General features: G+C 60.3%; 53 protein-coding genes. 20 read left to right on the forward strand and 33 right to left on the reverse strand.

Annotated elements, in window-relative coordinates; all coding sequences use genetic code 11:
- Positions 1-416: 416 nt before the first annotated feature.
- The 9 genes from NOM06_RS16140 to NOM06_RS16180 all read right to left on the reverse strand — a co-directional run bounded on the left by NOM06_RS16140 (position 417) and on the right by NOM06_RS16180 (position 8,368).
- The gene (locus tag NOM06_RS16140) at positions 417-2,054 is read right to left on the reverse strand and encodes a PAS domain-containing methyl-accepting chemotaxis protein (protein ID WP_255912343.1); all 1,638 of its coding nucleotides are present in this window, start codon (positions 2,052-2,054) and stop codon (positions 417-419) included.
- A 276-nt stretch (positions 2,055-2,330) separates the two neighbouring features.
- Positions 2,331-3,191 carry a TIGR03899 family protein gene (locus tag NOM06_RS16145; RefSeq protein WP_151287401.1) on the reverse strand — a complete coding sequence of 287 codons (861 nt, stop codon included), beginning with the start codon at positions 3,189-3,191 and terminating at the stop codon, positions 2,331-2,333.
- A gap of 104 nt (positions 3,192-3,295) precedes the next feature.
- A complete protein-coding gene (locus tag NOM06_RS16150; RefSeq protein ID WP_159164292.1) occupies positions 3,296-3,769 on the reverse strand; it encodes a DUF3299 domain-containing protein in 474 nt (157 codons plus the stop codon).
- Between the two features lie 31 nt (positions 3,770-3,800).
- The gene (locus tag NOM06_RS16155; protein ID WP_043821722.1) at positions 3,801-5,048 is read right to left on the reverse strand and encodes an ABC transporter permease; all 1,248 of its coding nucleotides are present in this window, start codon (positions 5,046-5,048) and stop codon (positions 3,801-3,803) included.
- Positions 5,042-5,731 carry an ABC transporter ATP-binding protein gene (locus NOM06_RS16160; RefSeq protein WP_255912344.1) on the reverse strand — a complete coding sequence of 230 codons (690 nt, stop codon included), beginning with the start codon at positions 5,729-5,731 and terminating at the stop codon, positions 5,042-5,044. The genes NOM06_RS16155 and NOM06_RS16160 overlap by 7 nt, the downstream gene beginning before the upstream one ends.
- 4 nt (positions 5,732-5,735) lie before the next feature.
- Complete coding sequence (locus NOM06_RS16165; protein WP_108612589.1) at positions 5,736-6,338, reverse strand: DUF2796 domain-containing protein; 603 nt, start codon at positions 6,336-6,338, stop codon at positions 5,736-5,738.
- A gap of 31 nt (positions 6,339-6,369) precedes the next feature.
- On the reverse strand, positions 6,370-6,669 hold the full coding sequence (locus NOM06_RS16170; protein ID WP_201978535.1) for a DUF2607 family protein: 300 nt from the start codon (positions 6,667-6,669) through the stop codon (positions 6,370-6,372).
- A 45-nt stretch (positions 6,670-6,714) separates the two neighbouring features.
- A complete protein-coding gene (locus NOM06_RS16175; RefSeq protein WP_005343253.1) occupies positions 6,715-7,257 on the reverse strand; it encodes a YtfJ family protein in 543 nt (180 codons plus the stop codon).
- Between the two features lie 220 nt (positions 7,258-7,477).
- Positions 7,478-8,368: a hypothetical protein gene (locus NOM06_RS16180; protein ID WP_255912346.1), complete on the reverse strand. Its 891-nt coding sequence runs from the start codon at positions 8,366-8,368 to the stop codon at positions 7,478-7,480.
- Positions 8,369-8,507: 139 nt separating this feature from the next.
- On the opposite strand from NOM06_RS16180, the gene NOM06_RS16185 reads away from it, so the two are divergent.
- A complete protein-coding gene (locus NOM06_RS16185) occupies positions 8,508-8,855 on the forward strand; it encodes a hypothetical protein (protein WP_255912347.1) in 348 nt (115 codons plus the stop codon).
- Between the two features lie 26 nt (positions 8,856-8,881).
- On the opposite strand, the gene ppa is transcribed toward NOM06_RS16185, so the two are convergent.
- From ppa to NOM06_RS16200, 3 genes are all read right to left on the reverse strand, one after another.
- Entirely contained in the window at positions 8,882-9,412 is a 531-nt protein-coding gene (gene ppa, locus NOM06_RS16190; RefSeq protein WP_005335667.1) for an inorganic diphosphatase, read from the reverse strand.
- A 217-nt stretch (positions 9,413-9,629) separates the two neighbouring features.
- Positions 9,630-11,210 (reverse strand): DUF3369 domain-containing protein, encoded by a 1,581-nt coding sequence (locus tag NOM06_RS16195; RefSeq protein ID WP_255912348.1) that lies wholly within the window; start codon positions 11,208-11,210, stop codon positions 9,630-9,632.
- A gap of 109 nt (positions 11,211-11,319) precedes the next feature.
- Positions 11,320-12,201, reverse strand: coding sequence for a LysR family transcriptional regulator (locus NOM06_RS16200; RefSeq protein WP_005354677.1), 882 nt, complete (start codon positions 12,199-12,201; stop codon positions 11,320-11,322).
- A gap of 158 nt (positions 12,202-12,359) precedes the next feature.
- Here NOM06_RS16200 and NOM06_RS16205 point away from each other — a divergent pair, with 158 nt between their 5' ends.
- Together NOM06_RS16205 and NOM06_RS16210 are read left to right on the forward strand one after the other, a co-directional pair.
- Positions 12,360-12,746: a multidrug efflux SMR transporter gene (locus NOM06_RS16205; protein WP_005335660.1), complete on the forward strand. Its 387-nt coding sequence runs from the start codon at positions 12,360-12,362 to the stop codon at positions 12,744-12,746.
- Positions 12,743-13,063 (forward strand): SMR family transporter, encoded by a 321-nt coding sequence (locus tag NOM06_RS16210; protein WP_005335659.1) that lies wholly within the window; start codon positions 12,743-12,745, stop codon positions 13,061-13,063. The genes NOM06_RS16205 and NOM06_RS16210 overlap by 4 nt, the downstream gene beginning before the upstream one ends.
- A 73-nt stretch (positions 13,064-13,136) precedes the next feature.
- Here the strand turns inward: NOM06_RS16210 and NOM06_RS16215 are convergent, their stop codons facing one another.
- The 3 genes from NOM06_RS16215 to hrpB all read right to left on the reverse strand — a co-directional run bounded on the left by NOM06_RS16215 (position 13,137) and on the right by hrpB (position 18,442).
- The gene (locus NOM06_RS16215; RefSeq protein ID WP_255912349.1) at positions 13,137-13,544 is read right to left on the reverse strand and encodes a VOC family protein; all 408 of its coding nucleotides are present in this window, start codon (positions 13,542-13,544) and stop codon (positions 13,137-13,139) included.
- A gap of 58 nt (positions 13,545-13,602) precedes the next feature.
- Positions 13,603-15,921 (reverse strand): penicillin-binding protein 1B, encoded by a 2,319-nt coding sequence (gene mrcB, locus NOM06_RS16220; protein ID WP_005335656.1) that lies wholly within the window; start codon positions 15,919-15,921, stop codon positions 13,603-13,605.
- Positions 15,922-15,994: 73 nt separating this feature from the next.
- The gene (gene hrpB, locus NOM06_RS16225; protein WP_255912350.1) at positions 15,995-18,442 is read right to left on the reverse strand and encodes an ATP-dependent helicase HrpB; all 2,448 of its coding nucleotides are present in this window, start codon (positions 18,440-18,442) and stop codon (positions 15,995-15,997) included.
- A gap of 178 nt (positions 18,443-18,620) precedes the next feature.
- On the opposite strand from hrpB, the gene thpR reads away from it, so the two are divergent.
- From thpR to NOM06_RS16275, 10 genes are all read left to right on the forward strand, one after another.
- On the forward strand, positions 18,621-19,163 hold the full coding sequence (thpR, locus tag NOM06_RS16230) for an RNA 2',3'-cyclic phosphodiesterase (RefSeq protein WP_058059669.1): 543 nt from the start codon (positions 18,621-18,623) through the stop codon (positions 19,161-19,163).
- Positions 19,160-19,903, forward strand: a complete 744-nt coding sequence (gene sfsA / locus NOM06_RS16235; protein WP_158112805.1) for a DNA/RNA nuclease SfsA — start codon at positions 19,160-19,162, stop codon at positions 19,901-19,903. Before thpR ends, sfsA begins: the two co-directional genes overlap by 4 nt.
- Positions 19,904-20,022: 119 nt before the next feature.
- On the forward strand, positions 20,023-20,472 hold the full coding sequence (gene dksA, locus NOM06_RS16240) for an RNA polymerase-binding protein DksA (RefSeq protein ID WP_005335644.1): 450 nt from the start codon (positions 20,023-20,025) through the stop codon (positions 20,470-20,472).
- Between the two features lie 111 nt (positions 20,473-20,583).
- A complete protein-coding gene (gluQRS, locus tag NOM06_RS16245) occupies positions 20,584-21,492 on the forward strand; it encodes a tRNA glutamyl-Q(34) synthetase GluQRS (RefSeq protein ID WP_255912351.1) in 909 nt (302 codons plus the stop codon).
- A gap of 344 nt (positions 21,493-21,836) precedes the next feature.
- Positions 21,837-23,294, forward strand: coding sequence for a polynucleotide adenylyltransferase PcnB (pcnB, locus tag NOM06_RS16250; protein WP_255912352.1), 1,458 nt, complete (start codon positions 21,837-21,839; stop codon positions 23,292-23,294).
- An 11-nt stretch (positions 23,295-23,305) separates the two neighbouring features.
- The gene (gene folK, locus NOM06_RS16255; protein WP_043849918.1) at positions 23,306-23,815 is read left to right on the forward strand and encodes a 2-amino-4-hydroxy-6-hydroxymethyldihydropteridine diphosphokinase; all 510 of its coding nucleotides are present in this window, start codon (positions 23,306-23,308) and stop codon (positions 23,813-23,815) included.
- Positions 23,812-24,606 (forward strand): 3-methyl-2-oxobutanoate hydroxymethyltransferase, encoded by a 795-nt coding sequence (panB, locus tag NOM06_RS16260; RefSeq protein WP_041210224.1) that lies wholly within the window; start codon positions 23,812-23,814, stop codon positions 24,604-24,606. Before folK ends, panB begins: the two co-directional genes overlap by 4 nt.
- A 104-nt stretch (positions 24,607-24,710) precedes the next feature.
- Positions 24,711-25,568, forward strand: a complete 858-nt coding sequence (panC, locus tag NOM06_RS16265) for a pantoate--beta-alanine ligase (protein ID WP_124241698.1) — start codon at positions 24,711-24,713, stop codon at positions 25,566-25,568.
- 24 nt (positions 25,569-25,592) lie between these two features.
- Positions 25,593-25,943, forward strand: a complete 351-nt coding sequence (locus NOM06_RS16270) for a putative quinol monooxygenase (protein ID WP_041210222.1) — start codon at positions 25,593-25,595, stop codon at positions 25,941-25,943.
- Between the two features lie 144 nt (positions 25,944-26,087).
- A complete protein-coding gene (locus NOM06_RS16275; RefSeq protein ID WP_255912353.1) occupies positions 26,088-27,452 on the forward strand; it encodes a cation:dicarboxylate symporter family transporter in 1,365 nt (454 codons plus the stop codon).
- Between the two features lie 82 nt (positions 27,453-27,534).
- On the opposite strand, the gene NOM06_RS16280 is transcribed toward NOM06_RS16275, so the two are convergent.
- The 8 genes from NOM06_RS16280 to hpt all read right to left on the reverse strand — a co-directional run bounded on the left by NOM06_RS16280 (position 27,535) and on the right by hpt (position 33,305).
- The gene (locus NOM06_RS16280; protein WP_021229550.1) at positions 27,535-28,062 is read right to left on the reverse strand and encodes a rhodanese-like domain-containing protein; all 528 of its coding nucleotides are present in this window, start codon (positions 28,060-28,062) and stop codon (positions 27,535-27,537) included.
- 4 nt (positions 28,063-28,066) lie between these two features.
- Complete coding sequence (locus NOM06_RS16285) at positions 28,067-28,486, reverse strand: MauE/DoxX family redox-associated membrane protein (protein WP_255912354.1); 420 nt, start codon at positions 28,484-28,486, stop codon at positions 28,067-28,069.
- Between the two features lie 14 nt (positions 28,487-28,500).
- Positions 28,501-28,809 (reverse strand): DUF3343 domain-containing protein, encoded by a 309-nt coding sequence (locus NOM06_RS16290; protein ID WP_255912355.1) that lies wholly within the window; start codon positions 28,807-28,809, stop codon positions 28,501-28,503.
- Complete coding sequence (locus NOM06_RS16295; RefSeq protein WP_255912357.1) at positions 28,806-29,588, reverse strand: acyl-CoA dehydratase activase; 783 nt, start codon at positions 29,586-29,588, stop codon at positions 28,806-28,808. Before NOM06_RS16295 ends, NOM06_RS16290 begins: the two co-directional genes overlap by 4 nt.
- Positions 29,589-29,597: 9 nt before the next feature.
- Complete coding sequence (locus NOM06_RS16300; RefSeq protein WP_255912359.1) at positions 29,598-30,749, reverse strand: double-cubane-cluster-containing anaerobic reductase; 1,152 nt, start codon at positions 30,747-30,749, stop codon at positions 29,598-29,600.
- Between the two features lie 226 nt (positions 30,750-30,975).
- Positions 30,976-31,749, reverse strand: coding sequence for an ABC transporter permease (locus tag NOM06_RS16305; RefSeq protein ID WP_255912361.1), 774 nt, complete (start codon positions 31,747-31,749; stop codon positions 30,976-30,978).
- Positions 31,746-32,663: an ABC transporter ATP-binding protein gene (locus tag NOM06_RS16310; protein ID WP_042052377.1), complete on the reverse strand. Its 918-nt coding sequence runs from the start codon at positions 32,661-32,663 to the stop codon at positions 31,746-31,748. Before NOM06_RS16310 ends, NOM06_RS16305 begins: the two co-directional genes overlap by 4 nt.
- 111 nt (positions 32,664-32,774) lie before the next feature.
- Positions 32,775-33,305 carry a hypoxanthine phosphoribosyltransferase gene (hpt, locus tag NOM06_RS16315; RefSeq protein ID WP_005335618.1) on the reverse strand — a complete coding sequence of 177 codons (531 nt, stop codon included), beginning with the start codon at positions 33,303-33,305 and terminating at the stop codon, positions 32,775-32,777.
- Positions 33,306-33,506: 201 nt separating this feature from the next.
- On the opposite strand from hpt, the gene NOM06_RS16320 reads away from it, so the two are divergent.
- The gene (locus NOM06_RS16320; protein ID WP_042079938.1) at positions 33,507-34,121 is read left to right on the forward strand and encodes a TetR/AcrR family transcriptional regulator; all 615 of its coding nucleotides are present in this window, start codon (positions 33,507-33,509) and stop codon (positions 34,119-34,121) included.
- A gap of 72 nt (positions 34,122-34,193) precedes the next feature.
- Here the strand turns inward: NOM06_RS16320 and NOM06_RS16325 are convergent, their stop codons facing one another.
- Positions 34,194-34,805: a flavin prenyltransferase UbiX gene (locus tag NOM06_RS16325; protein WP_124928573.1), complete on the reverse strand. Its 612-nt coding sequence runs from the start codon at positions 34,803-34,805 to the stop codon at positions 34,194-34,196.
- Positions 34,802-36,172 (reverse strand): UDP-N-acetylmuramate:L-alanyl-gamma-D-glutamyl-meso-diaminopimelate ligase, encoded by a 1,371-nt coding sequence (gene mpl, locus NOM06_RS16330; protein WP_255912363.1) that lies wholly within the window; start codon positions 36,170-36,172, stop codon positions 34,802-34,804. Before mpl ends, NOM06_RS16325 begins: the two co-directional genes overlap by 4 nt.
- Before the next feature lie 258 nt (positions 36,173-36,430).
- Between mpl and NOM06_RS16335 the strand changes: the two genes are divergently transcribed.
- Positions 36,431-37,144, forward strand: a complete 714-nt coding sequence (locus NOM06_RS16335; RefSeq protein ID WP_255912365.1) for a phosphatase PAP2 family protein — start codon at positions 36,431-36,433, stop codon at positions 37,142-37,144.
- 70 nt (positions 37,145-37,214) lie between these two features.
- Here NOM06_RS16335 and galE read toward each other — a convergent pair whose 3' ends face one another.
- The 7 genes from galE to barA all read right to left on the reverse strand — a co-directional run bounded on the left by galE (position 37,215) and on the right by barA (position 46,216).
- The gene (galE, locus tag NOM06_RS16340; RefSeq protein WP_255912367.1) at positions 37,215-38,228 is read right to left on the reverse strand and encodes a UDP-glucose 4-epimerase GalE; all 1,014 of its coding nucleotides are present in this window, start codon (positions 38,226-38,228) and stop codon (positions 37,215-37,217) included.
- A 118-nt stretch (positions 38,229-38,346) separates the two neighbouring features.
- Entirely contained in the window at positions 38,347-39,333 is a 987-nt protein-coding gene (locus NOM06_RS16345; RefSeq protein ID WP_255912369.1) for a hybrid-cluster NAD(P)-dependent oxidoreductase, read from the reverse strand.
- A gap of 111 nt (positions 39,334-39,444) precedes the next feature.
- Positions 39,445-41,094 carry a hydroxylamine reductase gene (gene hcp, locus NOM06_RS16350; protein WP_255912381.1) on the reverse strand — a complete coding sequence of 550 codons (1,650 nt, stop codon included), beginning with the start codon at positions 41,092-41,094 and terminating at the stop codon, positions 39,445-39,447.
- A 290-nt stretch (positions 41,095-41,384) separates the two neighbouring features.
- Positions 41,385-41,852, reverse strand: a complete 468-nt coding sequence (locus tag NOM06_RS16355; protein WP_005362843.1) for a Dps family protein — start codon at positions 41,850-41,852, stop codon at positions 41,385-41,387.
- A 155-nt stretch (positions 41,853-42,007) separates the two neighbouring features.
- Positions 42,008-42,895: an N-acetylmuramoyl-L-alanine amidase gene (locus NOM06_RS16360; protein WP_255912372.1), complete on the reverse strand. Its 888-nt coding sequence runs from the start codon at positions 42,893-42,895 to the stop codon at positions 42,008-42,010.
- 34 nt (positions 42,896-42,929) lie between these two features.
- Positions 42,930-43,409 (reverse strand): DUF1456 family protein, encoded by a 480-nt coding sequence (locus NOM06_RS16365; protein ID WP_005343323.1) that lies wholly within the window; start codon positions 43,407-43,409, stop codon positions 42,930-42,932.
- A gap of 89 nt (positions 43,410-43,498) precedes the next feature.
- A complete protein-coding gene (gene barA, locus NOM06_RS16370) occupies positions 43,499-46,216 on the reverse strand; it encodes a two-component sensor histidine kinase BarA (RefSeq protein ID WP_255912374.1) in 2,718 nt (905 codons plus the stop codon).
- Between the two features lie 153 nt (positions 46,217-46,369).
- Here barA and rlmD point away from each other — a divergent pair, with 153 nt between their 5' ends.
- From rlmD to eno, 5 genes are all read left to right on the forward strand, one after another.
- Positions 46,370-47,692 (forward strand): 23S rRNA (uracil(1939)-C(5))-methyltransferase RlmD, encoded by a 1,323-nt coding sequence (gene rlmD, locus NOM06_RS16375; protein WP_255912377.1) that lies wholly within the window; start codon positions 46,370-46,372, stop codon positions 47,690-47,692.
- A gap of 231 nt (positions 47,693-47,923) precedes the next feature.
- Positions 47,924-50,137 carry a GTP diphosphokinase gene (gene relA, locus NOM06_RS16380; protein ID WP_005335588.1) on the forward strand — a complete coding sequence of 738 codons (2,214 nt, stop codon included), beginning with the start codon at positions 47,924-47,926 and terminating at the stop codon, positions 50,135-50,137.
- A 73-nt stretch (positions 50,138-50,210) separates the two neighbouring features.
- Complete coding sequence (gene mazG / locus NOM06_RS16385; protein WP_005343326.1) at positions 50,211-51,008, forward strand: nucleoside triphosphate pyrophosphohydrolase; 798 nt, start codon at positions 50,211-50,213, stop codon at positions 51,006-51,008.
- Positions 51,009-51,149: 141 nt separating this feature from the next.
- Positions 51,150-52,787, forward strand: a complete 1,638-nt coding sequence (gene pyrG, locus NOM06_RS16390) for a glutamine hydrolyzing CTP synthase (protein ID WP_005343329.1) — start codon at positions 51,150-51,152, stop codon at positions 52,785-52,787.
- Positions 52,788-52,876: 89 nt separating this feature from the next.
- Positions 52,877-54,178, forward strand: a complete 1,302-nt coding sequence (eno, locus tag NOM06_RS16395) for a phosphopyruvate hydratase (RefSeq protein ID WP_005335583.1) — start codon at positions 52,877-52,879, stop codon at positions 54,176-54,178.
- 122 nt (positions 54,179-54,300) lie between these two features.
- Here the strand turns inward: eno and NOM06_RS16400 are convergent, their stop codons facing one another.
- A complete protein-coding gene (locus NOM06_RS16400; RefSeq protein WP_255912379.1) occupies positions 54,301-54,690 on the reverse strand; it encodes a GNAT family N-acetyltransferase in 390 nt (129 codons plus the stop codon).
- Between the last annotated feature and the right edge of the window lie 84 nt (positions 54,691-54,774).

Here is a 54,774-nt window from a genome sequence, read left to right on the forward strand (position 1 = left end):
TGTCATTGAACACCTCAGGTCATGGTGGCGACTGTACCACCTAAAATGGTGTCCGGGATGATTAGACCACTACAAAACCACGCTACCGCCCCTGAATTTCAGCCTCCAGTTTGCTGCTTTTTACCTGCGATATGGCACTGGTTTGGCTCATGGCTGACTCCGACGAGGGGTTGCCAAGCGGCTATGTTACCGAACGGGGCTGGGGTGAAAAGCGCAAGCGGGCCGTTTCCTGAGCAAGATCAACAAATTAATCATTAATGGGTTTAAATGTGGTCGCCCAACCGCTTGGGCCCATTAGCGCAGAGGGAAATCGGACAGTGAAAGCGGGAGTCTCTCCCTCTTGTTGGCGGGCATTAAAAAACCCTATGAGCCCAAAGGCCCATAGGTTTTTTCTGCGGCGATTGTTTGGATTGTGGTTATCTCGCTTGGCGAGCCGGAACGGCGCGGGTGGTGGCCACTTCGTAGCGGCTTTGGCTTGTCGGAGCCCCCTTCTGGAACTGGCGTACCAGCCGGTCGAGATCGCTCAACTGGTTGACCAGCTGGGTGATGCCGTGCACGGCGTGCTGGCTGCCGACGCTGGAGTCATCGGCCAGGGTCTTGATGCTGAGCACGTTGCGGTTGATCTCGGCGGTGACGTGGAACTGCTCCTGCACCGCCTGGGCAATCTGGCCGCTGCCGGAGGCCACCTGCTGCAGCATATCGTTGATCTGCTGGAGTATGGTGCCGGTTGCCGAGGCTTTTTGCTGGCAGCTCTCGGAGAGTTGGCAGCCCTTCTCCATCGCTTGCTCAGCCTCGCCAGAGCTGTTTTGCAGCTCGGTGATCATCTTCTGGATCTCACTGGTCGAGGATTGGGTCTTGATGGCGAGGGTGCGGATCTCGTCGGCCACTACCGAGAAGCCGCGACCCGCTTCGCCAGCCCGGGCCGCTTCGATGGCGGCGTTGAGGGCCAGCAGGTTGGTCTGGTTGGCGATGTTGTTGATCACATCGAGGATGCCGTCGATATCGCGGCAGTGGCCGACCAGCGCACTGATCACGCTCTTGGAGGTGATAAGTTCGCTGTTCATGCCCGCCACGGCAGCCACGGTTTCGGCCACGCTACTGTTGCCGCTCTTGAACAGCACGGCCGTTTCATCCAGCAGGCTGGAGGAGTCAGTCGAGCTTTGTGACACCTCGCGAATGGATTCCGACATTTCGGTCACGGCGGTCGCTACCTGATTGGTTTCGGCCTGCTGTTGTTGCAGGTTGTCGGTGATGGATTCGGCGTTGCGCAGATCCCCCTCGGCGGCTTGCAGGATCTTGCTGCAGGTCTGTTGGGTGCGGGCCAGCACGGCGTTGAATTCGGCCTGATTCATCACCATCGAGAGTTCGATGGCGGCGATGTTGTCCACCTTGTTGGTGTAGAGCAGCTGCATCAGCGGGTTGTCAAAGCGGCTGCGGGCCATCTTGTTGAGCTTGCCGAGGCGGCGGGAGAGGGCATTCAGGGTGATGGCCGCTATCGCCAGCGGCAGGGCGACCAGCGCCAGTTGCCAGTTCATGTCGTGGTTGTAGCCCAGTGCAAACATGGCGAGCAGGCTCAGCAGCAGGCAGAGGTTGATGGTCAGGGTATGGGAGAAGGTGGGCAGCTTGAGCGCCAGCGGCAGCTTGTTGTTGCGAAGGTCGGCATAGACCTTCTCGGCCCGCTGTTTGATCTCCTCGCTCGGGGCGGTGCGCACCGACTGATACTCCACCACCCGGCCGCTGGCATCCTTGATGGGGGTGACAAAGGCGCTGACCCAGTAGTGGTCGCCACTCTTGCAACGGTTTTTCACTGGTCCCATCCAGCTCTTGCCTTCGCGGATATGGTTCCACAGATCGGCAAAGGCCTGTTTCGGCATGTCAGGATGACGCACCAGATTGTGATGTTCCCCCACCAGTTCGTCGAGCGAGAAGCCTGCTATCTCGCAGAACTCATCGTTGGCGTAGGTGATGCGGCTCTCCAGATCCGTGGTGGAGATCAGGCTCTGGTGGTCTGGATAGAGACGTTCTCTTTGGGTAACCGGTTGATTGATTCTCATGGCCTTGCTCCCGAGCTGTGATGGTTAAATTTTGATCTGCATCAAGACATGTGCAAGGGGCGGGCCAGCTGGCAAAAGCTAATGACTGATGTGTTATTAGGGCCGTTTTGGCAGGAAAAGAACGTTGCTGTTTGCAATATGCAATGGAGCAGACGGGGTGTGTCTTTGCGGCATCTGCAATTTGCAACCTATTCTGGTCAAGCCCATGAGCTGGGAGCCAGCAGCTTGATGCGAAGGAGCCACGAACCGACGGGGCATCAGCTGCCCCGCCAGAGATCAGGGGAGAGGGTCGGGAGCGGGTGAGGAGGGGGCGCTGACGAGCTGCATCACTTCAATCTGGATACCCTGCACCAGCACGGTTTTCAGATCTTGCAGGTACTCCTCCAGCGGCGACTCTTGCAGCAGCTGGGCGAGCTCGTTGCCCACCGGGGTGAGCCGGTAGTAGAGCAGGGTGATGTTGTTCTGCTTGCACTGCAGCCGCCAGCGCTGGTTGCCGAACTCCAGCTCGACCCCATCGGCGGGCAGCGGGCCTGACTCCAGCTCCGCGCGATGCAGCAGCCCCAGCTCAAACAGTTGCAGCAGGGCGTTGTAGGGCAGTCGGTATTTGCCAAGGCCAAGGCGCGTTGCCTTGGCGCGACTCAGCAGGCTGGCCCCCTTGTGCAGCCCCAGCAGCAGCCGTTGCTCGTCGCTGCCGGTGTAGTGGCAAGTCAGTGAACAGATGCGCTGGAACAGCTGGGCCTCGCGCTGGGTCATCTCTTTGAGGGTGGCGAGCGCCCGAATGGAGAAGCGGCCCGGCGTGGCGACTTCCAGCGCGAAGATCCGCCCCCACAGCTGCTGCATCGGCACCATGCTGATATCTTCCGCCAGTTGCAGAAAGCGGGTCAGCCAGTCGCTGTCCATCTCGCCGCCAGCCGCGGTCTCTTCACAGTGGCGGGAGGCCATCACCATGATGGCTTCCAGATTGCGCTGGCGGGCGGCCTGATCCGCCAGATGGCGAAAGGTGGCGCGCTGTTCGAAGGTGCTGTCGCTGTTGCGGGTGAGCATGCCGTCGATGCCGCGACTGCGGGCCAGACGCAGGGTCTGCTCCTGGCTGCTCAGGATCGAACTCTCTTTTTTCGGGGGGGGGAGGTCTGCCATGCTGACTCCATTCGCACAGGTTCTGGAGCTGAATGTTACTCCAACCGGGATGCCAAGATAACAAAGCGGCCTCCGTGGAGGCCGCTTTTTTTGCAACGGGAGTATTACTCCTCGTAGACGCTCACCTCGACCGCTTCCATCGAATAGGAGGCGGTGGCCATCTCGTGGCTGGAGCTGATCGTGCGCATCTTGCCCTTCACCCAGATGGCATCCCACAGGTCATCCACCGGCGCACCCTTGGGGTAGCTCACATAGATCACCTGATTGGTGGGGGGCGGCGGCACATGGATGCAGGCGCCGAAGTAGGGCACCAGCAGGAAGGCGGTGATCTTCTTGGCATCCCCTTCCAGCGGCACCACGAAGCCCGGAATGCGCACATCCTGGTTGTCCAGCTTCTTGTTTACCCCACCCACCGGTTGCGGAACCGACATGGGATCTTCGTGATTGACCTGGGGCGGTGGCAGCAGTTTCTCCCCTTCCGGGATCAGTACATCCCAGTCGATGGTCTTGTAATCGGCGGCCAGGGCGGGCAGCACCAGCAGGCTGGCGAGCAGCGCCACAATTTTCCACTTCATCATCTGTCCTTCTGTTTCTATTTTGGGCGTCTCGCTAGACGCGAATGCTCATGCCATCGCTCAGGCTGTAGCGGTAAGCGCGGGCAGCAGGGAGCAGGCCGATCACCATGCCTGCCAGCCAGACTACCCCCAGCAACTGCCACTCGTAGGTGCTCGGAAGCCCCAGGCTCAGTTGCAGGCCATAGTGGCTGAGCAGCCAGGGCGAGGCAAGCCCCTGCCCCAGATAGAGCACTGCGACCCCGAGAGCGATGCCGACCGTGGTCAGCGCCATGGCCTCCAGCGCCAGCAGCAGGAACAGGTGGGCAGGGCCCGCGCCGAGGGATCGCAAGATGGCGAGCTCCCGGCGCCGCTCGTTAAGCCCCGCCAGCAATGTGGTCAGCATGCCGATCAGGCCCGCTACCACCACGAAACCGGCGATGACCGAGAGAGCGGTTTCCGCCACGCTCATCAGGCTCCACAGCTCCTGCAGGGCGGCCCCCGGCAGGATCGCCATCAGCGGCTCTTTGGGATAGGTGTTGACGCTGCGTTGCAGCTGGAACGCCAGAATGCGGTTGCTCAGCCCCACCATAAAGGCGGTGATGGTTTTCGGGGTGAGATCCTGCGCCAGCGCCTGCTCCGGCGTCACGTTCTTGCTGTGGCGGCCGGTATCCCAGCCCAGATGGATCGCCTCAATCCCCGCCAGCGGCACATGGATGGTGCGATCGATGGGCGTACCGGTCGGCGCCAGAATACCCACCACCTTGAACGGCAGATTGTCGTGCTGGCTGAACGAGGTGTTGCCAGCACCGTGGGCGATGACGATGGATTGGTCGAGGTGATAGCCGAGCTTCTCGGCCACCTGGGCGCCAAGCACCGCTTCAAACGGCGTGTCGAACGGCCGACCTTCCCGCAGTTGCAGCGACTGTTGCTGACCGTACTTCAGGTGAGTGAAGTAGTCGCCATTGGTGCCGAGCACCCGAAATCCCTTGTGGGAGTCACCAAGGGAAAGCGGGATGGTCCAGGCGACGCCCGGTTTCTGCTTGATGGCCTGATAGGAGTCCCACCCCACGTTGTTGGTGGGGTTGCCGATGCGAAACACCGAGTAGAGCAGCAGGTTAACCTGGCCGGAGCGGGCGCCGACGATGAGATCGGTTCCCGAGACGGTGTTGGAGAAGCTTTCACGGGCCTGGGTGCGCACCCGCTCCACCCCGAGCAGCAGGGTGACGCTGATGGCGACGGCCAGCAGGGTGAGACCGGCGGTAAGGCGGCGGGCCCAGAGACTTTGCAGGGCTAGCTTTAGCATGATGCCCTCCGGTTGAGCTGTTGCAGGTTTTCGACCCGCGGGAACAGGGGTTCGAGATAAGGGTCGTGGCTGACGAAGATCAGAGTCGAGCCCCGCTTGTCGCACTCCTCGAACAACAGCTTGATAAAGGCCGCCCGGTTGTCGGTGTCGAGGGCCGAGGTGGGCTCGTCAGCGATCACCAGTGGCGGCGAGCCGATCAGCGCCCGTGCGGCAGCAACCCGCTGCTGCTGGCCGATGCTGAGGGCATGGACGGGACGATGCAGCGCGTCATCCGGCAGTTGCAGCTCCGCCAGCAGACGACGCGCCTCCTGCTCCGGACTCCCTTGCAGGCGGGCCCGTTTGGCGGGAGAGAAGGTGAGGGCAGCGGTCACGTTGTCCTGCACCGAGAGAAAGGGCAGCAGATTGAACTGCTGGAAGATATAACCCAGATTGGCCGCCCGGAAGTGGTCACGGGCACGGCCAGAGAGCCGGGCCAACGGTTGGCCCAGCACCTCCAGGGTGCCGTGGTTGGCGGTCTGGATCCCGGCCAGCAACCCGAGCAGGGTCGATTTGCCGGAGCCTGACGGCCCCTTGATAAAGACCCGCTCACCCTCGCGGATGGTGAGGGCGGGCAGATCGAGTACAGCGTCGCCACCTGGCCAGGCAAAGGCCAGATCGCGGATCTCAACCACGGCTTTTTTCATGGCGTTACCAGCTCAGCTTGTTGGCGGATGGGGTCAGCTCGCCAGCGGTCTGGCCGGTAGGCAGGATCCCCTGCACGCTCAGCTTCTCAAGGCTCGGATAGACGCTGAACAGGGTCGCCTCAAGGCCGGTCAGTTTGGCCGGTGTGGCGCAGGTGTAGGTGTACATGGCGCCCATATCGGCGTGACCTGCTTCGTCATGATCATGGTGGTGTTCATGTTCGTCGCTGGCAGCCTTGTCATGGTCATGGTCATGGTCATGGTCATGGTCATGGTCGTGATCATGCTCTTCTTTGGCAGCTTGCAGCTCCTGCTGGGTCAGTTTGCAGCCAGCGGCCGGGTCGAAGCGGAACAGGGCATCAGGCTGCTGGAGGCGGGCGACCGCCTTGGCATACTGCGCCTTCTCTTCATCGCTCTTGGCTGCGTGCTCGAAGCCCACCAGATCGGCAGCTGGGGCCTGCAGTTCGATCATCAACTGGTCGCCATCGACCACCAGATTGAGGTGGCCGTGGCCATGCTCGTGGGCGCCGTGGCTGTGGCTCTCGTGTTCGTCGTGATTGGCGTGTGCGCCAAAGGCCGCAGCGGCCAGCAACAGAGTAACTGCTTTCATCTTTAATCCTTTTTCAAAACAAATAGCGAAATTAAACAAAGGGATAGAGAAAAGCAGAGGCGGGCGGCGCACGGATGGCATAGCTGTGCAGCGTGGCGGTATCCGCCGAGCGTTGCATGGTTGCAACTGCGGGCAGAACAGAGGTCGAACCGGGGAAACAATAGGGTGTGGCGGTGATGACCTGCTTGCCATCCAGATGGAGGGCGCAAATCAGGCAGTGATGGTCATCGTGGCCGGGCAGGGCAGATTCAAACTGGTGCCGGGCAAGGGCAGGCTGCAGCCATAACCAGCCTAGCAGCAAGATCCAGATTTTCAGTTTGATACGACCCATAGACCCTTATGGAAAGGGCGCCATCAGCGCCCTTATCTCTCTGACTTAGAGATGGGACTTGATGAGCCCCATCACGGTAGCAATGTTGTTGGCATCGAGCTGGCCATCTTTGGCAAACAGCACCTTGCCCTCTTTATCCAGCAGGATGATCGCCGAGCTTTCCGGCGTCAGATCCCAGGCGTTGCGCGCCATGCCCTTGGCATCCAGCACCATGGCGGACCATGGGAACTCTTTCTTGCTGTCCTCGGCACTGCTCTTCACGAAGCCGGAGGTGCCCCAGATGGCGTCATTGCTGTTGATGACGGTAACGGTCTGGTACTTGTCTTGCGGCAGTTTGGCGGCCTTGATCGCCTCGATCATCGGGGCGTTCAGCTCCTTGGCACTGGAGCGACCGGCAATATGCTGGATCAGAAACACCTTGCCGGTGAGCGAGGTGCTCTGCCACGGCTGGTAGCCGATATCCTTGCCGTTCAGTACCAGCTCGCCCTTGTCGCTGACATTGACCAGAGGCACCGGGTTGCCATCCTTGAAGTTGTGAGCAAAGACCAGAGATGGCAGCAGCGCCAAAGTAAGTACGAGATGTTTCATCCTGATGACACTCCATTTGTTATGTTATAACGAGTTTCGGATTGAGGGAATGGGCGAGCTTCATCCTAAACTGATCGGATCTGTTTAAAAAGTGTTAAATAAGATCGCAATTCAGAAGCGTCGGCGCCCCGCCAGTCAGGAGGTTGGCTGGCAAGGGCGGCTAGGATGGCATGACATCGATAAAAATCAATGAATTGGCTGCTGGTCTGAGCTGTCTGCGTCAGTAGAGCGACTCGCTGATGAGGGGGATCTTGGCCATGGTCATCTGCTGGGCCAGCAGGGATGAGCCGGTCAGCAGCACATGACGCTGATTGTTGATCACCACCACATCACCGGGTACGCCACTGTCTGCCGTAATGGCCAGCCAGGCAGGGGAGACGCTGCCGATACTGATATCCGGATAGATGATGCTGAGCACATATTGCGGGGCCAGCTCTGCCAGCAGGCTGGCCATCAGCAGCGCCTTCTCGTCGCTGTCGGCCTTGTTATCCTGCAGTGCCTGTAGCGGCGGCGCGAAGTGATCCAGCTGCTCCGGCTGGGTGGGGATGGCGTTCAGCCACTCCTGCAGCAGGCTGACGCTGGTGGCGAGATCCTTGGCCGCAAATTGCTGCGCCAGCGGCTTGAGGTGCCCTTTGAAGTGGTAGAAGATCTGGGAGTAATCGGGTCGCACGCAAGGCAGTTTGCGATTGGCCGGATGGACGCAGGGGATCACCCTCATCTGGTAGAAGGCATCCTCCTGATACTGCTGGTAGGCTTGCCAGAACAGCAGCGACTCCATGCTGTCGTCCCGCAGGGTGAAGGCCTGCTCCAGATTGCGAAATTTGGTAGCGGTCTCTGGGCTGCTCTGATTGATCAGGTTGATGCTGTTGTAGAGCCGCGGGCTGATGTAGGCGTAAAGGGTCTCCAGCGGATTGGTGAGAGAGGCCTTCAGCAGGCTCATCTCGTGGCGACTGGCGGCCATCACCTGATCGTCGGTGGTCAGCTGGAAGTGCTTGCGCTGGCCATCGGTGGATTGCCACTGCCAGCTCATGTTGATCTCGCTGGCGTTGCTTGTAGCACCAAGGGTGGTGCAGAGAGTGAGGCTGAGCAACAGCGCGGGGGTCAGCTTCATGGTGGTGCTTCCTGCCGTGGACGATAATTAACAACTAGGTGAGCCGGCACCACTTTGGTGATGTTTCGTTTTGTGATCTGGATAACAGATTGATGTGACTTTTAATTTAATTGTGAAATTAAGTCACTCTGGAGGGGTTATGAAGCCTTGGATCATAGTGCTGTTTGGGCTGCTCAGCCTGCCAGCCATGGCGGGTCAGGTGATCGTCAACAAGGGGATGTCCGTTGCGGATACCTTTGCCCTGCGCGATCAGCTGGCGCGCGAACACGAATGGCAGGAGTGGCTGCGCTTCCAGCAGGCCATCAAGTGGCTGGAGGTATTGCCGGTCAACTGCGAACTGATGAGCCAGCCGGGCGGCGGCTATCGCTGTGGCGGTGATTACTATCGTCCCTACCAGAAAGATGGTCGTGAAATATACATTCAGGGCAATCCTGCTGGAGATGCAGCCGGTCAGCTGCCGCAAATACCGACAAAAAAGGCGCCATAAGGCGCCTTTCTCATTCTGGGTGACGCTTACTTGGCAGCGTAACGCTCGGCAGAGGTCTTGATCTCGGCTTCGGCAGCGGCCTTGTCGCCCCAACCTTCCACCTTGACCCATTTGCCCGCTTCCAGCTCTTTGTAGCGCTCGAAGAAGTGCTGGATCTGGGCTTTCAGCAGTTCCGGCAGATCGTTCACATCCTGGATGTGGTCGTACTGCTTGGTCAGCTTGGAGTGCGGTACAGCAACGATCTTGGCATCTTCGCCAGATTCGTCGGTCATCTTCAGCACGCCAACCGGACGGCAGCGAATGACGGAACCGGCCAGCAGCGGGTAGGGGGTCGGAACCAGTACGTCGACGGGGTCACCATCCAGAGAGAGAGTCGCGTTCACGTAGCCGTAGTTGCACGGATAGAACATCGGGGTAGACATGAAGCGATCGACGAAAATAGCACCGCTGTCCTTGTCGACTTCGTATTTGATCGGGTCGGCATTCTGCGGGATTTCGATGATGACATAGATATCGTCGGGCAGGCTCTTGCCGGCCGGTACCAGGTTCAGGCTCATGATAATTCCTTCGTTGTTAGTATCAGGTTTGCAGGCCGATATTATAGCGATGTGATGTTAAATGACCATATTTCAGCGGCTATCGCTAACAAAGAAGGGGGGATGTTTCCGCTTTGCGGCGTTTTGATGTGTGCGGGATGCAACAAAACTGCTGTTTTGATGCCCTGCCGCTGACCTTGGTCATCGGCAGGGCATGTGGAGCTGCGAGCAAAGGGGGTCAGAGCGAGTAGGGGAGTCTCGACTCATTGACCAGTCGCGACAGGGCTGTCACTACATGAGGGTCAAACTGGGTGCCGGAGCGGGACTGGATATACTCCATGGTCTGCGTCAGCGTCCAGGGCTTCTTGTAGGGGCGCTTGCTGAGCAGGGCATCGAACACATCGACCACCGCCACAATCCGCGCTGACAGCGGGATCTGCTGGCCAGCCAGCTGCTGCGGGTAGCCCTTGCCATCGAAGTGCTCATGGTGGCCCCGAGCGATTTCGGCCCCCAGCGAGAGGTAGCTGGTTCCCTCCACCATTTCGCCAGCCTTGTGCAGGATATTGGCGCCGATACCGGCGTGCTGCTCCATGATGGCCCGCTCTTCCGGGTCGAAACGACCGGGCTTGTGCAGGATATGATCCGGGGTGCCCACCTTGCCCACATCGTGCAGGATGGAGGCCATGCCGATCATCTCGACAAACTCCGGGGTTAGCTGCTCGGGATAGGCCGCCATCTGCTTCAATTCGGCCACGATGGCATCCGAGAGCTTCTGCACCCGCAAGACATGCTCGCCGGTATCGGAGTCGCGAAACTCTGCCAGCGCCGCCAGTGCCACCACGGTGGCCTCCTGGGCGCGCAGTAACTGGTTGTAGAGATAGAGGTTGTCGTAGGCCGCCGAGATGCGCTGACAGAAGACATCCAGCAGGTCGCACTCGAGGGGATCGAGGGGCTGGGTTGGGGTAAAACTCAACACGAACTCGCGACCATTCTGGGCGGCGATATAGAGGGAGTCCTGCGGGTGTTCAAAGCGGTTGCAGCGCGCCGCCAGTGCCTTCAGGACCGAGTCATTGAGGGTGGGAAAGTCGGTGATCTTGCCGTCATCCAGCAGAGTCTCGTAGTCGCCGGTGGCGGCGAGGATCTCCAGCCCCTGTTCGCCGGGACGGCGCTCGGCGCAGATAGCCCCTTCGGTGCCCACATCGAGAATGGCGCTGATCTGTTTCAGCACGCCGGAGGCAAACTCCTTGAGTGAATGAAGATGGTAGAGATCGCCCGCCCCTTCGAGAATTTTGCCGAGCCCCTGGCGGCTCTTGTCGATGGCGCTGAGGGTTTCGTATGAACGCAGGGATGCGATGACAGTGGTGTAGAGCTTTTGTACCGTCAGCTCGGTCTTGGTCTTGTAGTCGTTGATGTCGTAATCGAGGATCACCCGCTGCTCGGGGGCTTGGCCGGGTTGGCCGGTACGCAGCACGATCCGCACCAGTGAGTTATGCATTTCGTTGCGGATCCGGTGCACCAGCCGCAGACCAGCGTCTTCGGTCTCCATCACCACATCGAGCAGTATCAGCGCAATCCTGGGATTGGCCTCCAGCATGCGGCCAGCTTCGGCGCCGCTGTAGGCATTGAGCAGCTCCAGCGGACGGGATTTGTAGTGAATGTTGGAGAGGGCCAGGCGGGTGGCATGATGGATATCCGGCTCATCATCCACGATCAGCACTTGCCATGGGTTGAGTGCCTTGGGGACCACGACCTCCTCATCATCGAGTTCGATGATGTCGTCGTCCAGCAAGATATCGTCCTTGTCTTGGGCACTGCTCATATCGGTTACGCCTCCGGCGCTCAATGAGTATGTGAACAGTATGCACGATCACATCCGCTCGGATCATCAGGATAAGCAGATATCGTGAGCTGGCTCCGCCTCTTTATCGCTACTCAAAAGGTTCCAGATACCCCTGGATCGACTTCTTCAACCAGGCCAACACCTTGCCGTGATAGGCGTTTTCCGCCAGATAGACCCCGTAATCTCGCCACTGCAGGCTGAACTTGTGTTTCAGGGTCAGCAGGGAGCCTTGTCGTAGCTGACTCTGGATCAGAGGCGAGGGGAGCACTGCCCAGCCCAGCCCGTCCAGCACCGCATTGCGCATCAACTCGAAGCTGGAGAGACCGATATGCTGCCCTCCCACAGGTAGCAGGCTTTTTACAGAAAATTCATCTACATACGAGAGGGTAACCTGGGTGTGATCGGTCAGATCCTGCTGTTTGACCCGCTTCAGTCCGGCCAGCGGATGGCTGGGCGCCACCACCATCAGGGTGCGGATCGGGTTGAGCACGTCGATATTGAGGCCGCTGCGCTCCTGATCTTCGGTAATAAGGCCAAAGGCGGCATCAACGAACCCCTCTTCCACCAGCGCCGGCAGTTCGGGTGGGGAGGCGAGCACTAGCGAGATACTGGTACCGGGAAACTGATTGTGCAGGCTGGCCAGCATCTCGCGCCACACCGGCTCGGGAATGGCGTCATCGCGGGCAACCCGCAGCGCCACTTCGGCCCCCGAGGCGTAATGTTTGCACTTCTGCTGCAGGCTGTTGGCTGCCTGCAGCAGGCGAGTGCAATCATCAAGCACCAGCTCGCCGATCTCGGTCAGGCGACTCTGATTGGCTCCTCGTTCAAAAAGTTCGACGCCAAGCTCAACTTCCAGCGCCGCGATGGCGGTGCTGACGGCGCTGCGGCTTTTGCCGAGGCGACGGGCAGTGTTGGCAATAGAGCCACTATTGGCGGACTCTACAAAGAGTTCTATCTGATATAGCTTCATGTTTTACAGGCGATGGCGGAGTTTTTCACTATCACCTTAGCGTGTCGAACCAAGGCAAGGCAAACCTGTGGCGTCGGAATAATCGACGCTGAGCGATTGTCGCGAGTTGCTTCTCCCCGTTTACCATCTCTCCCGTCGAAGCAACAAAGGCATCTTATATGTTATTAAGTCGCATGTTTCTGGCCCGGCTGTTTTTGACCGGTGCCATCGTGACCGAGGTCGCCGGTACCTCCAGCATGGCCATGATCCCCGAGCAGGGAGCTGGCTGGATGAATTACATCCCGATGTGGTTGTTGATCGGTTTCTCGTACTGGTTGCTGGCGAAAGCCGCCAAAACAATCTCCATTGGTATTGCGTTTGCGCTCTGGGAGGGGCTCGGGATCACCTTGATCACCATAGTGTCGGTCATGTTCCTTGGTTACGATGTGACCGTTCAGGAGCTGATTGGCCTTGCTCTCGCGATAGTGGGGATTGTTATGGTGACCATGGGGGAGACCCATGATGAGCCTGCAGACAAGTCAGTAGAAGCGGAGGCCACAGCATGAGTCCGTTTGTGATTGTATTGGGTGCCGCACTGATCGATATCGGCGCCAACATGGCCATCAACCGCTCCAAGGGTTTTCGTTACAAGGGGTGGGGATTCCTGGGGATCATGCTGGTACTCGGCGCCTTTACCCTGCTCTCGGAAGCGGTAAGTGGCGGCCAGATTGACCTGGCTGTTGCCTACGCCACCTGGGGGGCTATCGGCATCGTCGGTACGGCGCTGGGCGGTTTGCTCTTCTTCGGTGAGCGGCTCAAGCCCATCGGCTGGGCTGGCATGATGGTGATGGCGCTGGCGGTCGTTATGTTGACTACCGCCTGATAACCTGAAGCAATAAGAAAAGCCGCCCGGTTGCAACCGAGCGGCTTTTTGTTTGGCCGACTGTTTGACCGACTCAGGCTAAGCGCGGCGCTTCGTAGAGCTCCAGCGGCAGGCCGTCGGGGTCGGCGAAGAAGGTAAAGCGCTTGCCGGTCAGCTCGTCCACCCGCACCGGCTCTACCTCGACCCGATTGGTCAGCAGGTGGGCGATGACCCGGTCAAGGTCGCTGACCCGAAAGGCGAGATGGCGCAGGCCGCACGCCTCGGGCCTGGAGGGGCGCTCGGGAGGCGAGGGGAAGCTGAACAGCTCCAGCTGGCTGCCGTCCGGCAGGGCCAGATCCAGTTTCCATGACTGGCGCGCTTCGCGCAGGGTCTCGGCGATGATGGGCAGCCCCAGCACCTCGTGGTAGAAGTGGCGCGAGCGTGGGTAATCGCTGGCGATGATGGCCACATGGTGGATGGCGTCAAACAGCGGAAAGGTCATGGTGTTTCCTTGTCAGCAGCATAGTGAACGGGCAGCCTGCTCTGCCCGTGTCGTTGATCTAGTTGAAGAAACCGCCGAACCAGTCATCCAGCGCACTGCGCGGCGATGCACTGCTGGCGCAACCGGCCGGGGAGCCCATGGTGGAGGCTTTGGCCGGCACCTGCAGGCTGCCCGGGCAGTCGCTGGTGACGCGGGTGCCGCTGGCGCGGGAGAAGTTGGCCCAGGTGACCCCTTCCGGCATCTTCAATCCCAGACTGTTGACGCCGCGCTGGCTCATGTAGCCGCTAAAGAGCTGCAGAGCACCGCTGGCACCGGTCAAGCCCGCCGGGGTGTTGTCGTCGCGACCGACCCAGATACTGACCAGCTCGTTGTTGTCCATCCCGGCAAACCAGGAGTCGCGCAGCTCGTTGGTGGTGCCTGTCTTGGCCGCCATGGTGGCGCCCGGGAACTTGGCGCTGAGGGCGCGGGCCGTGCCCTGACTCACCGTCTTGGTCATGGCGAACAGGGTCAGCCAGCTTGCCTGCTGGTCGGTGACCCGCTTGGCGGTCTGATCATGCTGATAGAGCAGGCTGCCATCACCGTTGACTACGGCGCGAATGGCCGACAGCGGCTGGGTCAGTCCTTGATTGGCGATGGGCAGATACATCTGGTTCACCTCCAGCGGGGAGAGGGCCACCGCCCCCAGCACCAGCGACGGGTAGGGCTGGATCTCCTGCTGGACTCCCAGCTTGTGCAGGGTGTCGACAACCTTCTCCAGCCCCACTTGCAGACCCAGATTGACGGTCGGCACGTTGAGGGAGCTGGCCAATGCATCCATCAGCGGCACGCTCTGGCGGAACTTGCGATCGTAGTTTTGCGGCGTCCAGACCTGGCCATCCTGACCGCGAATGCGGATCGGCTGATCTTTGAGCGGGGTCGCGAGCGTCAGACCGTTGGAGAGACCGGTGAGGTAGACCGCCGGTTTCACCAGCGAACCGATCTGGCGGCGGGCATCCAGCGCCCGGTTGAACCCGGCGTAGCGGGGATCGCGGCCACCCACCAGCGCCACCACTTCGCCCTTGTGCCAGTCGGAGACCACCATGGCCGCCTCCAGCTTCTTCTTGCCGCGCAGTTTTTCGATATCGGCGAGGCCCGATTCGACCGCTCGCTCGGCCGCGTGCTGGGCGATGGGGTCGAGGCTGGTGAAGATCTTGAGGCCAGACTGCTTGAGCAGATCGGCGCCGAAGCGGCTCTGGATCTCTCGCTTGAGCAGTCCCATAAAGGCCGGGGTACGGCCATAACTCATCTGGCCGCGGGCGATGATGCCCAGGGGCTGGCGGCTGGCCAGCTCATATTCGGCCTGGGTCAGGCTGCCGTGATCCATCAGCAGCTTCAGCACCAGATCACGGCGGGTCTTGGCCCGCTCCGGGAAGCGCCATGGGTCGTAATAGGAGGGGCCTTTCACCAGACCGACCAGCAGGGCGACCTGATCGATATCCAGCTCGTTGACCGGAATGCCGAAGTAGAAGTAGGAGGCAAGCCCGAAGCCGTAGACCCCTTGCGAGAAGTTCTGCCCCAGATAGACCTCGTTGAGGTAGGACTCCAGGATTTCGTCCTTGCTGTAGCGATAGTCGATCAGCACCGCCATATAGGCTTCCTGCAGTTTGCGCCACAGGCTGCGTTCACGGGTCAGGAAGAAGTTCTTGGCCAGCTGCTGGGTCAGGGTACTGCCCCCCTGCACGGTACGACCCGCGATCAGGTTGGCGAACATGGCGCGCATGATGGCCACCGGCGAGACGCCGCCATGCTGGTAGAAGTCGCGATCTTCGGTGGTGAGCAGGGTCACCAGCAGGCTGTCGGGCACTTCGGCGATGCGCACCAGCAGGCGATCTTCCCGATCTTCGGTGTTGAGGCGATCGAGCAGCACCGGGTCCATCTGGGCGTAACCGAGCTGGCGCTGGTTCTCCAGCGACTGGATCCCCTCAAGGCGCGGGCCGTTGAAGGTGAGGCGCAGGCCACGGGCTCCATCGGCGCCATCATAGAACTCGAACGGACGGCGAATAAGCTCGATGCGGTTGCCGTTGATGGTGTATTCACCCGGCGTGTGAGGCTGGCGCACCTGCTTGTAGCTCAGCATGTTGAGCTCGCGCAGCATCTGGTCCCGCGACAGGCGCTGACTTGGGTAGAGCTCCAGCGGGCGGCTGTAGACCATCACCGGCAGCTGCCACTTCTCGCCATCGAAGCGCTCGCGCACCTTGGTATCGAGGTAGATGCCAAACACCACCATAAAGGCCGCCACCACCAGGGAGAGCTTGAAGCCAAGCCAGAACAGCTTGCGCCAGATGGTGCGTTTGGGCGCTGCCTTCTTGGGGGCACGCTTGCGTCGTTGGGTTGCCATAAATCCTCTTTGCTTTCCTTTCTACTTGTTATGTCGCATTCGCGAACGTCCGAGCGGGATTAACCCATCGAACCTAGATGCCCATCTTCTTTTTGGTGACCCTGGTCGGCATCGCCTCCAGTGGATTATCCGGCCAGTAGTGGCGGGGATAGCGCCCCTTCATCTCTTTTTTCACCTGCTCGTAAGAGCCAGCCCAGAAGGCGGCCAGATCGGCGGTGATCTGCAGCGGTCGCTGGGCGGGGGAGAGAAGCTCCACTACCAGCGGCACCCGGCCATCGGCCACGCAGGGGGTCGAACCTTGCCCGAACATCTCCTGAATGCGCACCGGGATCACCGGTGCCTGCCCCGGTTGATAGCGGATCCGCACCCGGCTGCCGGTGGGCGCCGCAAAGTGGCTCGGCAGTGCCTCGTCCAGCCGTTTGGGCAGTGGCCAGGGCAGAGATTGGCGCAGGATGTCGCTCATATTGAGCCTCTTCAGCTGCTCCAGCCGGGTCATGCCGCTCACCGCTGGCAGCAGCCACTGTTCCAGCGTGGCCAGCAAATTTTCCTCATCCATCGCGGGCCACCCCTCATCGGGCAGCCAGTCGCGGGCGCAGCGCAGACGGGCCAGCAGCCCTTCGCTGCTCTCGTCCCACGGCAGCACATGCAGCCCCTTGCGGCGAATGCCTTGCAGCAGGCAGCGCCCTTTCTGCTCGTCAGAGAGTTCGGTCAGCGGTCGCTGGCTCAGCACCAGCTCGCCGATCACCTGCTGGCGTTCGGCGCGCACCCGCTCTTCCCGTTCATCCCAGTCGAACCACTGCCGTTCGCTCACCAGTTCCGGCAGCAGGCGTACCAGCTCGTCAAGATCGACCGGTTCGGCGATAAAAATGCGGCTACCGCGCTCGTTCTGCCCCATCTCGATGGCGATAAGGGCCCCTTGTCCCTGACAGGGATGACCTTCTACCAGATCGCAGCTCACCCCACCACTGAGTTGATAGCGACTGCCGCTGCGCAGTTTGCCGATGCGATCCGGCCAGGCGAGGGCACAGAGTAGCCCCAGCCACTGACCCTGCGCAGTGGCTGGGCGGGCGCCAAGCCGCTCAAACCAGCGGGCCGCCCCCTGACGCAGGGCACTTTGACGGCGGTGGAACAGCACAGAGAGGCGCTCCGATCCTCGCAGATCTTCTTCCAGCAACGCCACCAGATATGCGGCATCGGCGACAATCCCTGTCAGACCCTCGGACTCCAGCTCGCGGGCGCGCAGCAGCATGCGGGCGAGCCGGGGATGGGTACCGAAGGCGGCCATGGCGCGGCCAGCGGCAGTGAGTTGTTGCTCACCCTCCGGCTTCATGGCGCCAAGAGCCACCAGCAGCTGCTGGGCGCTGGCCACCGCCGCGGCGGGGGGCATGTCCAGCAGCGGCAGATCTTCCACCTTTGCTCCCCACTGGGCGGCATCTATCAGCAGGCCGGTCAGCTCCTGAGTGAGGATGTCGGGTGGGCTCTGCTCGGCGAGCCGCTCCTGCACCTCGCTGCTCCAGAGCCGATAGCAGACACCGGGGCCGAGACGGCCAGCACGCCCTGCCCGCTGGGTGGCGGAGGATTTGGCTATCTGGCGGGTCTCCAGTCGGGTGACGCCGCTTTTCAGATCGAACGATGCCCGTCGCTCCAGCCCGCTGTCGATCACCACCGAAATCCCCTCGATGGTGAGGGAGGTCTCCGCCACATTGGTGGTGAGCACCAGCTTACGGCGGCCAGCAGGCGCCGGCTCGATGGCCGCTTGCTGGGCCGCCATGTCGAGGCGACCGTAGAGGGGGGCGAGGGTTACGTCGTCCGGCAGTTTGTCTGCCAACCATTGTGCCAGTCGCTCGATCTCCCCCTGTCCCGGCAGAAAGACCAGCAGGCTGCCATCTTGCTCGGCCAGCGCTTCGAGTACCACGGCGCCGACCTGCGGCTCCAGCCACTGCTGGCGGTTGGCGGGGCGGTAGTGGTAGTCGATGGGAAAACCGCGCCCCTCGGAGCGAACCACAGGGGCATCCGGCAACAAGGTCTCGAGTGCCATGCCATCCAAGGTGGCGGACATCACCAAGAGCTTGAGGTCATCGCGCAGCCCTTGCTGGCTCTCGATGGCGAAGGCCAGCGCGGTATCGGCGTGCAGACTACGTTCGTGGAACTCATCGAAGATCACCAGCGAGACGCCGGTGAGCTCGGGATCCTGCTGCAACATCCGGGTCAGTACCCCTTCGGTGACGATCTCGAGCCGGGTTGCTGCGCTGGTGCGGCTCTCGCCACGCACTCGCAGGCCGATGCGCTCGCCCACCTTCTCCCCCAGTTGGCGCGCCAGAAAAGTGGCGATATTGCGCGCCGCAAGGCGCCGTGGCTCCAGCATGATGATGCGGCCGGGTAGCCGGTTCTGACGCACCAGCTCCAGCGGCAGCAGGGTCGATTTGCCCGCGCCGGGCGGCGCCTGCAGGATCACGCTGGTGTGGCTGTCGAGGGCGGCAAAGAGTTCGGGCAATACCGAAACGATGGGGAGCTGGGACAAAGCGATGAGCACCTTCTGTGGCAACCGGTAAAACGGCGCCTATTCTGCCACAGCCGCCCGTGCCACCGTGAGTGGATGTGCGCAGATGGCCACTCGGGCGGGAGGCTGGCGAGACATGGCCGGATGGCTGCCATAGAATGGGCTCATCCAATGAGCGTGAAAAAGGCATTATCACCACATGGCCAAACTCTTCTTTGCCCTGCCCGTCAAGGAGCTCGCCCCCGAGCTCATCGCCTGGCGCGATCAGCAGCCCTGGCCCGGTCAGCCGGTGCCGCAAGCCAATCTTCACCTGACCCTCGCCTTCCTCGGTGAAGCGGACGAGTTGACCACCCGCCGCCTGATCGCCGCCGTAGAGCGTCAGCACTGTCCGCCGCTCTCCATCAGGCTGGATGAGACCGGCTGGTTCAGCCGGGCCAAGGCTGCCTGGATTGGCCCGAAGGAGTGGCCCAACGAGCTGACCGTGCTGGCGAAGGCGCTGCGCCGCCACGGCGAGAAGCTGCGCCTTGGCAATGGCGAGCAGGGTTATCGCCCCCATGTCACCCTGTCGCGCAAGGCGGGTGAGGCTCCGGCCATCCTGCCTGCCCCAAATTTTCTGCTGCAGGCCGATGAGTTCTGCCTCTATCAATCCATCTCGACCCCGGACGGGGTGCGCTACGAGCCGCTTGCCTGCTGGCCGCTACGCGCCCGGGTAAAAGAAGATGCGCGGAGGGCTAACCCGTGATCTTTGATCCCCCCCTGCAATCGGGCCAGCTGGTGGCCCGCTACAAGCGCTTTCTGACCGATGTGCAACTCGATAACGGCGAGGTCATCACCATCCACTGCGCCAATACCGGTGCCATGACCGGTTGTGCCGATCCGGGCACCCGGGTCTGGTACTCCACCTCCGATAACCCCAAGCGCAAGCTGCCCAACAGCTGGGAGATCGCCGAGAGCCCGGCGGGCCACTTTATCTGCGTCAACACGGCGCGCGCCAACCAGATTGCCCGGGAGCTGATCGAGCAGGAGGCCATCGCTCCGCTGGCGGGGTACAGCCGGTTGCGCACCGAGGTGAAGTATGGCGAAGAGAACAGTCGCATCGATCTGTTGCTGGAAGATGACAAAAAGGGAAATTGTTACATCGAGGTAAAATCGGTCACCCTGCTCGACGAGCGGGAGGAGGCTGGCATGGGCTACTTCCCCGATGCGGTCACTGCCCGTGGTGCCAAGCATTTGCGCGAGTTGATGGCGATGAAAGCGGCAGGCCACAGGGCCGTGCTGCTCTTTATGGTGTTGCACTCCGGAATAAGGCGGATGCGCCCTGCAACCCATATAGATCCGCACTATAGTCTGCTAATTGAGCAGGCAATCGCGGCGGGGGTTGAAATTTTATGCTATCGGCCCCATGTTGGGGTGCAAGGCATGGTGGCTCAAGGGTTTATCCCGTTTGAATCTGGTCACCTGTTACCCGAGGGGAGTGCATAAATATTGGAGTGGGTAACATTATTGGTACGGCTCGTTTGCTTACCCGTTACCCTTCTGCTATAGATGTCGCCCTCAATTTATGGATGGCACGGGTAGCGTGCTGAATTAGGAGACAGGGCATGCCAACAGGCGAAAACAGGAAATCTCTGGGCCCCCTGGCCATTGCGGGTGTCGCGCCTTACCAGGAAAAGCCGGGTGAGGAGTACATGAATGACCAACAAAAGGCGCATTTTCGCAAGATCCTGGGTGCCTGGCGCAACCAACTGATGCAGGAAGTTGATCGTACCGTCGACCATATGAAAGACGAGGCTGCCAACTTCCCGGATCCTGTGGATCGTGCCGCGCAAGAAGAAGAGTTCGCTCTTGAACTGCGTACCCGCGACCGTGAACGCAAGCTGATCAAGAAGATCGAGAAGACCTTGCAGCTGCTTGAAGACGATGATTTCGGTTACTGCGAACACTGCGGTATCGAGATCGGTATCCGTCGTCTGGAAGCCCGTCCGACTGCCGACCTCTGTGTCGATTGCAAGACGCTGGCCGAGATCAAGGAAAAACAGATGGCCGGTTGATCACGACCCTCTGGTATATGAAAAAGGGAGCTCGCGGGCTCCCTTTTTTATTGAGCTTTTGGCGGTCGCGCCCCAGAATGCAGCCTCAATGAATCGCTTACCCGAACAGTCATGCCAGTGAATCTCCTGTCCTCACCCCTTGCGCGCCCCTATGTCGGCCGCTTTGCTCCCTCACCCTCAGGCCCGCTTCATTTCGGTTCGCTGATCGCCGCCCTCGGCAGCTTTTTGCAGGCCAGAGCGCAGCAGGGACGCTGGCTGGTGCGCATCGAAGATATCGATCCGCCGCGGGAGATGGCGGGGGCGGCCGACCTTATTCTCAAAACCCTTGAGGCATATGGCCTCGAGTGGGATGGGGAGGTGATGTTCCAGAGCGCGCGCCACGGCCGTTATGACGAGATCATCGACCAGCTCTATCGGGCGGGGGATCTCTACTGGTGCCGTTGCACCCGGCGCGAAATTATGGCCGCGGGCGGTCTCTACAGCGGCCACTGCCGCACCCTCGGGCTTGCGGCCGAAGGTTGCGCTGCCCGGCTGCGCCAGCACCATCCGGTCTACCACTTCGACGATCGCTTGCAGGGCCATATCGCGGTCCCGGCGGCGCTCGCCGAGGAGGATTTCATTATCCGCCGCCGCGACGGGCTCTACGCCTACAACCTGGCGGTGGTGGTGGATGATATGGACAGCGGTATCACCGAGATAGTGCGCGGCGCCGATCTGCTGGAGCCCACGGTGCGCCAGATTGCCCTTTATCAGACCCTGGGGGCTCCGGTGCCCGACTGGGTGCACCTGCCGCTGGCGGTGCTGGCAGATGGCAACAAGCTCTCCAAGCAGAACCATGCGCCGGCCCTGGTGCTCGATGAGGTGCGCCCGGCCCTGTGGCAGGCGCTGCACTTCCTCGGCCAGTGCCCGCCGCCCGAGCTGATGGTGAGCCGGATCGACGAGATCATCGAATGGGGCATCGCGAACTGGCAGCTCGAACGGGTGCCAGCCTGCGAGAAGATCCCGCTGGACATTGAGTAAAGAGAGCCGGTTTTCGTGTAATAGGACGTGAGCTGGGCGCTGATAGACCGCTATTTTCGCTGACAGACGGTTTCATGCGGGATCAATTGTCAGCACGGTTTTTCATTTGGTCAGGTGTGAGCTATGTGCAGATTGACCGCTATTTTCGCTGGCAGACGGTTTCATGCGGGATCAATTGTCAGCACGGTTTTTCATTTGGTTAGGCGTGAGCTATGCGCAGGTAGACCGCTATTTTTTGGCCCGGTTTGATTCAAATGAGCTGAAGTAGCCACATGGTTTTTCATTTGTGCAGGCGTGAGCTATGATAGGCCGCTATTTTTTGGCCTCCCGTCAATTTAGAAGTCATGAAGAGGTGTACCATTTTTTCCCAGATCGCAAACTTTTGCCGCAAGGTGCTCGGCAAGGATGAGGGCGAGCAGTCGGCGGAGTCCCCCATTCCGGCCCGTGTTGCCGGACAACGTCGAACCCTGAGTCGTGACCAGCACCCGATTTCGCGCAAAGAGATCAGCGAGAATGCACTCAAGGTGCTCTATCGCCTGAACAAGGGCGGCTACGAAGCCTACCTGGTCGGCGGCGGAGTCCGGGATCTGCTGCTCGGGAAGACGCCCAAGGATTTCGACATCGCCACCGATGCGACGCCGGAGCAGATCAAGGCACTGTTCAGCAACTGCCGCCTGATTGGCCGTCGTTTCCGCCTGGCCCACATTGTCTTTGGTCGTGACGTGATCGAAGTGGCCACCTTCCGCGGTCACCACCATCAGGTCAATACCAGCAAACATGTGTCGGCCCAGTCCGATGAAGGGATGCTGCTGCGCGACAACGTCTACGGCACCATCGAAGAGGATGCCGAGCGCCGTGACTTTACCGTCAACGCCCTCTACTACAGCGCCAAGGATTTCACCCTGCACGATTTCGAAGGCGGGCTGGAAGATTTGGCCGAGCGCAAGCTGGAGCTGATTGGCGATCCCGAAACCCGCTACCGCGAAGATCCGGTGCGGATGCTGCGCGCCGTGCGTTTCGCCGCCAAGCTCGATATGACCATCAGCCCGCGCACTGCCGCCCCCATCAGGGAGCTGGCGCCGCTGCTGCAGGATATTCCGGCGGCCCGCCTGTTTGAGGAGACCCTCAAGCTGTTCCTGGCTGGCGATGCCCTGACTACCTACAAGCTGCTGCGCGAGTACGGCCTGTTCCAGCAGCTCTTCCCGCAAGTGGCTGCGCTGTTTACCCCGCACGGCAATTCGCCTTACGAGCAGTTTATCGAGCAGGCGCTGATCGATACCGACACTCGCGTTCGTGAAGATAAACGCGTCACCCCCGCCTTCCTCTACGCCACCCTGCTGTGGGGCTGCGTCGAGGCCCGTGGTCGGGTGCTGGAGAACGAGAGCGGCCTGCCCTGGTATGACGCCTTCATGCTGGCGATCAACGAGGTGCTCGACAATCAGGTGCGGATCATCGCCGTTCCCCGCCGTTTCACCACAGATGTCCGCGACATCTGGGCACTGCAACAGCGCCTGACCCGCCGTCAGGGCAAGCACCCCGAGCGCGCCATGGAGCACCCCAAGTTCCGCGCGGCGTTCGACTTCCTGTTGCTGCGCAACCGGGTCGAGCGCGGTCTCGGCGAGCTGGCCAGCTGGTGGGAGCGCTATGTCGCTTCCAATCCGGATGTGCGCCCGCAGCTGCAACGGGAAGCGACCCGTCGCCCGGCCAGCGGTGAGAGCCGTAGCCACGATGGCGAGAAGCGCAGCAGCAACAGCCGCAATCGTCGCCGCCCGCGCCGTCGCAAGCCGAAAGCGGCCGAGTGATCACAGACGTGATGACCGAGGTCTTCATCGCCATTGGTTCCAACCTGTCTGATCCATTGGGTCAGGCTCGTCGCGCGGTCGCCGCGCTGGCGACCTTGCCGGAATCAGTGCTGGTGCAGGCCTCGTCGTTTTACAGCAGCCGCCCCATGGGGCCTGCTGATCAGCCGGACTACGTCAATGCCGTGGCCCGGCTCAACACCCGGCTGACGCCGCTGGCGCTGCTGGATCAACTACAAAAAATCGAGCTGGAACAGGGACGTGTGCGCAAAGAGGAGCGGTGGGGGCCCAGAACTCTGGATCTCGATCTGCTGCTCTTTGGCGATCAGGTGATCAACCACGAGCGCCTGATCGTTCCCCATTACGGCATGAAGGAGCGGGAGTTCGTGCTGCTGCCCCTGGCCGAAATCGCGCCCGCTCTGGTGCTGCCCTGCGGCACCCCGCTCGCACAACTGGTTGCCCGCTGCCCGAGCAATGATCTCGCCATCATTGCGCCGAGTGCAGACGTACAGGAGCCTTTATGAGCAAGATCACCACCGCCAGCCTGCTGAAGATGAAGCAGGATGGTCAAAAGTTCACCGCCATCACCGCCTATGATGCCACTTTTGCCAAGTTGTTCGACGACGAGGGGGCCCATGTGCTGCTCATCGGCGATTCGCTGGGCATGGTGCTGCAAGGGGGTCAGGATACCCTGGCGGTCAACATGGATGAGATGGTCTATCACACCCGCTGTGTGGCTCGCGGTGCCAGCAATGCGCTGATCATCGCCGACATGCCCTTCATGAGTTACGCCACCCCCGAGCAGACTTACCAGAACGCCGCCCGCCTGATGGCAGCCGGTGCTCGCATGGTCAAGATGGAAGGGGGCGACTGGCTCTGCGACTCCATCCGCCATCTCACCCGCAACGGGGTGCCGGTATGCGGTCACCTCGGCCTCACTCCGCAATCCGTCCACGTCTTTGGCGGCTTCAAGGTGCAGGGGCGCGACGAGTTTCAGGCCCAGGAGATCTACCGTCAGGCCCTCGAACTGCAGGCGGCCGGTATCCAGCTGCTGGTGCTCGAGTGTGTGCCGAGCTCGCTGGCCGAGCGGATCAGCAAGGCGCTGCGCATCCCGGTGATCGGCATCGGTGCCGGCCCTGCGACCGACGGTCAGATTCTGGTGATGCACGACGCCTTTGGCGTCACCTCCGGCTATGTGCCCAAGTTCACCAAGAACTTCCTGGCCGAGACCGGCGACGTGCGCGCCGCCGTGCGCCTCTATGTGCAGCAGGTGAGCGAGGGGAGTTTCCCCGGCCCGGAACACTGCTTCAACTGATGTGATGCCCTATCGATGAGAGCGGGGGCCAGTGCCCCCGTTTCGTCATCCTGTCAGGCTGATGTAACCCGTATCTTTTTGATTCATCTGAAGGTGAACTGCCGATGTTGGTTGTTAACAATCCTGCCGCTCTGCGTGAGCAGATCTCTCAATGGCGCCGTGAAGGGCGTGCCATCGCATTCGTGCCCACCATGGGCAATCTGCATCAGGGCCACCTGACGCTGGTGAAGGAGGCGCACAGCCACGCCGAGAAGGTGGTGGTCAGCATCTTCGTCAACCCGATGCAGTTCGACAAGGCCGAGGATCTTGCCAACTACCCGCGCACTCTGGAGCAGGATTGCGCAGCGCTGGAAGCGGCCGGGGTCGATATGGTGTTCACCCCGACCCCGGAGATCATGTATCCGCAGGGGCTGGCCAGCCAGACCTTCGTCGAGGTGCCGGGTCTCTCCAATCTGCTGGAGGGGGCGCTGCGTCCGGGTCACTTCCGCGGGGTCAGCACTGTCGTCACCAAGCTGTTCAATCTGGTACAGCCAGATGTGGCCTGCTTTGGCCAGAAGGATTACCAGCAGCTGGCGCTCATTCGCAAGATGGTGGCCGACATGGCGATGCCCATCCAGATCGTCGGCGTACCCACCGTGCGGGCCGAAGACGGGCTGGCGCTCTCTTCGCGCAACGGTTACCTGACCGCTGCCGAGCGGGCCATTGCCCCCGAGCTGGCGCGCACCATGAACTGGATCGCCGAGCAGATCGAAGCGGGTGATCACCACTTGCCGTCACTGGTGGCGCAGGCCAGCCAACGCCTCGACAACGCCGGTTTTCGCACCGATGCCATCGACATCGTCGATGCAGCCAACCTCGAAGCTGCTACCGACGAGAGCGAGCAGCTGGTGATCCTGATGGCTGCTTATCTCGGCAAGGCCCGTCTTATCGACAACCGGGTTGTCACGCTACAGCAAGCCTGAGCGAGTCGCCCACAGGAGGATCTCATGTCCAAGAAGGTTTATTGCATCGCCCAATTCCTGCCGAAAGCCGGTCAGGAGCAGGCCCTGTTTCAGGTGTTGCAGGCACTGGAGCCCAACACCCTGCGTGAGGATGGCTGCCTGCAATATCGGGTAACCCGCCACATCGCCAGCCCGTTTGCCGAGGGGGAGAGCTTCCCCATCGTGTTCAACGAGATTTGGCAAGACATGGCCTCTTTCGAGGCGCACTGCCAGCGCGCCGAGATCAAGGCTTTCTTCGAGCGTTACTGTCTGGCCGACGATGGCCTGGCTGCCAAGTGGAACGTCTGCGTCTATAGCGACGAACCCGAACAGTACGACGCCCCCGTAAAGAAGTAATTCCCCCGATTGCCAGCGGACGCCTTCCCGGGCGTCCGCTGCTTTTTCACGCCTGCACTCCGGCGTTCTCCCCCGCGACCCCGCTCGCACCCTCTGTTTTCGCTGTCCACAATCGGCCCTGATGGCCGCTACAGGTGTTTATTTATGTTTACCTTGTTTGCTTCGTTGCTCTTCTGTCTGCTCTGTTTTGCCCTGACCCGGATTCCCTCTACTGTGCCGCTCTCGCGCAAGGTGCTTGCGGGTCTGTTGCTTGGTGCCCTGTTCGGACTGGCGCTGCAACTGGGTTGGGGCGCCGATGATGCCGGCGTTCAGCAGACCCTGGAGTGGGTCAATATCATCGGCGGCGGCTATGTCAGCCTGCTCAAGGTGGTGATGATGCCGCTGGTGTTCACCTCCATCCTCTCCGCCATCAACAAGCTGGAGCAGGCCCAGTCCCTCGGCAAGATCAGCGCTGTGTTGATCGGCTCCATGCTGACCCTGGTGATGATCGCCGGTGTGGTGGGGATGACCATCACCCACCTGAGCGGTCTCACCGCAGCCGGGTTGTTGAGTCACGGCAGCGATACGGCAGCCCTGCAACAGAGTATGAGCACCATCGACAGTGCCCAGACTCTGCCTGCCCTGCTACTCTCGCTGGTGCCCACCAACTTTGCCGCCGATATGGCGGGTAGCCGCGGCCTCTCGGTGATCGGCGTAGTGATCTTTACCGTGCTGGCCGGGGTTGCCCTGCTGCAGTTGAAGGCGGAGCATCCAGAGGCCGGTGCTCGCGCCGCCGTGGCCATCGACACCCTGCAACTGTGGGTGATGAAGATGGTGCGGGTGGTGATTGCGCTCACCCCCTATGGGGTGATGGCGCTGATCGCCCGGGTGGTGGCCCACTATCCCCTGAGCGAGATCCTCAGCCTGCTCGGCTTTATCCTGGTCTGCTACGTCGCCATTCTGGCGATGTTTGCGGTGCACATGGTGATCCTGTTGCTGATCGGCCAGAACCCGCTGCACTATATTCGGGACGTGTGGGGCGTGCTCACCTTCGCCTTTATCTCCCGCAGCAGCGCCGCCTCCATTCCGCTCAGCATCGAGACCCAGCAGCGCCTTGGGGTGCCCGCCAGCATCGCCAACTTCGCCGCCTCGTTCGGTGCCAACCTCGGCCAGAACGGCTGCGCTGGCATCTATCCGGCCATGATGGTGGCGATGATTGCCCCCATGCTCGGCATCAACCCTTTTGACCCCCTGTTCCTGCTAACCCTGCTGCCGGTGATTGCGCTGGGCTCCATCGGAGTGGCTGGCGTCGGCGGTGGCGGTACCTTCGCCGCGCTTATCGTGCTCTCCACCCTCAACTTCCCCATCGCGCTGGTGGGGGTGATGATCGCCATCGAGCCGCTGGTGGACATGGGCCGTACTGCTCTCAACGTCAATGGCTCCATCATGGCGGCGATGATCACCAAGCGGTTGCTGGGCAAGCAGCCGCTGGCCAACGTGGAGACGGTGCAGACGCAGGCCGCCAGCTAACTCCGAGTGTTGCCCAATATGAAAGAAGCCCGCAGCTGCGGGCTTCTTTATGTCGACTGTGTTGTCTTGTGAGCAGACGCAGTTACTCGGCAGAGACGGGGTAACCGGCGCCTTTCCAGGCGAAGATGCCGCCAGGCACCCGATAGACCTGTTGATAGCCCTGAGTCACCGCCCAAGCGGCAGCGTTGTGGCTGCGGCCGCACTTGACGAAGCCGCAGTAGATCACCACCGGGCGGGACTTGTCTTCACCCAGCAGCGCCTGGAACTGCTCCGCCGTGCCGCTCCCTTCGACGATTTCGCTCCAGTTGTCGCCGGACTTGGCCTCCTTCACAAAGACAAAGTTTTTGGCGCCCGGAATGTGCTCTTTCTTGTAGGAGTCCTCATAGGGCATGGTGTCGATGATCACCAGCTCTTCGCCCTTGTCCATCCGGGTCTTCAGCTCGGCAACGGTCAGCAGCTGATAGCCCCCCTGCTGCGCCTCCTGTGCCAGTTGCACCGCCGATTGTTCCAGCTTCACCTCCTGCTCGAACTGGTTGTCGCCACAGCCTGCGAGAGCAAAGCTGGCGGCGATCAGCGAGGCTACCAGGGTGCGGGATCGCAATGTCATCATGTCACTACTCCTTTGGAACGGGAAAAACGGGGCGGGAAGTTCGCAGCAGGGCGCCCGCAAGCGTCAGTAGCAGCAGATCCCGCACAATGGCCTCCGGCAGCGAACTGAGATCAGCCCTGCCAAGACAGCCGCAAGAGATGTCGAGCCCGATGGCAATGCCATAGCCCAACACCGGAATAAACAGGGCGAGCAGCCCGATCACCAGCCACAATCCCCAGCGCCGGTTGGCGATGACTGCAAGCCCGGCGCAGAGCTCAAGGGCAATCAGCCCCCAGGCCACGAACGGGATCAGCGGTGGCCAGATCAGCCCGAAGGCCGCGATCTGTTCGACAAACAGGGCGGGGGATACCAGCTTGAACCCGGCCGAGGCGAGAAAGAATCCCCCCAGCGCCAGATTGGCCAGCATGCGCAGATAAACAGCCATGGGATAGCTCTTTATCATCCATGACTCCGACTGCCAGCCACAGGCGTTTGCTTCGCCATGTCCGGGCTATTGGCCGGATAGCGGGCCAGCTCCTGATAGTCGCCGTCCGCTTCGCAGCGAAAGACGGCGGCGGTTTCACCGCTCTGGCACCACTGCTGCCACTCGTCTGGCGGGCAGTGGAGGCGAATGGCGAGGCCACAGCCGGCGCTAAGCAGGCGCGGCACATCGCAGACCCGAAACGCCTGGCCGTGCTGCTCCAGCCGTTTGCGCAGCCTGACCGTGCCGAGGGTGGAGTGGAACAGGTAGAGAAACTCCTGATTCATGATTTGCCTCCCGTGCTGGCGCGGGCGCCGAACAGGGCGGCCCCCAGCGCACCGGCAAACTGGGCATCCGGGTGGGTGGCGACCTCACAGCCCAATCCTTGCGCCAGATAGTGGCGGAAGGTGGCGCAGTGGCTGACTCCGCCGGTAAAGAGCACGCTCGGTCGGGCGCCGAGGCGGCCGATAAAGTTGGCGCTGCGCCGGGCCATGGAGCGGACGATGCCGGCCAGGATCGACTCGGCGGGAATGCCCGCCGAGCGCAGGCTGATCGCCTCCGATTCGGCAAACACGGTGCACATGCTGCTGATATCGTGGGGCTCGGCCCCTTGCAGCAGTTCGTCAAGCTGCTCGACCCGCGCTCCCAGAGTACGGGTGATCACCTCGAGAAAGCGACCGGTGCCGGCGGCGCACTTGTCGTTCATCAGAAAGTCGGTGAGATTGCCCTCGCTATCGAGCTGGATCACCTTGCTGTCCTGGCCGCCGATGTCGATGACGGTGTGTACCGACGGGCAGAGCAGGCGAGCCCCCAGCCCATGGCAGGAGATCTCGGTAACCCGGCGATCGGCGAACGACGCCAGATCGCGGCCATAGCCGGTCAGGGTCAGGTGGGGGCGTTCTGGCAAATCGGCCGAGAGCTCCTCCCAGCCTTGCTCGATGGCAGCCAGCGGACGAAAGGGAGTCGGCACCAGAAAACGGCGGATGATACGCCCGCCATCCTTGTGGTCGAAAAGGATCCCCTTGGTCGCGGTGGAGCCCGAGTCAATCCCGATGGAGAGTGACACGGCGCCTCCTTACAGCATTTCGATAAAGGCGGCCAGCCGGGTGGCCAGTTGTCCCTTGTCGGCGCTGGAGTAGTCGGTCTCCACCGCCATGTAGGGGATGCCATGGCGTTCGCGCACATGGCGTTTGATGGCGAGCGACTCCACCGCATAGGTGTGGCAAGCCTGCAGGATCACATCGATCACCCCGTCAGCCTGATACTCCTCCACCATCTGGCTCAGCAGATTCATGCGCTGGTGGTTGGGGGAGATACAGGAGCAACCGATAGCCAGATACTTGTCGGTCAGCGCATCGAACGGGTCACCCTGTTCGCTCACGCACTGCTCGGTCGCCTTGGCGCCGGTGCAGTTCTCGTAACCTACTACCCAGCCGCCGTGCTCCTCGATGAGACGCACCACCTTGTCGGCGGCGCCGCCGATGGGGCAGCCGGTGATGAGGATGCGCGGACGGGCGTCGAGCCGCTTACCCTCGGCATACTCGGCCTTGATGCGGCGGGTCATCTCCTGCAGCTCGCTGATGAGCAGCTCCTTATCGAAGCGGAAGGTGGCGCCATAGACCACCTTGAGCAGGTCGGTACCGCTCAGCGCCGGCGGGTTGAGCTGGCCCAGCCGGTAGAAATCGGCCAGCGCGCGGCGCTCGCGGTTTTTCAGCACGATGGCGTCGCGCAACGCCTGCTCGCTGATGGGATTGCCGAACTGCTGCTCCAACAACTCCTTGAAGCGGACGATCTCGCTGCGCCACAGGGTGCGGGAGGCTTCGTCATCGGCGCGGTTGGGCAACTGCATCACGTGCACCGGTTTGAACTCGGCCATGTACTCGTACATCTTCTTCTTGCCGTCACAGGTGGTTTCCCCCACCACCAGATCGGAGAAGTAGAAGTAGGGGCACTTGTCGGTCTTGCCGAAACCATAGCTGCTCTTGATCAGCGGGCAGAGGTTGCGGGGCAGGTCTTTCTCGGCCTCCTCGATGGTCTCATCGCTGGTGGAGCAGAGCGATACCACCACCGCGCCGGCGGCCATCGCCACCTCCTGCGGCATAAAGGTGCAGTAGGTGCCGACCAGGGGGAGCTGTCGCTCCTTGAGTGCCATTACAGCCAGAAAGCCCTGACGACGGGCATCTGAAAAACTATCGAATATGGCTGGCAACTCGGTGATAAGTGACATAGGCGATCCTGCCCTGATGAGAGAAATGAAGAGACGGACGAGCCATCCGTGACGGCACATCCAACCGTGAGAATTATACCTTTGGGGGTAATTCGAAAATTGCGGTGGATCACAAGGTGTCAGGTAAATCCTTAATAACAGGCAGGTTATTGAGAAGGGGGCTGGCAGGTTGAAGGGGCTACAGGGGGAATAAAAAACGGGCACCGCGAGGTGCCCGTTTTGGTCATTAGTGGCGCAGGCCGGTGCCCCTGGAGATAAGCCACCAGGCGATACCGTAGAGGGCCACGATAAAGCCGATGATGATGAGGTAGGCGGTGCTGAGCGGCACGTCGGAGATGCCGAGGAAGCCGTAACGGAACGCGTTCACCATGTAGATGATGGGGTTCACCTGGGAGACCCCCTGCCAGAACGGGGGCAGCAGGCTGATGGAGTAGAACACCCCGCCCAGATAGGTGAGGGGTGTCAGCACGAAGGTGGGGATGATGCTGATGTCGTCGAAGGTCTTGGCAAACACCGCGTTGATAAGGCCACCCAGCGAGAAGAGGATCGCGGTCAGCAGCACGGTGAAGCAGACGCTGAACAGATGGTGGATCTGCAGCGGCACGAAGAACAGCGACACCAGGGTGACGATGAGGCCGACACAGAGGCCGCGCGCCACGCCACCGCCCACGTAACCGGCGATGATGACGTAGTTGGGTACCGGCGCGACCAGCATCTCCTCGATATTGCGCTGGAACTTGGCGCTGAAGAAGGAGGAGGCGACGTTGGAGTAGGAGTTGGTGATCACCGACATCATGATGAGGCCGGGCACGATGAACTCCATGTAGGTGAAGCCGCCCATGTCACCGATGCGCGAACCGATCAGGTTGCCGAAGATGACGAAATAGAGGCTCATGGTGATGGCCGGTGGCACCAGGGTCTGGATCCAGATCCGGGTAAAGCGGCTTACCTCTTTGGCCAGAATGCTCTTGAAGGCGATGTAGTAGATGGCCAGATTCATGCTTTTCTCCCCTCTTCGACCAGATTGACGAACAGCTCTTCCAGCCGGTTGGCCTTGTTGCGCATGCTCACGACCTGCACCTGCTGCTTCGACAGTTGCTCGAACAGGCTGTTGAGTGACTGGCTCTTGTCGAGATCCACCTCAAGGGTACGTTCATCCTGCATCCGGCCGTTGAACTCCGGCACCTCAGGTACGGCAGAACCTGGCGCAAGGTCGAGCAGGAAGGTCTCGCGACCCAGCTTGCCCAGCAGATTCTTCATGCTGGTGTTCTCGATCAGACGACCCTTGTCGATGATGCCGATGTTGCGGCAGAGCATCTCGGCCTCTTCCAGATAGTGGGTGGTGAGAATAATGGTGACGCCCTGCTCGTTGAGATCCTTGAGGAAGGTCCACATGGAGCGGCGGATCTCGATATCGACCCCGGCGGTCGGTTCATCGAGGATCAGCAGTTTGGGCTCGTGCATCAGGGCGCGGGCGATCATCAGGCGACGCTTCATGCCGCCGGAGAGGGTGCGGGCAGGCATGTCGCGCTTCTCCCACAGATCGAGCTGGCGCAGGTACTTCTCGGCGCGGATCTTGGCTTCCGCCTTGGGTACGCCGTAGAAACCGGCCTGATGGGTGACAATCTGGATCACCTTCTCGAACTGGCTGAAGTTGAACTCCTGCGGCACCAGCCCGAGCTGAGCCTTGGCCTGTTCCAGATCGCTGTCGATGTCGTAGCCAAACACCTTTACCTTGCCGGCGCTCTTGTTCACCAGCGAGCTGATGACGCCGATGGTGGTGGACTTGCCCGCGCCGTTCGGGCCGAGCAGGGCGAAGAAATCCCCCTGCCTGACGGTAAGATCGATGCCTTTAAGGGCTTCTACGCCCCCCTGATAGGTCTTTTTCAGGCCGCTGATTTCCAGTGCGTTCATTGCAACCTCTGTGATGGCTGAATCCGGCTCGATACAGAAAAGGCGGCCAAGGCCGCCTGCACAGAGTAAAGGGCGCAAGGCCGCTTCACCCGTGATATTCCTGAACCTGGCTTACTCCTGGGGTACCACTTTGCCGATAAACGGCAGGTTGCGGTACTTCTGGGCGTAGTCGATGCCACAGCCGACCACGAATTCGTCCGGAATGGCGAAGCCAATCCAGTCGACCGGCACCTGCACTTCGCGGCGGGAGGGTTTGTCCAGCAGGGTGCAGATGGCCAGGGATTTCGGCTCGCGCAGGGAGAGGATCTCGCGCACCTTGTTGAGGGTGTAACCGGTGTCGATGATGTCTTCCACGATCACCACATCCTTGCCCTTGATGTCATCGTCCAGGTCTTTGAGGATGCGGACGTCACGGGTGCTGTGCATGCCGGAGCCGTAGCTGGAGGCGGTCATGAAGTCCAGGGTGATGGGCAGCTGGCACTGGCGGCAGAGGTCGGCCAGGAAGATGCAGGAACCGCGCAGCAGCGCAATCATCACGACTTCGTCAGAACCCTGATAGCGGGCGGTGATCTCTTCACCCAATTTGGCGATCCGGGCGGCTACTTCAGCCTCGGAGATCATCACCTCGACGGTGTGTTTCATCACTTACTCCCATAAGGCCAAAGGGGATTTGGCCGTTCATGAATATCAAAACCGATGATTCTACCACTCATGTTGAAGGGTGCTAGAGATACGTGGTGCTTTTATCGGCTTATTTTAATTGATAGAGTTAGCAGGCACTCAGGCATGATTAGTTAAAATACTATAAACACCATAATCAATAACTATTAGATGATAAAAACTATGGAACCACGCGCAGAAATAAGACGTCGTACCCGGCTGTCGCCGGAAGCTCGCCGCTCCCAATTGATGGAATGTGCCATCGAGGTGTTCTCCCGTCGCGGCATTGGCCGTGCAGGTCACGCCGAGATAGCCGAACAGGCCAAGGTCTCTGTGGCTACCGTCTTCAACTATTTCAACACCCGCGAGGAGTTGGTAGATGAGGTGCTGGCCGAGATCGAACGCTTTGTGAACCAGATGCTGTCGCAGGCATACGGTGACCAGGGCTCCATCTTCGACAAGATCCAGCGTCATGTACGCCTCTCTGTCGATGCCGCCTACGATCAACCGGATTATGCCGGTATCTGGCTGGAGTGGAGCTCATCGGTTCGGGAAGAGGTATGGCCCCGCTATACCCGGCTGCTCGATCACTGCCTTGAGCTGATCGCCAGCGAGCTGCAAACCGCCATGGATGCAGGGGAGATCACCAGCGTGCTGTCTGCACAGGATCTGGCCCGCTCTCTGACCGGTTTTGGCTATGTGATGATGCAGATGATCAATCAACCTCAGCGCCCGGCGCGCCAAGAGGTGACTGATTTCCTGTTCAAGTACGTGACGGCGCCAATTCAGGCTCGCTAACACGGCTTAACGAAAAAACAGCGTCACTCATTGAGTGGCGCCGTTTTTTTATGGCCGGATATGGCGGTCACCTCAGTGGTGGCCATAGCCCCAGCGGTGGGTCAGCTCATGCTCGACACCCAGATGATCGAGGATGCGGGCGACCATAAAGTCCACCAGATCCTCGATGCTTTTCGGCTCATGATAGAAACCGGGCGCGGCAGGCATGATGGTCACCCCGAGCCGCGCCAGTTTCAGCATGTTCTCCAGATGGATCGCCGAGAAGGGGGTTTCGCGGGGCACCAGGATCAGCTGGCCACGCTCCTTGATCACCACATCTGCCGCCCGCTCCAGCAGGTTGTCGGAGGTGCCGTTGGCAATGGCCGAGACGGTGCCCATGGAGCAGGGGCAGACCACCATCTGTTTGGGGGCCGCCGAGCCGGAGGCCACCGGCGAGAACCACTCCTCTTTGCCGCAGGCCACGATCTGCCCCTCCTTGGCGCCATATTGGCGACAAAGATAGGCAGAGAGCTCTTTCGGCGATCCCGGCCAATCCTGTTGCTGCTCGGTCTTGAGTACCACACGAGCCGCCGATGAGGCGAGCAGGTAGATCCGATAATCCGCCTGTACCAGACACTGGAGCAGGCGCAGGGCGTAGGGGGCGCCGGAGGCACCGGTCAGCGCCAAGGTGATCGCTTTGTTCATAGTTCGCCGTGGTAATCCTTGAGGCGGGCGATCAGCTTGTCATGAATACCGCCGAAGCCGCCGTTGCTCATGATCAGAATATGGTCGCCATCACGGCTCTCGGCTACCAACCGGTTGATCAGGGTCTCCAGATCGTTGAATACCTTGGCCGGTCGGGTCATATGGGCCGTCACCTCGCCGAGATCCCAGCCGATGTTGGGGGGCTGGAAGAAGAACACCTCGTCGGCACCATCGAAACAGCCAGCCAGCTCCTCCTTGTGAACCCCCAGCTTCATGGTGTTGGAGCGCGGCTCCAGCACCGCCAGAATGCGGGCTTCACCCACCTTGGCGCGCAGACCGCCGAGGGTGGTCTCGATGGCAGTAGGGTGGTGGGCGAAGTCGTCATAGACGCTGATGCCCGCTACCTCACCCTTGAGCTCCATCCGCCGTTTGGGGGATTTGAACTGGCAGAGGGCGGTGATGCCATGCTCTACCATGACACCGGCGTGGCGGGCGGCAGCGATGGCCATCAGACCGTTGTTGACGTTGTGCTCGCCGATACACTCCCAGTGCACCTCACCCTGCTTTTCGCCATCCAGCCACACCTCGAAGGCGGAGCCGTCATCGGCCAGCTTGACCGCCTTCCACTTGGCGTCATCCTGACCCACCAGCTCCACTTCGCTCCAGCAGCCCATCTTGCGCACGGCCGTGAGGTTGTGATCGGCTTGCGGGAACAGCACCCGGCCATTGCTCGGCACGGTGCGCATCAGGTGATGGAACTGGCGCTGGATGGCGGCGAGATCCGGGAAGATGTCCGCGTGGTCGAACTCCAGGTTGTTCATCACCAGAGTGCGCGGGTGGTAGTGGACGAATTTGGAGCGCTTGTCGAAGAAGGCGCAGTCATACTCGTCCGCTTCGATGACGAAGAAGGGGGCGGAGCCCAAGCGGGCGGAGACCGGGAAGTTGCCTGGCACGCCGCCAATAAGGAAACCGGGCTCCAGCTTGGCGTACTCCAGCACCCAGGCCAGCATGCTGGCGGTGGTGGTCTTGCCGTGGGTGCCGGCAACGGCCAGTACCCAGCGATCCTGCAGCACATGCTCCAGCAGCCACTGGGGGCCGGAGATATAGGGCAGATTGCGGTCCAGCACATATTCAACACAGGGGTTGCCGCGGCTCATGGCGTTACCGATCACCACCAGATCCGGCGCCGGATCGAGTTGGGAGGGGTCATAGCCTTCGGTCAGTTCGATGCCCTGTTGCTCGAGCTGGGTACTCATGGGGGGATAGACGTTGGCATCCGAACCGGTCACCCGGTAACCAAGCTGTTTTGCCAACACCGCCAGACCACCCATAAAGGTGCCGCAGATCCCGAGAATGTGAATATGCATACCGCTTCCTTTCGCAGTAAAGGGAAGTGCGCATTCTAGGGGGTGTTGCGGTGGTGGCACAAGCCGCACTCATGGTGAGAGACCCACAGATGCGGCACAGGAAGCAGAAATCTTGTCACTGTTCGGGCGTGCGAGGCTGGAATGGGTGGGTCGGTTTTATTTGAGGCTTGATTTCGTGTCGCACTTTCTTACAATTCTTCGGTTTTGTGACGCACCCTACAGTTTTACCATATCGCCTTTTTCCAAAGGAGAGTCCCCATGGGCAAGTTCCTGCTTTGCTATCTGGTCGGTGGTCTGGTGGCCATCAGTTGGGCTGCGTTGCCCGCTCATGGTCCCTGGGATCAGTGGGACCTCGCGATTTTTCATACCGTTAACGGCTGGCTCGGGCAGTCGCCGTTGTGGGCCGATCTGGTGGCCATCACCAATAACCGGCTGTTCGATCTGGCGGTATTGGCCTGCATGGGATTGATCCTGGCCCGCTGTTTCTTTGCCCGTGATATTGCTGGTCGTCGCCAGCTGGTGGCGATGGGCATTGTGATGCTGCTGAGTGCGCTGGCGATCAATCAGCTTGGTCATCAACTGCCGGTGGAGCGCCCCAGCCCGACCCTGATGGTGAGCGACGCCTTGCGAGTCACCCATCTCAGTGCGATCCCGACCAAGGACTCTTCCGGCGATAGCTTCCCGGGGGATCACGCCCTGTTCCTGATGATCTTCGCCGGTTTTGCCCTGCGCTATCTGCCGCGCTGGGCCGGTGTCAGTGCATTGCTGATGGTGCCGATCTTTTCCGCGCCGCGCATTCTGGCGGGCGCCCACTGGTTTACCGATGTCTATGTCGGCGCACTGGGGCTGGCGACCCTCTGCCTGCCCTGGTTACTGCTGACCCCGCTGGCGGATCGGCTGATCGCGCGAATCGTTCCCTATCTCGCACCATTGCCGTTGCTGCGCAGCCAGACCCACTGCCAGACCCACTGATTGAGCACCGCAAAATAAAACGCCCCGACATCTTGATGTCGGGGCGTTTTATTATCAGTCCGCTAGAGCATCAGCCTTGATAGCCGTTCGGGTTGTTGCTTTGCCAGCGCCAGGTATCGACCATCATCTGCTCCAGACCACGCTCTGCCTGCCAGCCCAGCTCGGCACGGGCCAGCGTCGGCTCTGCCCAGCACTCGGCGATGTCGCCCGGGCGACGGGGTTTGATCTGGTAGGGAATGGGGCGGCCGCTGGCGGCTTCAAACGCCTTGACCATCTCCAGTACCGAGTAGCCCTGACCGGTACCCAGGTTGTAGGTGAAGACGCCGGTGTCACTCTTGATGCGCGCCAGCGCTTTCAGGTGACCGATGGCCAAGTCCACCACATGGATGTAGTCACGCACGCCGGTCCCGTCTGGCGTTGGATAGTCGTTGCCAAATACCCCCAGCTCCTTGAGCTTGCCGACACCCACCTGGCTGATATAAGGCAGCAGGTTGTTGGGAATGCCGTTGGGATCTTCACCAATCAGGCCGCTCTCGTGGGCGCCGACCGGGTTGAAGTAGCGCAGCAGTACGATGGCCCAGCGCGGATCGGATTTGGACACGTCGCGCAGGATCTCTTCCACCATCAGCTTGGAGCGGCCGTAGGGGTTGGTGGCGCTGGTGGGGAAATCTTCCCGTAGCGGCACCGAAGCGGGATCGCCATACACGGTGGCAGAAGAGCTGAACACCAGCCGGAACACGCCCGCCTTGGCCATCTCTTCGCACAGCACCAGAGTACCGCTGATGTTGTTCTGGTAGTAGGTGAGCGGGATCTGGCTCGACTCCCCGACCGCCTTGAGGCCGGCGAAGTGAATGACCGATTCGATCTGGTGGTTGGCAAACAGCTGCTGCAGGCAGGCTCTGTCCAGCACATCCCCTTCGACGAAGGTGACCGGTTTGCCGGTGATCTGCTCGACCCGCTTGAGTGACTCCGGTGAGGAGTTGGAGAGGTTGTCGAGTACCACGACCTGCTGCCCCGCGCCGAGCAGCTCAACCAGGGTGTGGGAGCCGATATAGCCGGCGCCCCCTGTGACCAGTATTGTCATTTTTTTATCCCGTGTTCTGGTGAAACTGGGGGCAGAGTCTAGCGCCCCTGTCTACTTGGGAAAAGCTTGGGATACCGATGACGCCTTCACCGCACCTCACAAAAGCCTGCACCACGCCTCAATAATCGAGACTGATATCCCCTTTTGCGGTGCAGGAGCAGGCCAGAGCAACGCCGCTCTCCAGATCCTGCGCACTCAAGGTCATCACGCTCTGGCGCTCGATGTCACCTGTGATGGTGCAACGACAGCTGCCACATACCCCAGCGCGGCAAGCAGCCATTATGGTTTCGCCCGCCGCTTCCAGCGCCGCCAGCAGGGTCTGACCCGGCAGGATCTTCACCTTTTTGTCGCTTTTTTTCAGGGTCAGCCAGAAGTGGTCGCTGGTGGTGGCGGGCTCTGCTGGAGGAAGGCCAAAAGACTCCTGATGCAGCTGCTCCGGCGGCAGTCCCAGCTCAGCCAGCATGCTGCAGACCGAAGCCATATAGGGTGCCGGGCCGCAGAGATAGACATGGCGTTCGCTCAGATCCGGGGCCAATTCGGCCAGCATGGCGGGGGTGAGTCGGCCCACCCAGGGATGAGCCTTCGGCGCCTCTTCCAGTATCAGGGCATGGAGCACGCCTGAATGAGCCGCAGCCAGAGTAGCCAACTCGTCTGCGAAGATCACATCTGCTGGCGAGCGGGCGCTATGGATAAAGCGGATATCGGCATCCGGCCGTTTGGCCAGCTCGTCCCGCAACATGGCCCACATGGGGGTGATGCCGGAACCAGCGCTCAAGAGCAGTGGCCGTTTGCAAGGGAGGTTGGTCAGGTTGAAATCGCCGAACGGCCCATCCACCCGGATCTCGTCGCCCACTTGCAGGGTCTGGTGCAGATGGCGGGAGACTCGTCCCACATCCTTGATGGTGACCTGCCAGCAGGCATCCTGCGGGCTGGAGGAGAGGGTATAGGCACGGCAGTGGGGCTGGCCGTCGATCTCGGTGTGCAGGGTGATGCACTGGCCTGCCAGTACGGGAGGGAGGCTGCCAGAAAGCGGCGCCAGCTGCCAGCTCACCACGTCGTGGGTGTTCTGTTGGCGGCCAATGCAGGTGAGCGTGAGAGAGGTCATCACAAGGCTCCTTAGATTTGAAACGGTTCGAAAAACGTCTGGTGAAAAAACCGGGTCCAGAAAAAAGGCGAGCCGGGCGGCTCGCCAAACGCTTACAACATGAGGTACCGATCAGGCCGCCAGGATCTCGGCTAGGTCAGCCTCGGCCGTGGTGGTCCCTTTCAGGCCAAATTGCTCCTCCAGTACCTTGAGCAGCGCCGGGGTGAGGAAGGCGGGGGCGGTCGGGCCGGTGCGGATGTCCTTCACCCCGAGGGAGAGCAGGGTGAGCAGAATGACGATGGCTTTTTGCTCGAACCAGGAGAGCACCAGCGTCAGCGGCAGATCGTTGACACCGCACTCGAACGCTTCGGAGAGCGCCAGCGCCAACTGGATGGCGGAGTAGGCATCGTTGCACTGACCCACGTCCAGCAGACGGGGAATGCCACCGATGTCGCCAAAGTCGAGCTTGTTGAACTTGTATTTGCCGCAGCCCAGGGTGAGCAGCAGGCTGTCGCGCGGCGCCGCCTTGGCAAACTCGGTGAAGTAGGCGCGCTCGGCCTTGTCACCGTCACAGCCACCCACCAGGAAGAAGTGGCTGATCTCTCCGGCTTTGACCTTCTCAATCACCGCGGGGGCGGCCTGCATCAGGGCGTTGCGGGCAAAGCCGATGGTGATGAAGTGTTCGAGTTCGGTGTGCTTGAAGCCTTCCAGCGCTTGGGCCTTGGCGATCACGGCGGAGAAATCATCCCCCTCAAGATGGGTGACGCCCGGCCAGCCGACGATGGAGCGAGTGAAGATGCGATCCGAGTAGTTGCCCACATTCGGGTCGATGATGCAGTTGGAGGTCATCACCACGGCGCCCGGGAAGTTGGCAAACTCCTTCTGCTGGTTCTGCCAGGCGGAGCCGTAGTTGCCCACCAGATGGGGGTGCTGCTTGAAGAAGGGATAGGCCAGCGCGGGCAGCATCTCGCCGTGGGTGTAGACATGAATGCCGGTCCCCTTGGTCTGCTCCAGAATGAGTTTGAGATCCATCATGTCGTGGCCGGAGACCAGAATGCACTTGCCGGGAATGGGGGTTACGCGCACCTGGGTGGGTTCCGGGTGACCGAAGGCGCTGGTTTCACCGAGATCCAGCATTTCCATGATTTTGAAGTTGAGCTGACCGATCTCCATCGCACAGCTGAACAGCCGACCCATTTCGCTCGGATCTGTGCTGAGCCAGCTCATGATGCGGTGGAATTCGGCGGCCACCTCGTCACTCTGCTGAGCCAGCACCCGGGCGTGCTCCATATAGGCGGCGGCTCCCTTGAGGCCGTAAAGACAGAGCAGACGCAGCCCCATGATGTCCTCGTTTACCTCGTTCTTGCCCCGATTGGGGGCGGCTGGCGCGGCATGGGCAAGTTGTTCCAGCAGTTCGGCACCGGGTTCGAAGTAAGCGGAGTGTGGCAAGTCGTTCACCTGCACCGACATGGCGGTCAGACGATCGGCCAACTGCTGGCGATAGGCGAGGGCCTGATTGACGTACGCCACGATACGGGCGGAATCGAAGTTGACGTTGGTGAGGGTAGCGAAGAAGGCCTTGGGCACGAAGGCATCGATCTCGCGATCTATGATGCCCTGCTCGCGGGCGGCCAGAGCCCAGGCGCTGAGCCCCTGCAGGGTGTAGATCAGCACATCCTGCAGATCCGAGGTTTCCGCCGTCTTGCCGCACATACCTTGTGCGTAGGCACAGCCGTTGCCAGCCGGGGTACGAATTGTCTGTTCACATTGCACACAAAACATCATGCCTCTCCTAATTGGACATTTCAGTTGTCTGTTTTGTGGCGATTCTATTCCTCTCGCGAAAAACTTAATAGGCATTCAATTTGCCAATTAAGATTCCCTTGATGCAGATCAAAAACAAAAAAAAGCCGCCCAAACAGGGCGGCAAGCGGGTGGATAAAAGGAGAGACAACTCAGGTTTGCAACAGAACATAACAATCAGACGGATTGGGCCGTGGTCTGGTCAGGTGCTTCCGGCCCGGTACTTACTCAAGCCCGCATACGTACGCTGTAGCTGGCTTGGTTCACTATCAGGCCAGATAAGCGCGCAGCATCCAGACCAGTTTTTCCTGCTGCTGCACATAGTCGGAGAGGATGGAGGCCGTGCCCTCATCACCGGCTTCGGCGGCCTGGCCCAGAATACGGCGCTGGGCGACCAGCAGTTCGCGGAAGCTATCCAGCAGGGATTCGACACAGGCGCGGCCATCGTGCAGCCCTTTTTGCTCGGGGATGGCAGAGACTTTCAGGTAGTCACTGAAGCTGTGCATGGGCACGCCATCCAGGGTCAGGATCCGCTCGGCCAGTGCATCGACTTTCAGCAGCAGGTCGTTGTAAATCTCTTCAAATTTCAGGTGCAGTTCGAAGAACTGGTTGCCACGGATATTCCAGTGGAAGCCGCGCACGTTCATGTAGAGGATCTGGTAGCTGGCCAGCAATTTGTTCAACTCGGCTGCCAGGGCTTGTGATTGAGCAGTATCAAGACCAATCGGGCTTTTCATCATTCACCTCCAGATTTGGAAATCGGTTTTAAATTCTCTTTCGGAACGCAGTCAGAATAACGCCTTGCAAAATGCAGGGACAATTGCTTGTGCCTAACTGTTTGATAGCTAAAGGCTATCAAACAGTACGCTGCAGTGGGGACAATGGATGAGTATTAGGGGAAGTATTTTTCCAGCAGCGCCATCAGGATGGCCTGACACTCGCGGTCTGGTTTGCTATCGACCTTGCTGGCGCGAAAGTGGAGTTGAAAGGCGCCCATGACGGCGCGGCTCTGCTCATCCCACTGGCCGCTCCGGGGCAGGCCGTAGCCATAGCGGGCCAACTGCTGCTGCCACATGGCCGCATCCCAATCGGGCAAGGGGCTGGCCAGTATCTCGGCCACCCGATCTTCATCGGGCCAGGCGCCGACTCCGTACGTCAGATAGAGCTGGCGCCAGGGGAAGTGGGGGCCGGGATCCTGCTTGCGCTCGGGGGCGACATCGCTGTGGCCTAGCACCTGGGTCGGTGGAATCTGGTAGCGGGTGACCAGCTCCCGGCTGAGGGCGCCGACGGCAGCAATCTGCTGCGGGGTATAGGGTTGCCAGCGCCGCGCATCGGGGGCCAGCGGCTCATCTTCTGCTGGATAGCCGAGGTTGACGATCTCGATGCCAAGGGAGCTGGCATTGAGCCCGGCATATTGGTGCCAACGGCTGCGTCCCGCATGCCAGGCGCGCGCGCTGTCCGGCACCAGCTGATAGACGGTGAGCGGTGTTTTGTGGCTGTAGCGGGGGATCAGGTAGTGTGCGCTTACCTTGTGCTCCGGCTCGGTCAAGAGGCGCAGGGAGTTAGCATCATCTTCATCGGTGTAGTGGAGGATCAGAAAGGCGATCCGCTCGTTCTGGTTGGCGCTCTGATAGCGGGTCGAGAGCTGGTACTCGGACGGAGTACAACCACCCAGCAGCAGAACCAGTGGCAGAAAGAAGAGGGGAAGAAAACAGCGCCAGCGCCATCCCCCTGCTGCAGCCAAGCTGCTGAGCGTGGGAGGAGTGAGTCGCTGGCACATGTCGAAGGCCCGGTCTGGTCAGTCGCGCGGCTGGTTAGCCGCGGTATTTGGCCGTGAGACCGATCAGGAAGTTGCGCAGGATCTGATCCCCGCAATCCTGATAGTGCTTGTGATCCTTGGAGCGGAATAGGGCACTGAGCTCGGACTTGGAGAGGTTGAAGTCGGCGAGCTTGAGGGTGCCGAGCATATCCTCTTCCTTGAAGTTGAGACCGATGCGCAGCTTGCGCAGGATCATGTTGTTGTTGATCCGGTTCGGGATCACCTGGGGCGGTGCATCTTCCCGCACGCCGCGGCGGGCGATAATGAAGCCGTCGAGGAACTGGCTCAGGGCCGAGTCGGGACAGGCGACATAGCCTGCCTCTTGCTCTTCACCTTCCGCCGCCTCTTTCATCAACCAGCTGTGCAGCTGGGCGTGAGTGACCGTCAGGTTGCCCTTGGCAAACATCTCGACCATCTGGTCGTTGCTGATGGTGAGGGCGTAGCGCAGACGGCGCAGAATATCGTTGTTGGTCATGCTGACTCCTGTGTAAACGGCGCAACTTTACCATCTGGCGGCCCTCGCGTCAGAAAAAGCGGGGGCCGGTACAGTTCAGAGCAAGCTCATCAAGCTTTGCCGAGATAGCGGGGCGCCTCCTGGCGCACCAGTTCCAGCGCATCTTGCAGCTCCAGCAGCTCGGGTTCCAGCTCGCTCACCGGCACGCCGTCACGCAGCTGTTGCTCCAGCTGGGAGAGCAGCCGTTGCAGCCCCGGCACCCCGGAATAGGCACAGCCACCGTTGAGGCGATGGAGCTGGGCCAGCACCTCGCTATCTTCAATTTCGCCAGCCAGCGCGCTATCCAGCACTGGTTCCACCTCGTCGAAACTGGCCAGCAGCATGGTCAGCATCTCTCTGGCGAGATGCTCTTTCCCTGCCGCCTGCCGCACCGCCAGTGCCCAGTCGATTTGTTGGGCACCATTATTCTGGTGACGGCGATGGGCAAAGTCGGTGATGAGCTGGGCCAGCATGCTCTCGTCGATGGGCTTGGCCAGATAGTCGTCCATCCCCTGCCGGATCAGCCGCTCCCGTTCTCCGGGAATGGCGTGGGCGGTCACCGCCACGATCGGGGTGGTGGTGTTGAGGGACTGGTTGCGGATCGCCTGGGTGGCGCTGATGCCATCCATGATCGGCATCTGGATATCCATGAAGATGATGTCGAACGGCTGGCTCTGTGCCTGTTTGACCGCCTCCTTGCCGTTTTTGCACACCACCACCTGACTCACCATCTCCTTGAGCATGGCTGCGATCAGCTTGAGGTTGGCGGCGTTGTCATCCACCGCCAGCACCTTGATTGGCTGCAACTGGCGCGGCGCAGGCTGGGCGGGCAGCTTCTGGCGGCTCGATTCCGGCGAAAGCAGGGCGTGCAGCAGCTTACGATGGTTGACCGGTTTGGAGAGACAGTGCTGGGCGCCATGGGCCAGCATCGCTTCATAGAGCGCCGGCTCGTGGCTGCTGAGCAGTACTATGGTGTTCTGCTGCTGGCCGTTTAGTTTGTCGAGACGGCCGAGCACCTGCTGCGGCGTATGCAGGGTGCTGCTGCCGATGATCACCATCTCCTGCTCGCTCATCTCGGGCCAGGGCTCATCGCTGTTCAGTGGCTGCACATCGAGGTGCCACTCCGCCAACAGGGCGAGCAGGGAGGCTTGCGCGAAGGGATCCGGTTCCAGCAGCCAGAGCCGTTTGCCACGGATCCGATCCAGCGGCAGTTGATCGGTCTGGGGCAGGGGGGAGACCTCCACATCCAGACTGAACGAGAAGATGGAGCCCTTGCCGAGCTCCGATTCAAAGCGGATCTGGCCGCCCATCTGCTGCACCAGCTTCTGGGTAATGACGAGGCCCAGGCCCGTGCCGCCATAACGGCGGGAGATGGAGGAGTCGGCCTGATTGAAGGCCTGGAACAGCTGATGTTGCTGCTCTTGGGAGATGCCGATGCCGGTATCGCGGATCTGGACGTTGAGCCTCACCTTATGGTTGCCACTGCCGGTCTGCTCGATATGGACATCCACGTTGCCCTGTTCGGTGAACTTGATGGCGTTGCCGGTGAGGTTGGTCAGCACCTGTTGCAGACGCATGGGGTCGCCGGTGAGGTAGTCCGGCACATCGGCATCCACCCGCAGGGAAAGCTCCAGCTGCTTGTCGTGGGCGCTGGGGCCGAGCAGGTGCATGGTCTCGTTGAGGGTGTCGCGCAGGCTGAACGGGATATGTTCCAGCTGCAGCTTGCCCGCTTCCAACTTCGAGAAGTCGAGGATGTCGTTGATGATGCCAAGCAGGTTGCGCGCCGATTTCTCGATGGTCTGCATGTAGTCGGTCTGGCTCGGGGTCAGGCTGGTTTTCAGCAACTGGCGGGTAAAACCGATGACCCCGTTGAGCGGGGTACGCAATTCGTGGGACATGTTGGCCAGAAACTCCGACTTGACCCGCGCCGCCTCTTGCGCCCGCTTCTTGGCCATGTCGAGCTCGACGTTCTGGATCTCGATCTGCTCCAGGGTTTCGCGCAGGTCAGAGGTTGCCTGATCGATATTCTGCTGCATCTCTTCGTGATATTCGGAGAGCGCCTTGGCCATGGCGTTGATGCCGTTTTTCAGCATATCCAGCTCGCCGGTGAGCTGGCCGCTGACCCGGGTATCGAGCCGCCCCTCCCGGATCTTGTGCACCGCCTGCACCATGTTGGTGATGGGCTGGGTCACGCTCTTGACCAGCCGGAAACCAAACAGGGTACTGAATGCGACCCCGATGAGCACCATGATCACCGCAAAGAAGGTATCGCGGTACTGCAGCAGCATGGCCCGATCGGTCGCCATCTGCATCGAGATGTAGCCGATCATCGGCGGCTCTACATCGCTGGGCAGCGGGAAGCCATCCAGACTGGTTTCAGCCTGGATCGGGGTGCGCAAAATGATGTCGTCCCCCTGAAACGTCACGCTGGTCAAATCCGGAATGGGCTCGCCATCGGGCAGCCTGAGTCGGGTGAAATCCCGGTGATAGTTCGAGGTAACGAACAGCTGGTTGTCCTGGGTGAAGACAGCGATGGACTTGATGAAGGGGGAGTTCTTGCGGTGGGTCAGGCCAATCAGTCGCTTGAGGGATTCTCGACTGTGCTGGGTCATCCCGTATTCACTGGCGATCGCCAGCGGTTCGATGATGTTGATCCCCTGATCAATGAGGTTGTTTTCCAGCTGCTGGTAGCGGTGGAAGGTGAAGTAACCGGCCATCAGGCCACCGATGATCAGGGTCGGCAGGATGGTGAAGGCGAGAACGCGTGCTCTCAGGCCATATTTGGTCATACGAACAGGCCACCAGTGAACAGGGTTGGCGATAGGGTTGATGGCAATACACGGGCTCTGTGGCCGTATTTGGTCATACTATTATTCTTGTGGGACAATACCCGGCAGCAGATTCCACAATCATGACATAGCCACCTATAGGCACCAAGTTTTATGGCCCAGTTTTTCAAGCCCCAAAAGAAGTCCACCCAGCTCCAACGCATTGAATTTACGATAGACACCCTCGATCACCACTGCGTCGGTATCGGTCGCCATCAGGGCAAGGCGATCTTCGTCGAAGGGGCACTGCCCGGCGAGACCGTCAAGGCACGCATCACCGAAGAGAAAAAACAGTATGGTCACGCCGCCTTGCAACAGGTGGTGACCCCGGCGGCCAATCGTATCGCTCCCTTTTGCAGCCATTATCGCGAGTGCGGCGGTTGCAGTGCCCAGCACATGTTGGTTGCCGATCAGCAAGCCGCCAAGGCGGCGGGACTGGTCAGCCTGTTCGAGCGGTTGGGCAACATCAAGGCGCCAGCGCTGGAGCCGGTACTGACCGGTGAAGATCGTGCCTATCGCCGGGTCTGTCGTCTGGCCATCAAATTTGACAAGAACGGTCGCTGCACCCGGGTTGGTTTCCGCCGCCGCAACAGCAACGATCTGGTGGAGATCGACAGTTGCCCTGTACTGGCCGAGCCGCTCTCTGCGCTGATTGCCCCGCTGCGTGAGTGCCTCAATCGCCTCAAGAGCCAGCGCGAGCTGGGCCATGCGGAGCTTATCCAGGCCGAGCAGGGGATCATGATGCTGCTGCGCCACACCGGCCGCCCCAATGAGGCGGATCGCGCCCTGCTGGTGGAGTTTGCAAAAGCGCAGGGGATCGACCTCTATCTGCAAGCGGCCGATGATCGCATCGAAGCGCTGCAGCAACAATTTTCCCCATCCTACTCGCTGGATGGCCTGTCTCTTGCATTTGCTCCCGGTGATTTCATTCAGGTCAACGGCCCCATCAACCAGAGCATGGTGGAGCAGGCGCTGACATGGCTCGGGGCGAGCAAGGATGACAAGGTGCTCGATCTCTTCTGCGGCATCGGCAACTTCACCCTGCCGCTGGCCCGTCAGGCTCGCGAAGTGGTGGGTGTGGAAGGTGAACTGGCCATGGTGCAGCGGGCCGAAGAGAACGCCCGTCGCAACGGCATCACCAATGCCCGTTTCTACAAAGCCGACCTGAGCGATGACATTGTCGGCATGTCCTGGGCGCGGGAAGGGTTTGATCTGGTACTGCTGGATCCGGCTCGCCCAGGCGCGCTGGAAGTGATGGGACACGTCGTGAAACTTTCCCCCAAGCGGGTGGTCTACGTCTCCTGTAACCCGGTCACCCTGGCGCGGGACAGTCAGGTGCTGGTGAAAGGGGGTTACCGTCTGGTGCGCCTCGGCATGCTCGACATGTTCCCTCACACCGGTCATCTGGAGTCCATGGCGCTGTTTGAACGGGAGTAAATGACTCATCAGTTCGGCGATGCGGATATGTAATCTGGCATGTCTGCGGCTGTTTGAGCTGGTGTGATTGGGGTAATCTAGACCCTCGTCGTTCGGCAGGGCCTGTTGGCGCGCTCTATTGTCTTTCTGGACAATATGCCTTGAAAAGTGCGCTGGATATCCCCATTTGAGGCAATCTCATGAGGGGAGAAAGTGACAGCTTTCGGCCCGATAATTTAAAGGATTGATACCATGGTTGCGGTTCGCGATATTCATTTGAAAGACAACTTCACCCTGGAAGAGTGGGTCAGCTCGCTCTCCTTGAGTGACAGTGAAAAGGATCAGCTGCGAACCGTCTACCAGTATTGTCTGACGCTCGGTGACGAGGCGCTGACCAGCAAGCTGTTGGTGCGCGGCATCGAAATGGTGGGCATTCTGCAGATGCTCAGCATGGATATCGGTACCCTCAAGGCCGCCATCATCTACCCCTTCGTCGAAGCCGGTCTCATCAGCCAGGAGCGGATGGATGAGGATTTCGGCTCCAAGATCGCCAAGCTGGTGGAAGGGGTGCTGGAGATGGAGGCCATCCGCTCCCTGCAGACCCTCCATCGCAGCGAAACCTCGCCGGAGCAGGTCGACAACGTGCGTCGCATGTTGCTCGCCATGGTCGAGGATGTGCGCGCCGTGGTGATCAAGCTGGCGGAGCGGATCGCCTGCCTGCGGGAAGCGAAGACGGCAGATGAAGAGACCCGGGTGCTGATGGCCCAGGAGATCACCAACATCTATGCGCCGCTCGCCAACCGTTTGGGCATCGGCCAGCTCAAGTGGGAGCTGGAAGATCTCGCCTTCCGTTACCTGCACCCGGATACCTACAAGCAGATCGCCAAGCAGCTCGACGAGAAGCGGCTCGACCGCGAGCGCTACATCCGCGAGTTTGTGCAATCCCTGCGTAATGGGTTGAAAGAGGCGGGAGTTGACGCCGAGGTGTACGGCCGCCCGAAACATATCTACAGCATCTGGCGCAAGATGCAGAAGAAGCACCTCGAGTTCAACGAGTTGTTCGACGTGCGCGCAGTGCGGGTAGTGACCAAGCGGCTGCAGGATTGCTATGCGGCGCTTGGTATCGTGCATACCCAGTTCCACCACATTCCTCGCGAGTTTGACGACTATGTCGCCAACCCCAAACCCAACGGCTATCAGTCGATCCACACCGTCGTGGTGGGGCCAGAGGGCAAGACCGTCGAGATCCAGATCCGTACCGACCAGATGCATCAGGATGCCGAACTCGGCGTCGCGGCGCACTGGCGCTACAAGGAAGGGGCACAGGCAGGTGGCAAGGCCAACACCTTCGAAGACAAGATCGAGTGGCTGCGCAAACTGCTCGCCTGGCAGGAAGATCTCTCCGAGAGCGGCTCCCTGCTGGAAGATCTGCGCAGTCAGGTGTTCGAGGACAGAGTCTACGTCTTCACCCCGAAAGGGGATGTTATCGACCTGCCGGCAGGCGCCACCCCGCTCGATTTTGCCTATCACGTCCACAGCATGATTGGTCACCGTTGCATCGGCGCCAAGATTGACGGCCGCATCGTGCCATTCACCTACGCGCTGCAGACCGGCGATCAGGTGGAGGTTATCACCCAGAAAGAGCCCAACCCGAGCCGCGACTGGATGAACCCCAACGCCGGCTTCCTGCGCTCCAGCCGGGCGCGGGCCAAGGTGGCGACCTGGTTCAGAAAACTGGATCGGGACAAGAATATCGTGGCCGGTCGCGAGCTGTTCGAGAAGGAGCTGGATCGCCACAACCTCAGCATGTCCAAGATCGACAAGGGCAACATGCTGCGCCGCTTCAATCTGGAGAGCACCGACGATCTGCTGGCCGGTATCGGCAGCGGCGATATCCGCATCAACCAGGTGCTCAACTATCTCGACACCTGTTACAACAAGCCGACGGCGGAAGAGGAAGATCGCCGCCTGTTGGAGAAGCTGGAGCAGAAGGCCAATGCGCCAATGCGCCACAAGCCCAAAGACCATATCGTGGTGGAAGGGGTCGGCAACCTGATGACCCATATTGCCCGCTGCTGTCAGCCGATCCCTGGAGACTCCATTCAGGGCTTTATCACCATGGGGCGCGGGGTGTCCATCCACCGGGAAGATTGCGAGCAGCTCAAGGAGCTGTCACGTCGCAACCCCGAGCGGCTGATCGATGCGGTGTGGGGGGAGAACTACTCCGGCGGTTACGGCCTCACCATCCGGATCATCTCTAACGATCGCTCCGGCCTGCTGCGCGATATCACTACCGTGCTGGCCAACGAGAAGATCAATGTGATGGGGGTGCGCTCACGCTCCAACGTGCGCGAGCAGACTGCCGAGATCGACATGGAGCTGGAGATTTACAACATCAACGCCTTCAACCGGGCGTTGGCCAAGCTCAGTCAGCTCAATGACGTAATTAGCGCCAAGCGGCTTTGATAGCGAACCGACCGGCCCCAGTGGCCGGTCTGCATTTACGACCCTTTTTGAACAAATCGAAAGCGAATATTCCATGTCCCAACGTTACGATCTACCCCAACTGCTCGATATCATGGCTCGTTTGCGTGATCCGCAAAACGGCTGCCCCTGGGATCTGAAACAGGACTTCCAGACCATAGTGCCGCACACCCTGGAAGAGGCCTACGAGGTGGCCGATGCCATCGAGACCGAAGATTGGCAGGGGCTGAAAGGGGAGCTGGGCGACCTGCTGTTTCAGGTGGTGTTTTACGCCCAGCTGGGTAAGGAGCGTGGGCTGTTTGACTTTGCCGATATCGTCGATACGGTGAGCGAGAAACTCATTCGCCGTCATCCCCACGTTTTTTCCGATGCAGACCTTGGCGACGAGAAAGCGGTAAAAGCGAACTGGGAGGCAGAAAAAGCCAAAGAGCGAGCGGCCCTCGACAAAGAGAGCGTGCTGGACGATATCCCGCAGGCGCTGCCGGCCCTGACCCGTGCCGCCAAAATTCAGAAACGCTGCGCCACCGTTGGTTTTGACTGGAAGACGCTGGGGCCTGTGGTGGACAAGATCCACGAAGAGATCGACGAGGTGATGGAAGAGGCATTGATGGCCGATGTGGACGAGGCGCGGGTGAGCGACGAGCTCGGCGACCTGTTGTTTGCCACCGTCAATCTGGTGCGTCATCTGGGCAAGGATCCGGAGCAGGTACTGCGAGGTGCCAACGCCAAGTTCGAACGTCGTTTTCGTCAGGTTGAGCAGATAATCGCCGCAGAAGGGTTGAAAATGACCGATTGCACCCTCGAAAAGCTCGATGCCGCCTGGGATAAGGCGAAGGAAACCGAGCAAAGTTGATTTGGCGCAAGATGGGGGGGCGGTGAGCCTGATAGATTTTTGCTCATTGTTTGGGAGAGGGGTTTTTGGTATACTGTTTCCCCGTCCTGCTTCATCCCCGAAGCACCCCTTAAAATTCCCTAAACTTCTTTCAGGTTCAGCATGACGACCAAATATATTTTTGTTACTGGTGGCGTTGTTTCATCCCTCGGCAAAGGCATTGCCGCAGCTTCTCTGGCAGCCATTCTGGAAGCCCGTGGTCTGGATGTGACCATCATGAAACTGGACCCGTACATCAACGTGGATCCGGGCACCATGAGCCCGACCCAGCATGGTGAAGTGTTCGTAACCGAGGACGGGGCCGAAACCGATCTGGATTTGGGCCACTACGAGCGTTTCATCCGCACCAAGATGACCCGTCGCAACAACTTTACCACCGGCCGTATCTACGCCGACGTACTGCGTAAAGAGCGTCGTGGTGACTATCTGGGCGCCACCATTCAGGTTATCCCGCACATCACCAACGCCATCAAAGAGCGGGTGATTGCCGGTGCCGAAGGCCATCAGGTTGCCATCGTCGAAGTGGGCGGTACCGTGGGTGACATCGAGTCCCTGCCGTTCCTCGAAGCCATTCGTCAGCTGGCTGCCGAAGTGGGCCGCAACAACGCCATGTTCATGCACCTGACGCTGGTTCCTTACCTGGCTGCGGCCGGTGAAGTGAAGACCAAGCCGACCCAGCACTCCGTCAAAGAGCTGCTCTCCATCGGTATCCAGCCGGATGTACTGATCTGCCGCTCCGACCGTGCCATTCCGGCCAATGAGCGCGCCAAAATTGCCCTGTTCTGCAACGTGCCCGAGCGCGCCGTCATCTCCATGAAAGACGTCGACTCCATCTACAAGATCCCGGCACTGCTGAAATCCCAGAATCTGGACTCCTACTTCACCGAGCGTTTCGGTCTGGAGTGCAAAGAGGCTGATTTGTCCGAGTGGGAACAGGTTATCTACGAAGAGGCCAACCCGACTGGTGAAGTGACCATCGGTATGGTCGGTAAGTACGTCTCCCTGCCGGACGCCTACAAGTCCGTCAACGAGGCGCTCAAGCACGGTGGTCTCAAGACCCGTCACTCCGTCAACATCAAGTACATCGACTCTCAGGATATCGAGACCCGTGGCGCCGAGCTGCTGGAAGGTCTGGACGCAATCCTGGTGCCGGGTGGCTTTGGTGAGCGCGGTGTGGAAGGCAAAATCCTGGCTGCCCAGTATGCCCGCGAGAACAAGATCCCCTACCTGGGTATCTGCCTCGGCATGCAGGTTGCCATGATCGAATTCGCTCGCAACGTAGCGGGCATGGAAGGGGCTCACTCCTCCGAATTCAAGAAAGATTGCGCCTATCCGGTCGTCGGCCTCATCACCGAGTGGGTTGATGAAGAGGGCAATATCGAGACCCGTACCGAGAAGTCCGATTTGGGCGGTACCATGCGTCTGGGTTCCCAGCTCTGCCACCTGGTCGAAGATTCCAAGGTGCGTCAGATGTACGGCAGCCCGACTATTTACGAGCGTCACCGTCACCGTTACGAAGTCAACAACAAGCTGCTGCCGCAGATTGAAGCGGCAGGTCTGAAAGTGACCGGTCTCTCCGCCGACAAGAAGTTGGTGGAAATCATCGAGATCCCGGATCACCCCTGGTTCGTGGCTGCGCAGTTCCACCCGGAGTTCACCTCAACTCCTCGTGATGGCCACGCTCTGTTCGCCGGTTTTGTGAAGGCGGCAGGCGAGTATCAGAAGCGTAATTTGAAGTAATTGAAAATAAATGCGGTTGGGGCACTGTGCCACAGCCGCTTTTTTTGGCATATTTTTGTTGTTTTTTTACGAAACCTGAGGAAATACACATGTCCAAGATCGTTAAAGTGATCGGTCGTGAAATCATCGACTCCCGTGGTAACCCGACCGTTGAGGCCGAAGTTCACCTGGAAGGTGGTTTTGTTGGTATGGCAGCCGCTCCGTCTGGCGCGTCCACCGGTTCCCGCGAAGCGCTGGAACTGCGTGACGGCGACAAGAGCCGTTTCCTGGGTAAAGGCGTGCTGAAAGCCATCGAAGCCGTAAACGGCCCGATCGCTCAAGCTCTGCTGGGTAAAGATGCCAAGGACCAGGCCACTGTCGACCAGATCATGATCGACCTCGACGGTACCGAGAACAAATCCAAGTTCGGCGCCAACGCCATCCTGGCTGTTTCCCTGGCTAACGCCAAAGCTGCCGCTGCTGCCAAAGGCATGCCGCTGTACGCCCACATCGCCGAGCTGAACGGCACCCCGGGTGTTTACTCCATGCCGCTGCCGATGATGAACATCATCAACGGTGGTGAGCACGCCGACAACAACGTCGACATCCAGGAGTTCATGATCCAGCCGGTTGGCGCCAAGACCCTGAAAGAAGCCGTTCGCATGGGCGCAGAAGTGTTCCACAACCTGGCCAAAGTGCTGAAGTCCAAGGGCTACAACACTGCAGTTGGTGACGAAGGTGGTTTCGCTCCGAACCTGAAATCCAACGCCGAAGCGCTGGAAGTTATCGCTGAAGCCGTTGCCGCTGCCGGTTACAAACTGGGCACCGACATCACCCTGGCTATGGACTGCGCTGCTTCCGAGTTCTACGACGCAGAGAAGAAAGAGTACAACCTGAAAGGCGAAGGTCGTGTCTTCACCTCCAACGGTTTCTCCGACTTCCTGGCTGACCTGACCACCAAGTTCCCGATCGTCTCCATCGAAGATGGCCTGGACGAATCTGACTGGGAAGGTTTCGCCTACCAGACTGCTGAACTGGGCAAGAAAATCCAGATCGTGGGTGACGACCTGTTCGTAACCAACACCAAGATCCTGAAGCGCGGTATCGACAACGGCATCGCCAACTCCATCCTGATCAAGTTCAACCAGATCGGTTCCCTGACCGAAACTCTGGCTGCCATCAAGATGGCCAAAGACGCTGGCTACACTGCCGTCATCTCCCACCGCTCCGGTGAGACCGAAGACGCTACCATCGCCGACCTGGCTGTTGGTACCGCTGCTGGCCAGATCAAGACCGGTTCCATGAGCCGTTCTGACCGTGTTGCCAAGTACAACCAGCTGATCCGTATCGAAGAAGCTCTGGGTGCCAAAGCTCCTTTCCGCGGTCTGAAAGAAGTTAAAAACCAGGCTTAATTTGCTGGTTTGCCAGCCTCGGCTGGAATGAAAAAAACCGGAACCCTTGGGTTCCGGTTTTTTTATGCCTGATCCTTGCCACAACAGCCTGAGAGGTGAGGGGCTGTGGCTCTGGTCTCGGGTCAGACAAAGGGGAGCATGCGCTGATAGCGCCCTGCATGCGCCTTGAAGCCCAGCTTTTCAAACAGGGCGATAGAGCGGACGTTATCTGCATCGATATCTGCGGTGAGGCGGGTGACTCCCAACGTGCTGGCGTGGGCGAACAGCAATCCCAGCGCCTCCGACATAAACCCTCTGCGCCAATAGGCCGCATTGAGCAGGCAACCCACCTCGCAGCAGTGGCCCGCCTCACTGAAACTGTGCAGGCCGCAGGTGCCGATCACCTTATTGCTCTTCCGCTCGACAATCGCCCACTCTAGCGACTCCCCCGTTTGCTCCAGCCGCACCACGCTTGCCATCAACTGCGCCACCATGGTGGGAGAGGTAAAGCAGGGATCAGAGGCAAACTCCATGGTCAGTGTGTATGGAGATGGTATTCACCTGACAGTTGCCCACAAAAGGGAGTGGTCATACGGCTTCAAACCGGATAACAAAAC

It is taken from the genome of Aeromonas sp. JL9, from assembly GCF_024436075.1.
Lineage (GTDB): Bacteria > Pseudomonadota > Gammaproteobacteria > Enterobacterales > Aeromonadaceae > Aeromonas > Aeromonas veronii.

What these genes read in the sequence shown, in the direction of transcription:
- NOM06_RS16140 (WP_255912343.1), bottom strand. Translation starts at nt 2,054, where the DNA reads ATGAGAATCAATCAACCGGTTACCCAAAGAGAACGTCTCTATCCAGAC.
- NOM06_RS16145 (WP_151287401.1), bottom strand. Translation starts at nt 3,191, where the DNA reads ATGGCAGACCTCCCCCCCCCGAAAAAAGAGAGTTCGATCCTGAGCAGC.
- NOM06_RS16150 (WP_159164292.1), bottom strand. Translation starts at nt 3,769, where the DNA reads ATGATGAAGTGGAAAATTGTGGCGCTGCTCGCCAGCCTGCTGGTGCTG.
- NOM06_RS16155 (WP_043821722.1), bottom strand. Translation starts at nt 5,048, where the DNA reads ATGCTAAAGCTAGCCCTGCAAAGTCTCTGGGCCCGCCGCCTTACCGCC.
- NOM06_RS16160 (WP_255912344.1), bottom strand. Translation starts at nt 5,731, where the DNA reads ATGAAAAAAGCCGTGGTTGAGATCCGCGATCTGGCCTTTGCCTGGCCA.
- NOM06_RS16165 (WP_108612589.1), bottom strand. Translation starts at nt 6,338, where the DNA reads ATGAAAGCAGTTACTCTGTTGCTGGCCGCTGCGGCCTTTGGCGCACAC.
- NOM06_RS16170 (WP_201978535.1), bottom strand. Translation starts at nt 6,669, where the DNA reads ATGGGTCGTATCAAACTGAAAATCTGGATCTTGCTGCTAGGCTGGTTA.
- NOM06_RS16175 (WP_005343253.1), bottom strand. Translation starts at nt 7,257, where the DNA reads ATGAAACATCTCGTACTTACTTTGGCGCTGCTGCCATCTCTGGTCTTT.
- NOM06_RS16180 (WP_255912346.1), bottom strand. Translation starts at nt 8,368, where the DNA reads ATGAAGCTGACCCCCGCGCTGTTGCTCAGCCTCACTCTCTGCACCACC.
- NOM06_RS16185 (WP_255912347.1), top strand. Translation starts at nt 8,508, where the DNA reads ATGAAGCCTTGGATCATAGTGCTGTTTGGGCTGCTCAGCCTGCCAGCC.
- ppa (WP_005335667.1), bottom strand. Translation starts at nt 9,412, where the DNA reads ATGAGCCTGAACCTGGTACCGGCCGGCAAGAGCCTGCCCGACGATATC.
- NOM06_RS16195 (WP_255912348.1), bottom strand. Translation starts at nt 11,210, where the DNA reads ATGAGCAGTGCCCAAGACAAGGACGATATCTTGCTGGACGACGACATC.
- NOM06_RS16200 (WP_005354677.1), bottom strand. Translation starts at nt 12,201, where the DNA reads ATGAAGCTATATCAGATAGAACTCTTTGTAGAGTCCGCCAATAGTGGC.
- NOM06_RS16205 (WP_005335660.1), top strand. Translation starts at nt 12,360, where the DNA reads ATGTTATTAAGTCGCATGTTTCTGGCCCGGCTGTTTTTGACCGGTGCC.
- NOM06_RS16210 (WP_005335659.1), top strand. Translation starts at nt 12,743, where the DNA reads ATGAGTCCGTTTGTGATTGTATTGGGTGCCGCACTGATCGATATCGGC.
- NOM06_RS16215 (WP_255912349.1), bottom strand. Translation starts at nt 13,544, where the DNA reads ATGACCTTTCCGCTGTTTGACGCCATCCACCATGTGGCCATCATCGCC.
- mrcB (WP_005335656.1), bottom strand. Translation starts at nt 15,921, where the DNA reads ATGGCAACCCAACGACGCAAGCGTGCCCCCAAGAAGGCAGCGCCCAAA.
- thpR (WP_058059669.1), top strand. Translation starts at nt 18,621, where the DNA reads ATGGCCAAACTCTTCTTTGCCCTGCCCGTCAAGGAGCTCGCCCCCGAG.
- dksA (WP_005335644.1), top strand. Translation starts at nt 20,023, where the DNA reads ATGCCAACAGGCGAAAACAGGAAATCTCTGGGCCCCCTGGCCATTGCG.
- gluQRS (WP_255912351.1), top strand. Translation starts at nt 20,584, where the DNA reads ATGCCAGTGAATCTCCTGTCCTCACCCCTTGCGCGCCCCTATGTCGGC.
- pcnB (WP_255912352.1), top strand. Translation starts at nt 21,837, where the DNA reads ATGAAGAGGTGTACCATTTTTTCCCAGATCGCAAACTTTTGCCGCAAG.
- folK (WP_043849918.1), top strand. Translation starts at nt 23,306, where the DNA reads ATGACCGAGGTCTTCATCGCCATTGGTTCCAACCTGTCTGATCCATTG.
- panB (WP_041210224.1), top strand. Translation starts at nt 23,812, where the DNA reads ATGAGCAAGATCACCACCGCCAGCCTGCTGAAGATGAAGCAGGATGGT.
- panC (WP_124241698.1), top strand. Translation starts at nt 24,711, where the DNA reads ATGTTGGTTGTTAACAATCCTGCCGCTCTGCGTGAGCAGATCTCTCAA.
- NOM06_RS16270 (WP_041210222.1), top strand. Translation starts at nt 25,593, where the DNA reads ATGTCCAAGAAGGTTTATTGCATCGCCCAATTCCTGCCGAAAGCCGGT.
- NOM06_RS16275 (WP_255912353.1), top strand. Translation starts at nt 26,088, where the DNA reads ATGTTTACCTTGTTTGCTTCGTTGCTCTTCTGTCTGCTCTGTTTTGCC.
- NOM06_RS16280 (WP_021229550.1), bottom strand. Translation starts at nt 28,062, where the DNA reads ATGATGACATTGCGATCCCGCACCCTGGTAGCCTCGCTGATCGCCGCC.
- NOM06_RS16285 (WP_255912354.1), bottom strand. Translation starts at nt 28,486, where the DNA reads ATGGCTGTTTATCTGCGCATGCTGGCCAATCTGGCGCTGGGGGGATTC.
- NOM06_RS16290 (WP_255912355.1), bottom strand. Translation starts at nt 28,809, where the DNA reads ATGAATCAGGAGTTTCTCTACCTGTTCCACTCCACCCTCGGCACGGTC.
- NOM06_RS16300 (WP_255912359.1), bottom strand. Translation starts at nt 30,749, where the DNA reads ATGTCACTTATCACCGAGTTGCCAGCCATATTCGATAGTTTTTCAGAT.
- NOM06_RS16305 (WP_255912361.1), bottom strand. Translation starts at nt 31,749, where the DNA reads ATGAATCTGGCCATCTACTACATCGCCTTCAAGAGCATTCTGGCCAAA.
- NOM06_RS16310 (WP_042052377.1), bottom strand. Translation starts at nt 32,663, where the DNA reads ATGAACGCACTGGAAATCAGCGGCCTGAAAAAGACCTATCAGGGGGGC.
- hpt (WP_005335618.1), bottom strand. Translation starts at nt 33,305, where the DNA reads ATGAAACACACCGTCGAGGTGATGATCTCCGAGGCTGAAGTAGCCGCC.
- NOM06_RS16320 (WP_042079938.1), top strand. Translation starts at nt 33,507, where the DNA reads ATGGAACCACGCGCAGAAATAAGACGTCGTACCCGGCTGTCGCCGGAA.
- NOM06_RS16325 (WP_124928573.1), bottom strand. Translation starts at nt 34,805, where the DNA reads ATGAACAAAGCGATCACCTTGGCGCTGACCGGTGCCTCCGGCGCCCCC.
- mpl (WP_255912363.1), bottom strand. Translation starts at nt 36,172, where the DNA reads ATGCATATTCACATTCTCGGGATCTGCGGCACCTTTATGGGTGGTCTG.
- NOM06_RS16335 (WP_255912365.1), top strand. Translation starts at nt 36,431, where the DNA reads ATGGGCAAGTTCCTGCTTTGCTATCTGGTCGGTGGTCTGGTGGCCATC.
- galE (WP_255912367.1), bottom strand. Translation starts at nt 38,228, where the DNA reads ATGACAATACTGGTCACAGGGGGCGCCGGCTATATCGGCTCCCACACC.
- NOM06_RS16345 (WP_255912369.1), bottom strand. Translation starts at nt 39,333, where the DNA reads ATGACCTCTCTCACGCTCACCTGCATTGGCCGCCAACAGAACACCCAC.
- hcp (WP_255912381.1), bottom strand. Translation starts at nt 41,094, where the DNA reads ATGTTTTGTGTGCAATGTGAACAGACAATTCGTACCCCGGCTGGCAAC.
- NOM06_RS16355 (WP_005362843.1), bottom strand. Translation starts at nt 41,852, where the DNA reads ATGAAAAGCCCGATTGGTCTTGATACTGCTCAATCACAAGCCCTGGCA.
- NOM06_RS16360 (WP_255912372.1), bottom strand. Translation starts at nt 42,895, where the DNA reads ATGTGCCAGCGACTCACTCCTCCCACGCTCAGCAGCTTGGCTGCAGCA.
- NOM06_RS16365 (WP_005343323.1), bottom strand. Translation starts at nt 43,409, where the DNA reads ATGACCAACAACGATATTCTGCGCCGTCTGCGCTACGCCCTCACCATC.
- barA (WP_255912374.1), bottom strand. Translation starts at nt 46,216, where the DNA reads ATGACCAAATATGGCCTGAGAGCACGCGTTCTCGCCTTCACCATCCTG.
- rlmD (WP_255912377.1), top strand. Translation starts at nt 46,370, where the DNA reads ATGGCCCAGTTTTTCAAGCCCCAAAAGAAGTCCACCCAGCTCCAACGC.
- relA (WP_005335588.1), top strand. Translation starts at nt 47,924, where the DNA reads ATGGTTGCGGTTCGCGATATTCATTTGAAAGACAACTTCACCCTGGAA.
- mazG (WP_005343326.1), top strand. Translation starts at nt 50,211, where the DNA reads ATGTCCCAACGTTACGATCTACCCCAACTGCTCGATATCATGGCTCGT.
- pyrG (WP_005343329.1), top strand. Translation starts at nt 51,150, where the DNA reads ATGACGACCAAATATATTTTTGTTACTGGTGGCGTTGTTTCATCCCTC.
- eno (WP_005335583.1), top strand. Translation starts at nt 52,877, where the DNA reads ATGTCCAAGATCGTTAAAGTGATCGGTCGTGAAATCATCGACTCCCGT.
- NOM06_RS16400 (WP_255912379.1), bottom strand. Translation starts at nt 54,690, where the DNA reads ATGGAGTTTGCCTCTGATCCCTGCTTTACCTCTCCCACCATGGTGGCG.